The organism is Pseudarthrobacter linnaei (assembly GCF_055412825.1).
Genome location: NZ_JBVAYX010000019.1, coordinates 1 through 55635 on the forward strand (window position 1 = coordinate 1; position 55635 = coordinate 55635).

Below are 55635 nucleotides of genomic sequence, written 5' to 3' on the forward strand. Positions count from 1 at the left end.
CGGCGGGGACCCCGCGGGCCCCCGCGGAACAGCGGCTGCCGCCGGCGCCCCACGGCCGGCCCGGCCGCGCCTGACCCGCCGGACTGTCGCCGGCGCCGCCGGAGGGCTCGCCGGAATCGTGCTCCTGTTCCTGCTGCCGCTGCTCAATCTGTCCCTGCCCGGGGTGCTGCCCGGACCCACCTACACGCCGGGATCCCTGCAGCTGCTGGCAATGTGCATGCTGATGGCCGCCGCGGCCCTTACTTACCACCTGCTGCTCGGCGTCGCCGGCCTGCTCTCCTTCGGCCATGCCCTGTATTTCGGCGCCGGCGTCTACGGTCTGGCGATCATCCTGCAGAACCTGGACATCCCGCTGCTGCCCGCAATGGGCCTGACGCTGCTGGCCGTGATCGTGCTGGCCCACGTGGTGGGCAGCATCAGCCTGCGGGTCAGCGGCATCCCCTTCGCCATGGTCACGCTCGCGTTCGCCCAGGCCGGCTCGGTGATCGTGGGGCGCAACCCCGACGGCACCACCGGCGGAGACGAAGGCCTGACGCTGCGCACGGACAACCTGCCTGACTTCCTCGTCGGTGTGGTCAACACCCGCAACCTCTACTGGCTGGCCCTGGCGGTGCTCGTGGTCGTCTTCATCGTGGTCACCTGGGTGGAGTCCTCCCGCGCCGGCCACCTCGCCGCCGCGGTCCGCGAGAACGAACTCCGCGTCCGCGTCCTGGGCCTGCAGCCGTACCTCGTGAAGCTGCTGATATTCGTGGTCTCGGCCGTCCTGGTCAGCATCATCGGTATGGTGTTCCTGCTCCTGCAGAGCGGCGCCGTTCCGCGGGCCATCTCCGCCGACCTGACCATCACCCTGCTCGTGATGGTGGTCCTGGGCGGCGTCGGATCCCGCTGGGGCGCCGTGATCGGCGGCGTCTTCTACACAATCCTGGACCAGCGCCTCACGACCCTCGCGAACTCCGACGCCATCGATGCGCTGCCGGACATCCTGCGGATACCGTTGTCGGAGCCCCTGTTCATCCTGGGCACCCTGTTCATCCTGGTGGTGCTCTTCCTGCCGGGGGGCCTGACGGGCGCCGCCCAGCGGCTCGCCCAGCGCCGCAACCGGCGGGTCCGGAGGGCCGGCAATGACAGCACTGGCAATGACAGCACCGCGATGTCCCGCGAGATTCTGGAGGAATCGGCATGACCCCCGCTGACGGACTGCACACCCTGGGCCGCTGGACCACCGACCGGAGCATCGCCACCCCGCATCGGATCGCCGTCGATGACCGCGGCTGCACGCTGAGCTACGGCGAGCTGGAACGCCGGGCCGCCCGCCTCGCCGCCGGCCTGGCGGCTGCCGGCTACGTGACGGGGGACCGGATCGCGACCCTGACCGGCAACAGCTCAGACCACGTCGTGGCGTTCTTCGCCTGCGCTAAGGCGGGGCTGGTTCTCGTCCCGCTGTCCTGGCGGCTCTCACCCCGGGAACTCGCCGCGCAGCTTGAGCTCGCCGACCCCCAGCTGCTGCTCGTGGAGGACGAGCTGGAGTCCCTCGCCGCGGGCGCGTGCACGCTGCTGGCGCACCGGCCCCGGACCGCCGCGCTGGGCCCGGGCGGCATCGAAAAGTCTGTGCCCCCGCCCTCCCGGGTGCTGGCCGCTGCGGGCACCGCGGGGGTGGACGCCCGTGGCCCTGAAGTTCGTCGGCTCGAAGCACCGCGGGAAGTGCGCGACGACGACCCCCTGCTGATGATCTTCACGTCCGGCACCGAGGGGGCCAGCAAGGCCGCCGTGCTGACCCACGCCAACTGCTTCTGGACCAACCTCTCACTGTCCCGGACGATGGATCTGGGCAGCACCGACGTTGTGCTGGCCGTGCTGCCGCAGTTCCACGTCGGCGGCTGGAACATCCAGCCCCTGCTGGCCTGGTGGACCGGCGCCACCGTAGTGCTGGAGCGCGGCTTCGAACCCGGCCGGGTCCTGCAGCTGATCGCGGAGCGCCGGGTCACCATGCTGATGGGCGTCCCCACCCAGTACCTGATGCTCGCCGAACACCCCGACTTCGCCACCGCCGAGCTCAGCAGCCTCCGCCACGCTGTGGTGGGCGGGGCGCCGATGCCGGCGCCGCTGCTGCGGATCTGGCACCGCAGGGGAGTGGCGCTGAGCCAGGGCTACGGGCTGACCGAGGCATCGCCCAATGTGCTCTGCCTGGCCAACGAGGATGCCGCCCGGATGGTGGGGTACTCGGGCAAACCGTACCCGCATGTGGCTGTGGCGGTCGTCGACCCGGTGACCGGGGACATCCTGGACGGTGCCGCCTCCGGTGAGCTGCTGGTGGGCGGTCCGGGGGTCTTCGCAGGCTACTTCCGCGACCCGGCTGCGACGGCCGCCGTCCTGGCCGGGGGCTGGCTGCGCACCGGCGACCTGGTGGAGCGCGACGCCGAGGGCTATATCAAAGTCGTGGACCGGCTCAAGGACGTCTTCATCTCCGGCGGTGAAAACGTCGCCCCCGCGGAGGTCGAGGCGGTGCTGCTGGCCCATCCGGCGGTGGCGCAGGCCGCCGTCGTCGGCGTGGCGGACGAGCGCTGGGGCGAAACCGGTGTGGCTTTTGTGGTGATCCGCCCCGGCATGGCCACGGATGAAGAGGAACTCCTCGAGCACTGCTCGGCGCAGCTGGCGCGGTTCAAGGTTCCCGGACGGATCGAGACCGTCGGAGCGCTGCCGCGCACGGCGCTGAACAAGGTGCTGCGCGGCCGGCTGCGGGAGCAGCTGGACGGGCGCGGGCCGGCGGGACGCGCCGACGGCAAGTCCGCGTCCCTGCCCGTGGACGGGGGCCGGCGGTGAGCGCCGTGCCGCGCACCGCGAGGGGCACCCGTACCCGGGCCAAGCTGCTGCAGGCTGCCGAGACGGTATTCGCCTCGGTGGGCTACCACGAGGCCTCAATCGTGAAAATAACCGAGGAGGCCGGCGTCGGCCTCGGCACCTTCTATCTGTACTTCGAGGGCAAACAGGCCATTTTCGATGAGGTGGTCGAGGATCTGAACCGGCGGGTCCGTCACGCCATGGCGGAAGCCGCCCGTTCTGCCGGCACCCGGCTCGCGGCCGAACGTGCCGGCTTCCGGGCCTTCTTCAGGTTCACGGCGGAACACCCCGCGCTGTACCGGATCATCCGGCAGGCCGAGTTCGTCTCGCCCGGGGCCCTGCGGCTGCACTACACCCGGATCGTCAACGGCTACATCGAGGGGCTCAAAGCCGCACAGCTCAGCGGGGAGGTCCGGGACATGGACCCCACGGTCGCGGCCTGGGCCCTGATGGGCATCGGCGAGCTGATCGGCATGCGCTGGGTGCTCTGGGACGAGGAAGGCGCCGTCCCTGCGCAGGGTGCCCGGCCGGATGTCCCGGAGGACGTCTTTGAGGAAATGATGCAGTTCATCGAACGGGCCCTCGCCCCCGCGCCGGGTACCACCCCCGGCCCCGGCCCCGCCTTCGGAACCATTCAGCCCCCGGAAGGGACAGCCCCATGAACAATCCAGCCAGCACCTCCAGTTACCGGACCACCGAGGTCCGGGTCCGTGGCGGAACGCTGCACACCGCCGTGTGGGGGCCCGGGGACCCTTCGGCGCCGACCATCCTCGCCGTGCACGGGGTGACCGCGTCGCACAAGGCCTGGCCGGCGCTGGCCGAGGCCCTGCCGGAGGTCCGGATTATCGCCCCGGACCTGCGGGGCCGGGGCCGCAGCAACGCGCTGCCCGCGCCGTACGGCATGCCCTCCCACGCCGAGGACCTCGCGGCCGTGCTGGCCGCGCTCAGCAGCGGGCCCGTGGTCGTGGTGGGCCATTCGATGGGCGCCTTCGCCTCGGTCGTGCTCGCGAACCTGTTCCCGGAGCGTGTGCGGTCCCTTGTGCTGGTCGACGGCGGACTGCCGCTGCAGGTGCCCGCGGAACTCAGTAACGAGCAGGTTGTCGCCACCGTGCTGGGGCCGGCGGCCGAGCGTCTGAACGCCACCTTCCCCAGCCGGGAGGCCTACCGCAGCTACTGGAAGCGGCATCCGGCCTTCAGCGCAGACTGGGGTCCGCTGGTGGAGGAGTACGTCGACTACGACCTCACTGGCGAGGAACCCGTGCTCCGTCCGGCCACCCGGTACCAGGCGATGGCGGACGACACTGCCGAACTGCACCGCGGCCCCTCACTCCTGAAAGCCCTGGATGAGCTGGCGGTGGAGACCCAGGTGCTGCGGGCGCCCCGTGGCCTGCTGGACGAACCCGGCGGCCTGTACGGGCCCGGCTATTTGGACGCCTGGGCGGCGAAGCTGCCGGCCCTGACCGTCCGGGAGGTCCCGGACGTCAACCACTACACGATCATCATGGGCGCTGCGGGCGCTGCCGCCGTCGCGGCCACCGTGCGGGAAGCGCTGGCCGTCGCGTAGCTGCCGAAATTCGGTGGCGGGTGGCCGCCCGCCGGTGTGTCAGGGGCTGACGCCAGGATCCTGGTCTTCGGCTCACCCCGGAGCGCGGGGGCAGCGGCGGAGGAATTCCAGACGTTCGCTTGAAGGTTCGCCAGGAGCTCTTCCGCCTCGGCGCGGCGCTCGAAATCGAGTTCGACCACCACGTAGTGCGGATCGTCCACCGGGCGGCTGATCCGGTGCGCGGTCACCCCCGACGCCGCGCGGTTCACCGGATCGCGGTCGAACGCTGACTTCCACCGGCCGAAATCCGTGATTCCGTGTTCTATCTGCAGGGTGTACATCGCACTCAGTCCTTCCGTTTCCTGTGACCTGCCGGCCCACTGCCCGCCCACTGCCGGCGGGGATACTTTCACGCTAGGCGCGGCCGGGCAGCGGCCGGTATCCCAGAAATCTGGTGGGCGCATACTGAATGCATGACCACCAGCTGGGCGCTGGGCCGGAGCCTGGAACGCATCGGCCAACTCTGCCGGGACGTGCTCGACGACAGGGAACTGCGCCGGGGAGTGCTGGCCGAGCTGGGCCGGCTGGTGCCGTTCAGCTCCTTCGCCTGGCCCCTGGCGGACCCCGGATCGGCCACCGGCACCTCACCGATGGCCAGGATTCCCTGCCCGGAAGAGCTGCCGGAACTCATCCGGCTCAAGTACCTGACGCCCCAGGGCCGGTGGACGGCCCTGATGGGAAAGGTCCGGCCGGCCACCACCCTGGTGATGGCCACCGGCGGCCGTCCGGAGCGCAGTCTGCTGTGGAACGGGCTGCTGGTCCGCTACGGGGTGACGGACGTGCTCTCCACGGTGTTCGCTGACAAACATGGCTGCTGGGGCTGGCTGGACCTGTGGCGGGCAGGGGTGGCCGGCACCTTCTCTGAGCCGGAGGCTGACTATCTCGCCACCGCGGCGCCGCTGCTGGCGGCGGGCCTCCGCCGGAGCCGGGCGGCACAGTGCCGGCGGGAGGCGGAAGGGAGCGGTCCCGCATGGCAGGCCGTGCGGAAGCCCCTGCCGCCCCAGGCGGTGCTGACCCTGGCCGAGGGGCTGGAAGTTGTGGGACAGACGGCCTCGGCGAGCGACTGGCTGGGGCTGCTGCAGCGCGGGCCGCGGCCGTATGAGGGCATTCCGGCGGAGGTGCTCAATGTCGCGGCCCAGCTGCTGGCAAGGGAAGCCGGGATGGACTCCCACCCGGCCATGTCGCGTGTCCCTGTTGGCCTCGGCGACTGGGCGCTGCTGCGCTGCACCCGGATGGACGCCGGGCGGCCGGGGGCGTCCCCTCCGCTCGCGGTGACCATCCAGGAATGCCCGGCGGTGGACCGGCTGGAGGTATTCGCCCGCTGCTTTGCCCTGACCCCGCAGCAGCACCGGCTCCTGGGCCTCGCCGCCGCCGGACTCAATACCGCGGAACTGGCAGCGGCCCTGCGGATCCGGCCCTACACCGTGCAGGACCAGTTCAAGCTCATCTTTGCCGCCTGCGGGGTCCGGAGCCGGGGTGCGCTGGTGGGTCTGGCTCTCGGGACCGCGGCTGTGCCGGCGGATGCCCGCGCGGCCCCCGGACTGTCGTGAAGGGTCCTGTCGTGAGGTGGCCTGTCGTGAACGGTCCTGTCGTGAGGTGGCCTGTCGTGAAGGGCCCGGGTGGCCGCGTCGGCTAGCCGCCGGCGAATGGCGGCAGCACGTCGACGACGTCGTCCGGCCTCAGCGCCGCCGCCCGGTTCCGCACCGCGACCTCGTTGAGCAGGAAGCTGCTCCGGGACAGCAGGCGCGCCAGCGGGGGTGTTCCGGCCGGGGGTTCCGGGCGCTCGACGGCGAGGATCGCCTCCAGCAGCGAGGCCACGGTGGCTCCCGCGGGGAGTTCAAAGCGTTCCTCATCGACGCCGGCGGCAGCGCGCGCGGCAGCGAAGTAACGTACGTTCACAGGTGGTTCAGCCTCCGATGGCGCTCATGCTGCGGTCCGGCTGGACGAAGTCCGGGGCGTCCAGTCCGACGTGGTCCATGCCGTGGGCCTTGGGCTTGATCCACATGGCGTCCTGCCAGCGCTCGGCGAGTTGTTCGTCGCTCGCGCCTTCGCGGAGCAGCCCCAGCAGGTCGACTTCCTCCCGGGAGAACAGGCAGCTCATGATCTTGCCCTCGGCCGTGATGCGGGTGCGGCGGCAATCGGAGCAGAACGGCTCGGTCACGGAGGCAATGATCCCCACGGTTCCCAGCACGGGTCCGGTGGCCTCGGCCGTGCCGGGCACGCGGGCCCGGACCTCGAAGCGTTCGGCCGGGGCGCCGTCGCGGTCCCGCGGATCGGCGCTCAGTACGTAGTCGACCGAGAGCAGCCCGCGGATCTCCGCGGCGGTGATCATGTTCCGGCGGGTCCAGCCGTGGTCGGCGTCGAGCGGCATCTGCTCGATGAACCGCAGTTCGTAACCGCGGTCCAGCGCCCAGGCCAGCAGGGCCGGGGACTCGACGTCGTTGATGCCGCGCATCAGCACGGCGTTAAGTTTCACGGGGCCCAGCCCGGCGGCCCAGGCGGCGTCGACCCCGGCCAGGACCTTGTTCAGGAAGGGACGGCGGGTCAGCTGGGTAAACGTTTCCTCGTGGAGGGAGTCCAAGGAGACGTTGATCCGGGACAGCCCGGCAGCCTTGAGCCCGGCGGCCTTCTTGTCCAGTCCGACGGCGTTGGTGGTCATGGAGATCGGAAGGTCAGGGTGGGCACGGCGGAGCGCGGAAATGATGTCCAGCAGATCGGCCCGGACCAGCGGTTCACCGCCGGTAAGCCGCAGTTCGCGCACGCCCAGCATGTCAACACCGATCCGGACGATCCGGACGATCTCCGCCGCGGACATCACCGCCTGCTTGGACAGCCACTCCAGGCCCTCGGCGGGCATGCAGTAGGTGCAGCGCAGGTTGCATTTGTCCGTCAGGGACAGCCGCATGTCCGTGGCACGGCGGCCGTAGCGGTCGATCAGGCCGGCGGGCATCCCGGCCGGGCGACCGGACGGCTGCGGGCCGGAGGCGCCCGCGCCGGAACTGTCCTTCGCGCGGGGCTGGGGCATACCAAGCTGAACACTCATAAGGTCAGGCTACGCCACCTCGGCGCGTCCATCACTCCTGTTGGGCCCGGGATTAAGTTGTGGGGGTTCTGGCGCGTTCCCGGTACGTTCCCGATGCCGCTGGCCAGGAATTGGTCATCCGGGCGGGACGGCGCGAACCTATGCTGGAGGAGTGAATACCTCCCAGCGCGGGCAGGCGGGCACCCACCCCAGCCCCGGCCAGCAAACCCCTGTGCCGCGGATGACGGACCGGCCAGCGGCCGGCTGGGCGGCCGCCGCCGGTGTGGTGGCCGTCGGGACGGGGCTTGCCCTGGGGGAACTCGCGGCAGGACTGCTGAGCCCCTCGCTCTCCCCGGTGACCGCCGTCGGCGGCGCCGTGATCGATGTGGTTCCGCCGGGCGTCAAGGACTGGGCCATTTCGCTGTTCGGCACGGCGGACAAAGCCGCACTGTTGGGCGGCATGGGGTTCCTCATCGCCGCCCTGGCTGCCCTGTCCGGCATCGTGGAACTGCGGCGCCGCTTCGCCGGGGTTGCCAGAATTGCCGTCTTCGGCGCAGTGGGACTGGCGGCCGTCCTGAGCCGGTCCGAACTGACCGGGAACGCGATCCCGGCCCCGTTGCTCTCCGCCTCCGTGGGCATGATCCTGCTGCGCTGGCTGATCGGCCGGCTGGGGGAATGGCAGACCTACGCCGGACCTGAAGCGGGGCCGGGCGCCGGACCCGGCGCCGGACCTGAAGCGGGGCCGGGCGCCGGACCGCCGCCCGGCGGAACCGCCCCAGCGGCACAGCCTCCGTCCCGACGCCGGTTCCTGCAGGCGCTCGGCGGGACGGCCGCCGTCGCCGCGGCCGCCGGCGTGCTCGCCGCAACGTTCCGGGGGGCCGCCGCCGTCGTGAATGAAGTGCGCAGCAAACTCGCGCTCCCCGTGCCCGAGTCACCGGCCCCGCCGATCCCGGCCGGAGCGGAGGTCCGGCTGGACGGGGTGGGCCCGCTGGTAACCCCCAACAAGGACTTCTACCGGATCGACACCGCCCTGCGCGTCCCGGTGGTGGACCCGGGCCAGTGGACCCTGAAGGTCACCGGCCTCGTGGAGCGCGAAATCACCCTGGACTTCGCCACGCTGCTGGCCAAACCCTTGATGGAACGGCACCTCACCATCGCCTGCGTCTCCAACGAGGTGGGCGGGGACCTGATTGGCAACGCCCGCTGGCTCGGCTGGCCGGTCCGGGACCTGCTGGCCCTGGCGGGCCCGACAGGCAGCGCGGACATGGTCCTCTCCCGCAGCGCGGACGGCTGGACCGCTGGCACCCCGCTGGAGGTGCTGACGGACAACCGAGACGCGCTCCTGGCTGTCGGGATGAACGGCGAACCACTGCCACTTGAGCACGGCTTCCCGGCCCGGCTGATCGTCCCCGGCCTCTACGGGTACGTCTCGGCGACCAAGTGGGTCACCGAGCTCAAGGTGACACGTTTCGCCGACGACGCCGGCTACTGGACGCCCCGGGGCTGGAGCGAGCGGGGACCCATCAAGACCTCCTCCCGGATCGATGTGCCCCGGGACGGCCGTCCGGTGAATGCGGGGACGGTGGCTTTCGGCGGGGTCGCCTGGGCCCAGCACACCGGGATCGGCCGGGTCGAGCTCCGGGTCAACCGCGGCGCGTGGCAGGACGCCCAACTGGCTCCCGGGATCTCCCGGGACACCTGGTACCAGTGGAAACTGGTGCTGCCGCTGACGCCCGGCCAGTATGAGGTCCAGGTCCGCGCCACGGACCTCACCGGCGCCGCGCAGGTGGAGGAACGCGCCCCGGTGGCGCCCAACGGGGCCACCGGCTTTCACACGGTTAGAGTTGACGTGAAGTCCTAACCGCCCGGCCACCACGCCGGGCCGGGGAGCCGGGCCGGCGAGCCAAACCAATGGCTCACGACGAGGGGTCACCAACGCATGCACCGCAGCCAGACAGGGCACGTCACCGTGGAAGCGCACCGCGAGTCCGTCCGCCAACTGCTGGCCCCGCTGCGCAGCCCGGACCGGATCGAACGGCTCCCGCTCCTCGCGGCACTGGGCCGGGGACTCGCGGCGGACGTCGTGGCCCCGCTGGACCTGCCCCCGTTCGCGAATTCGCAGATGGACGGCTTCGCCATCCGCAGCGCCGACGTGCCCGGCGGCGGCACCGAACTGCGCGTTGTCGCCGCCGTGCCGGCCGGTGCCGCACCCCCTGAACTGGCCCCCGGGACAGCCGCCCCGATCATGACCGGCGCCATGCTGCCCCCCGGGGCGGACGCCGTCGTACCGATTGAACAGGCCCTGCCGGCGGTCTTCCCCGCGCCCGGCGTCCCGGCCACGGTCCGGCTGCCCGCGGTCCCGGCCAGGAACTTCATCCGCGACGCGGGCAGCGACATCCGCACCGGGGAGCTGGCCCTGGCCGCCGGAACCTATCTGGGACCCGGACAACTGGGACTGCTGGCCGCCCTGGGCTTCACCGAGGTCCCCGTCTACCGGGTGCTGCGGATCCTGCTGGCCACCACCGGCGACGAGGTTGTGGAACCGGGCAACCCCCTGGGGCCCGGCAAGATCTACGACTCCAACGCCACGTTGCTGGAATCCTCCATGCGCCAGGCCGGCCTCCACGTCACCCGGACCGGGATTTCCACGGACCGCCCGGAGGAACTCGCAGCCCTGCTGCGCCGGCACGCGGCGGACGTGGACCTCATCGTCACCACCGGCGGTGTCAGCAAGGGCGCGTATGAGGTGGTCCGGCAGGCGATGCAGGGCCACGACGTCGACTTTTTCGGCGTCGCGATGCAGCCCGGCGGCCCGCAGGGGATCGGAACGTTCGACGGCGTCCCGGTCCTGGGCTTCCCGGGAAACCCCGTCAGCTGCCTGGTCTCCTTCGAGATGTTCCTCCGGCCAGCGCTCGGCGGCCTCTTCGGCTCGCCGGCACCCCGCCCGGCCGTCAGGGCACGGCTGGCCGAGGCGCTCGCGTCCCCGGCCGGCAAGCACCAGGTAAGGCGCGGCACGGTCCTGCCCGACGGCACGGTCCGGCTTGAGGGCGGCGCGGGCTCGCACCTCGTCAGCGCCCTGGCGCACTCCAACGCCCTGATCCAGGTCCCGGAAGGAATTGCCGCGCTCGCCGAAGGCGCCGAGGTGGAAGTATGGATGCTGTGAACGAAGAAAACCCCCCAACAGAAACCCCAAACCTGACCCACCTCCGGCAGGACGGCACGGCCCAGATGGTCGACGTGTCGAACAAGGCGGAGAGCACCCGCGAGGCCACCGCCACCGCCACGGTCCGCAGCACCGCCGAGGTCCTGGCCCTGCTCGGCGCGGGAGACCTGCCCAAGGGCGACGCCCTCGCCGTGGCCCGGGTTGCCGGCATCATGGCCGCCAAAAAGACCGCGGAGCTGATCCCGCTGTGCCACCCGCTGCCGATCGCCAAGGTCACGGTCGACTTCGAACTCGACACCGACACGGTTACCGTCTTCGCCACGGTCAAGACCCGCGGGCTCACCGGCGTCGAGATGGAGGCGCTGACCGCGGCCTCGGTGGCCGCGCTCAGCGTGTACGACATGATCAAGGCCGTGGACAAACACGCGGTGCTGACGGATATCAAGGTGCTGGCCAAAAGCGGCGGCAAGAGCGGGGACTGGACACGATGAGCATGCCCGAACCACACCGGCACGGCGAAGCCACCGGGCGCAAGGCAGGCGTCGTGATTGCCTCCACCCGGGCCGCGGCCGGCATCTATGAGGACCTGACCGGACCCGTCATTACCGACTGGCTCACCGAACACGGTTTCGAGACCTACCCGGCCCTGGTGGTGCCCGACGGCGAGGCCGTGGGCGCCGCCCTGCGCGCGCTCCTGACCCAGGCGCCGGCCGTCATCATCACCAGCGGCGGCACCGGCCTTAGCCCCACCGACGCCACCCCGGAACAGACCCTGCCCCTGCTGGACCGGGAGATCCCTGGCATCATGGAAGGCATCCGCGGGGCCGGGACTGCCAAGACGCCGCTGGCGATGCTCAGCCGCGGCCACGCCGGCGCCGCCGGCCAGACCTTCATCGTCAATCTCCCCGGGTCCCCGAAGGGTGTGATGGACGGCCTCAGCGTGCTGGATCCCATCCTTGGACACCTTTGCGACCAGCTGGAGGGCAGCCATGGCCACTGACTCAGCCTTTGACGTCGTGAACGCGGTGCTCAGCGCCGAGCCCATCTCCGTGGACCAGGCCATCGCCGCGGTCGAATCGGACACCGCGGGCGCCGTGGTCAGCTTCAGCGGTGTGGTCAGGAACCACGACGGCGGCAAGCCGGTCCAGCGGCTCAGTTACAGCGCGCACCCGACGGCGCACCAGGTCATGGCCGACGTCGTCGCGCAGCTCGTCGCCGAACAGGCCGTCGCCGAACGGGCCGTCGCCGAACGGGCCGTCGCCGAACGGGCCGTCGGAGGATCCGGCGGGACGGCCGGCGAAACTGGCAGTTCGCCGGCCCAGCCCGTGCGGATCTGGGTGGCGCACCGGATCGGGATGCTGGAGATCGGCGACCCCGCCCTGGTCTGCGCCGTTTCCGCCGCGCACCGGGGCCAGGCCTTCGCGGTCTGCTCGGAACTCGTGGACCGGGTCAAGGCCCAGGTTCCGATCTGGAAGGAACAGTTCTTCACCGACGGCACGGTCGAGTGGGTCGGGGCGGGCGCCTAGTCCGCCACACAACACGGGGATCATCGCCGCCCGGCGGGCCTGTCACGCAGGGCCGCCGGTTCCGGCCGGCGCCCGCCCCGGCGGTAGGGTTGATGGCATGACCGAACAACTCGCAGTCGCCGTGCTGGGCGCGAACGGGCGCATGGGCGCCGAAGCGGTGAGAGCCGTCGAGGCCGCCGCGGACCTGAAACTTGTCGCCGAGCTGGGCAGGAACGACTCCCTGGACACCCTCGTCGACGCCGGAGCCCGGATCGTGGTGGACCTGACGGTCCCCGGGAGCACCGAGGGCAACGTCCGCTTCGCCGTCGAACACGGCATGCACGCCGTCGTGGGGACCACCGGCTGGGACTCGGAGAAGCTGGGCCGGCTCGAGGAGCTCCTCGCCGGCCACGCCGGCGTCGGAGTCCTGATCGCACCGAACTTCGCGCTCGGCTCGGTCCTGGCCTCCGCGTTCGCGGCCAAGGCCTCGCGCTATTTCGAATCGGTGGAAATCATCGAACTGCACCACCCGGAGAAGGTGGACGCCCCGTCCGGAACCGCTGTGCGCACCGCACAGCTGATCTCCGCCGAACGTGCAGCCGCCGGCCTCCCGGCCAGCCCCGACGCCACCACGAGTGGGCTCGCCGGAGCGCGCGGCTGCGAGGTCGACGGCGTCCGCGTCCACAGCGTCCGCCTTCGCGGCCTCGTGGCGCACCAGGAGGTCCTGCTGGGCGGGCCGGGGGAGCAACTGACCTTCCGGCACGACTCCTTTGACCGTGCCTCGTTTATGCCCGGCGTGCTGCTGGGTGTGCGCAACGTCGCCTCCCGGCCGGGCCTCACCATGGGCCTGGACGGCTACCTGGACCTGGGGCTCTGAGCGCCGTGGCCAACGTCCTGACCGCGTTCAAAGCCAACCGCACCAAGATCTGGGTCGGTGCCGTCACCCTCCTGCTGGTCTTCTACCTCGTGGTGTCCTTCCAGCGCGCGGTGCTGCTGATCACGGACGCCAACCCGGTGGCCCAGGCCATTGGCGTGGCGTACCTGCTTTTGCCGGTGATCGGAGCGTGGGCCCTCGTCCGTGAGCTGCTCTTCGGCGCCCGCACCGAACGGCTGGCGAAAATCCTTGAAGCCGAGAACGGCCTGCCGGTGGACAATCTGCCGCGCACCCCCGCCGGGCGGATCATCCGCGAGGCCGCGGACCTGGAATTCGAGAAGTACCGGGCCGAGACGGAAGCCGCGCCGGAGGACTGGCGCTCCTGGTTCCGGCTCAGTTGCGCCTATGATGCCGCCGGCGACCGCAAGCGGGCGCGCGCCTCGATGCGCGATGCCGTCCGGCTGTACCGCACGGGATCCCGCCAGGCCTGAGCCGCGGATAGCGTGCCACCGGACGCTTGCCGGTGCCGGGGAAACCGGACGCGGGCCGGGGGAGCCGGTACGTCGCAGGCCAGCTACCGGACGCGGGCCCGCTGGTAGCGGCCGAGCTGGCTGGCGGCATGCGCCACCCACTCCAGCGGCCCCCGCCACGCCAGGGCCGCGAACATTCCGCCCAGAACCAGGATCGCCAGGGCCTGGGTCCAGTAGACGCCCTCGACCGTCCACCCGGACGGCAGCGGCTGGCCGTACAGTGAGGCCATCACGCAGAGGTGGGCCGTGTAGAAGCTCAGGGTCATGGCACCGGCACCGCGCAGCGGGAGCAGGACGTCCAGCCCGATCCGCTGGACCAGCCGGCCCAGCAGCAGGCAGACGCCGACGACGGCGGCCGCCACCCCCGAGGTATGCAACAGATCCAGTGTGGTGCCTGAATGCGGGGCACTGGAGGCGAGCCACCAGGCGGAGCCGGTCTGGTCCACGCCGGCCAGGTTGACCTGCAGGAGGCTCTCCAACGGATATGAGGGGTTGAGCAGGGACGCCTGCAGGGCCGCCCGGCCGCCCCAGTCCTCCATCATCACCACGCTGAACCACTTCGCCAGGACCGCCACCGCGGTTCCCCCCGCCAGTAGCAGTACCGGGACCGAGACGGTCGAGAGGGCCAGCCGGCCGATCGCGAGGCCGATCAGCAGATAGGCAATCCACTGGAGGACCGGGTAGTAGCCGGTCAGGAACAGGTCCCCGAGAAGCGCCGCGGGCGTGGACAGATCCTCCCACTTGGGGTTGTGGCCGAGCTGCAGCGGCGGTTGGGCCACGAGGAGCCAGGGCCGCAGCAGGAAGGCGAGCGCCGGACTCACGAGCACCCAGCCGGCGGCCAGTACCAGCAGGTGTTTGACGTCCATGCCGAGGAACGGCAGCACGCACAGGAACAACACGGCGTAGTGGACCAAAATGATGGCGATGTTAACTTCGAGCCCGCCAAGGGAGAGCCCGGCGGCGCCGACCACCAGCGCCCGGAGCGCGATGCCCCGGCGGGCCGCCCACAACTGCGGACCCTGGAGCGGCTGCTGCTTGCCGGTGGACAAAGCCAGTCCGATTCCGGCGAGGACGGCAAACAAAGCCGAGGCGCGTCCGGAAGAAACGAGCCCCACCCAGGTGGGGGAGAGCTGGGCGTTGGACTCGAAAGTGGGAAACAGGTGGGTGGCCATCATGCCCAGAAGGGCCAGCCCGCGGGCGGCATCGATGCCGGACAGCCGCGCTCCGGGCCTGCCGGTTTTCGCGGCTCCTGCTTTGCTTCCCGCCGTGCCCCGGGCGGTCCTTGCTGAGGAGGCTGTTCCGCGCGTGGTCATATCTCGATCGTCCCATATCCGCCTGTGCCGCAGCCTGCCCAAAGCTGTGGGGCCGCGGCGCTCTTGTATTCGAATATATGTTCGAATAGCATAGGCCCATGAACAACACACCAGAGCCCGTCTTCCCCGCATCCGGGACGCGCCGCGCCAGCAGGCCGGCGCAGCGCGTCCCGGACTCGGGGTCCGGTGTCCTCAAAGCGATGAGCCCGGGCGTCGTGGATTTCCTCTTCCGGCAGTTGGTGGCCGGCGAAGCCGCCGAGGACGTCCAGTGGCAGCGCGAAGGCACCGTCCTGTCCGCGCAGGCCCCGGGGGCGGAACTTGCCCGCCGGCTCGCCGAGACCGACCTCGAATCCCTGACCCCCACCGAGCTGTTCCACTACGTGCGGGCCGCCCAGCGCCTTGCGGCCTGGGCCGAGTCCCTGCGCGAAACCGCGGTGGGCCGCTACTGCACCGCGCCGCCGGGCGGGGATGCCCCCGCGGGCTGACGCTGCGGCTGCAGCCTGTTCTCCTTCCGGCCGGCCTGCCCTTGGCGGGGGCGCGGTGCCTAGGATGGCATGGTGACCCCCGCGCTGACGCTCTCCGCTATCCAGTACACGGCCTTCGACGGCGGCATTCCCGCCAACGCTGCGGAACATATCCGGCTCATCGAAGACGCAGATGACCACGGCGCCCGGCTCGTGGTGTTCCCCGAGTTGTCCCTGACCGGCTATGACCTCCCAGGGCTGGCGGACCCGGCGCGGTGGGTAACCGCCGCGGACCCGCGGCTGGACGGCGTGCGGGAAATCTGCCGGCGCACCGGGATCACCGCTGTCGTCGGTGCCCCGTTCCGGGAAGCGGACGGCACGCCCCGGCTGGCCTCGCTCGCCCTGCGCCCCAACGGCGGTCTGGACACCGGCTTCAAACTGGAACTCCACGGCCCGGAGCAACATGTCTTCCGCGCCGGAGACCAGACGGTCATCCTGGACCTGGACGGCTGGAAGATCGCCCTGGCCATCTGTCTGGACACCGCCCGTCCTGTTCACGCCGGCGACGCCGCGGGAGCCGGTGCCGACGTCTATGCAGTCTCGGCCCCTTTATACCGCCGGCGAGGACCACCGCCTGGCCGTGCATCTGGGAGCGCGGGCCGTGGAGAACCGGATGTTCAGCGTGCTGGCCAACCTCGGGGGCTCCACCGGATCCGGTCCTTCGGCGGGCGGCAGCGGTTTCTGGGGACCGGACGGAGTTCTGATCCGGCAGGCGGCCGGCACGGGGACCGAAGTGCTGACCGCGACCCTGCACTACGGCGCCCTGGACCGGTATGCCCAGGAACGCCCGGCCCGGAATCGCAGTGCCCCGGCCTCGCGCGGTGAGGCCGTCGGATGAGCCGTTGGGGCCGGGTTTGATCTTCATCACGTAGCCGTCATTGTCGTATCACGCCGGGGACAGGGTAACGTTTTTCATATGGCTGACTCTGATACTCGCTCTTACACGTTCGGAACCCTCGTGACCGCCATGGTCACGCCTTTCACTTCCGACGGTGAGGTCGACTACCAGCAGAACGCCGAGCTGGCCAACAAGCTCGTCGACGACGGCAACGACGCCCTAGTCATTTCCGGCACCACGGGGGAGACCTCCACGCTGGAAGACGACGAAAAGGAAAAGCTGTTCCGGGTCATCGTGGAGGCCGTCGGGGACCGGGCCAAGGTCATCGCCGGAACCGGCACCAACCACACCTCCCACTCGATCGAAATGGCCAAGCGCGCAGCCAAAGCCGGAGCGCACGGCCAGCTGATCGTCACCCCGTACTACAACAAGCCGAGCCAGGCCGGCATCCAGGCGCACATCGAAGCCGTCGCCGACGCCGCCGATCTTCCCGTGATGGTCTACGACATCCCGGGCCGTTCCTGCGTGCCGATCCTGCCTGAAACGATGATCCGGCTCGCGGAGCACCGCAACATCGTGGCACTCAAGGACGCCAAGGCCGACTTCGCCGCCCTCACCCGCGTCCTCGCGAACACGGACCTGGACGTCTACTCGGGCGACGACGGACTGACCCTGCCGTGGATGGCAGCGGGCGCCGTCGGGCTCGTCAGCGTCTCCGCGCACGTCGCGTCGCGGCGGTTCCGCGCCATGATCGATGCCGCACTTGCGGGCGACTTCGCCACCGCCCGCACCATACATTTCGAACTGGACCCCATGGTCCGTGCAGTGATGACCCATATCCAGGGTGCTGTTGCTGCGAAGCAAGTTCTGAAGTGGCAGGGACTCCTGCCCAACTCGGTTGTCCGTTTGCCCCTCGTGGAGCCGGACGAAGCTGAGATCGAAACCATCCGCGAGGACTTGGCGGAAGCCGGAATGGTCTTTTCCTGATCAGGTGTTCCACCCGATCAGGAAAAGACCAGGCCGGTAACCGCCTGGAAAGTAGTGCATTATGACCCAAACCGCCCTTCCCGGCCTTGTCACGCCACCGAAACTGCTCAAGGACACCCTGCGGATCGTTCCGCTCGGTGGCCTGGGGGAGATCGGCCGCAACATGACCGTATTCGAAATCGACGGCAAGCTGCTCATTGTCGACTGCGGCGTCCTCTTCCCGGAGGAAACCCAGCCAGGCGTCGACCTGATCCTGCCCGATTTCTCCTACATCAAGGACCGTCTCGATGACATCGTCGCCGTCGTCCTGACCCACGGCCACGAGGACCACATCGGTGCCGTTCCGTACCTGCTGCGCCTGCGCGCGGACATTCCCGTGATCGGTTCCCGGTTGACGCTGGCCCTCATCGAGGCGAAGCTGCTGGAGCACCGGATCAAGCCGGTCACCCAGACCGTCACCGAGGGACAGGTGCAGAAGTTCGGCCCGTTCGAATGCGAATTCGTCGCCGTCAACCACTCCATCCCTGACGCCCTCGCCGTGTTCCTGCGCACCTCCGGCGGCACCGTGCTGCACACCGGCGACTTCAAGATGGACCAGCTGCCGCTGGACGGCCGGATCACCGACCTCCGCCACTTCGCCAAGCTGGGCGAAGAGGGCGTGGACCTGTTCATGTCGGATTCCACGAACGCCGACGTGCCGGGCTTCACCACCGCCGAGAAGGAAATCGGACCCACCCTGGACCGGCTCTTCGGCCAGGCCTCCAAGCGCCTGATCGTCGCGTCCTTCTCCTCCCACGTGCACCGCGTGCAGCAGGTCCTGGACGCCGCCGCCAACCACAACCGCAAGGTGGCCTTCGTCGGCCGGTCGATGGTCCGCAACATGGCCATCGCCGAGAAGCTCGGCTACCTCGAGGTGCCGCCGGGCATCCTGGTTGACATCAAGAACATCGACAACCTGCCGGACAACCGCGTGGTGCTGATGTCCACCGGTTCCCAGGGCGAGCCGATGGCAGCCCTGTCCCGCATGGCCAATGGTGACCACCGCGTCGTCGTCGGCAAGGGTGATACCGTCATCCTTGCGTCCAGCCTGATTCCGGGCAACGAGAACGCCGTGTTCCGCATCATCAACGGCCTGCTCAAGCTCGGCGCAGACGTCATCCACAAGGGCACCGCCAAGGTGCACGTCTCCGGCCACGCCGCCGCCGGCGAGCTGCTGTACTGCTACAACATCCTGGAGCCGCTGAACGCGATGCCGGTGCACGGTGAAACGCGCCACCTGATCGCCAACGGCAAGATTGCCCTGGACTCCGGCGTCCCCGAGGAAAGCATCCTCCTCGCAGACAACGGCACCGTCATCGACCTCCGGGACCACCAGGCGGACATCGTCGGCCAGGTCGAGGTCGGCTTCGTCTACGTCGACGGCTCCAGTGTCGGCGAAGTCACGGAAGCGGACCTGAAGGACCGCCAGACGCTCGGCGATGAAGGCTTCATCTCCATCATCACCGTGATCCACCGCGCCACCGGCAAGGTTGTCTCCGGCCCCGAGATCCACGCCCGCGGCGTGGCCGAGGACGACTCCGTCTTCGACGAGATCATCCCCAAGATCAACGCCGCCCTGGAAGAAGCCGTGCTCAACCGCACGGACCACACCACGCACCAGCTGCAGCAGGTTGTCCGCCGCGTGGTCGGCACCTGGGTCAACCGCAAGCTCCGCCGCAAGCCCCTGATCATCCCGGTGGTCCTGGAGGCCTAGGCCCTTGCGGCCTCAGCGCTGGCTGACCCCAGCGCTGGCCGCCTCAGCGCTTTGCTTCGCACCATGACGGCCTTCCCGGCCTGCCGCAGGCCTCGGCTTGCGGCGGACCGGGAGGGCCGTTTTGCGTGCCCGGCCGGCAACATGGCCCCCGCGGAGGCCCGGAAATCCGCGGTTTTCGGCCCGGAGTCAGGTACCGTAGCGGGTATGGCGACACGTACTTCCTCCGCGCCTAGAGGAAACCCCAGCGGTAAATCAGGCAGCTCTTCGGCTCGGGGCTCCGGCCCGGCTGCGTCCAAAACCAGCAAGCCCTCCGGAACAACGGGGACCGCGCGCACCCGTCAGCTGGCCGCCGTCGAACCCAAGCAGCCCTGGCTGCTCCGGGTTGTGGCCGGGGCATGGCTGGGCGTTGCCCATGTCGTCGGGGCGGGAATCCGCCGGATCGGCTACGACGTCAGCGACCTCGCCCCCGGGGACCGCCGCGACGGCGCAGCCCTGTTCAACCTCGCGCTCGGGGTCTTCGTCGCCACCTTCGCCTGGTGGGGCTTCCAGGGCTGGTTCCCGGACATGGTCTACGGAATCGTCAACGGCACCTTCGGCTGGATGTCCCTGCTGTTGCCGCTCATGCTGTTTGTCTGCGCCTTCCGGCTGTTCCGCCAGCCAGTCGATGGCCGCGGCAACAACCGGATCGGGATCGGCTTCCTGATCATGACCTTCGCCGGCACCGGCCTGGCCCACGTCATTGGCGGGGAACCGGGCGTCACCGAGGGGTTCGACGGGCTCCGCCGGGCCGGCGGCATGCTCGGCTACCTCGCCGCCGCCCCGCTGGCCGCCATCCACCCGGCCGTCCCGCTGGCTGTTTACGGCCTGCTCGCATTCACCTCCCTGCTGATCGTCACCGCCACGCCGTTCGGCGCCATCCCGGACCGCCTGCGCGGCGCCTATGAGCACCTCATGGGCATCGACCTGCAGGATCAGGAAACCGGCACGGACGGCCATGACCGCAGCTACCTCTACGAAAACGACACCCCGGCCCCGGCCAAGAAGAAGCGCCGCCGCCTCTTCGGCAAGGACCAGGACGAGGACGCCGGACTCGAAGGCTACGTCGGCGACGAGGCCTTCGAGCGGGCGCTCATTGCTGACGAGGAAGCCGAAGCCGCCCGAGCCGCCGGTGGCGCCAAAACCGGCAGCAGGTCCATCGCGCCGGGGGTGCGCCGTCCCACCCAGGCCGAGCTCGCCGTCGAGAAGATCAAGGCAGCCCAGGGGCTGGGCAGTGCGGCCGGAGCGGCCGGGGACAACGCCACCGAGGCGATCCCGCTCGTCACACCGGGCATGGTCGCCGCCGGCTCACTGAACCCTGCCGTTCCGGCACCCGGAGCCGCAGCCGTGGCAGCCGCAGCGCAGGTCCCCTCCAGACCCGTCGTCCCGGCACCGCTGCCCACCCCGATTCCGCAGCGCACCGAACAGCTGTCGCTCGCCGGTGACGTGACGTACACGCTGCCGCCGTCGGACGTGCTGACACCGGGCTCCATTCCCAAGGAACGCACCGAGGCCAACGACGCCATCGTCGCCTCGTTGACCGAAACCCTGAACCAGTTCAACGTCGAGGCACAAGTCACCGGCTTCAGCCGCGGGCCCACCGTGACGCGCTATGAGATCGAACTCTCCCCGGGCACCAAGGTGGAACGTGTCACCGCCCTGTCCAAGAACATTTCCTACGCCGTCGCCAGCTCGGACGTCCGCATCCTAAGCCCCATCCCCGGCCGGTCCGCGATCGGCATCGAGATCCCCAACACGGACCGCGAGACCGTCTCCCTGGGTGATGTGCTCCGCAGCCAGAACGCCCGGCGGACCGAGCACCCCATGGTGATTGGCGTCGGCAAGGACGTCGAGGGCGGCTACGTCGTCGCTAACCTCGCCAAGATGCCGCACCTTCTGGTGGCGGGCGCCACCGGTGCCGGCAAGTCGGCCTTCGTGAACGCCATGATCACCTCCATTCTGATGCGCGCCACGCCCGACGAGGTCCGCATGGTCATGGTGGACCCCAAGCGCGTGGAACTCACCGCCTATGAGGGCGTCCCGCACCTCATCACCCCGATCATCACCAACCCCAAGAAGGCCGCCGAGGCCCTGCAATGGGTGGTCCGCGAGATGGACGCCCGCTACGACGACCTCGCCAACTACGGCTTCAAGCACATCGACGACTTCAACAAGGCCGTCCGCGCCGGCAAGGTCCTCCCGCCCGAGGGGTCCAAGCGGGTCATCCGGCCGTATCCCTACCTGCTCGTGATCGTCGACGAGCTCGCGGACCTGATGATGGTCGCCCCGCGCGACGTCGAGGACTCGATCGTCCGCATCACGCAGCTGGCCCGCGCCGCCGGCATCCACCTCGTGCTCGCCACCCAGCGGCCCTCCGTCGACGTCGTCACCGGCCTGATCAAGGCCAACGTGCCTTCCCGGATGGCGTTCGCGACCTCCTCGGTCACCGACTCCCGCGTGGTCCTGGACCAGCCGGGCGCCGAAAAACTGATCGGCCAGGGCGACGCGCTCTTCCTGCCGATGGGTGCCTCGAAGGCCATGCGTGTCCAGGGCGCCTGGGTCACCGAATCCGAAATCCACAAAGTCGTCGAGCACGTCAAGGGCCAGCTCAAGGCCGACTACCGCGACGACGTCGCCCCCGAGGCGCCGAAGAAGCAGATCGACGACGACATCGGGGACGACCTCGAGGTCCTGCTGCAGGCCACCGAACTCGTGGTCACGACCCAGTTCGGGTCCACCTCAATGCTGCAGCGCAAACTGCGGGTCGGCTTTGCGAAGGCCGGTCGGCTCATGGACCTGCTCGAATCCCGCGGCGTGGTGGGCCCCTCCGAGGGCTCCAAGGCCCGCGACGTCCTGGTCAAACCCGATGACCTGGCGGCGGTTCTCGCTGCCATGAAGGGCATGGACGTGCCCGCCGTCGCCGATTCACAGACCGCGGCGCTGAGCGAGAACGCCAACGCCAACGTCGCCCAGGGCGGCTACGCGGAGGACCTCGTCGCCGCCGACCTGGACCGGCGCGGTCAGGACACCCAGTACTACGACGGCGCAGACGGCGCCAACGGGGGCTCCGGCGGCCCGGATGGGGACGACGGGGGTTCCGAGGACGCATGGTCGCTCACCGGACGGTAGCCTAGGAAGGTGACTAGCTCCGAAGCCAACAGCACCGGATCCGCGTCCCGGATCTGGAACCTGCCCAACATCCTGACGATGCTGCGGATTGTGATGGTGCCGTTCTTCGTCTGGTTCCTCCTGCTGGACGCACCGGGGCTGGTCGCCCAGAACGGCGTGTGGCGCTGGGTCGCCGCGGCGACCTTCGCTGTCGCCATCTACACGGACAAGCTCGACGGCGACATCGCCCGCAGCCGCGGCCTGATCACCGACTTCGGCAAGATCGCCGACCCCATCGCGGACAAACTGCTGATCGGCTCGGCCCTCGTGATGCTCTCGGTGCTGGGGGAGCTGCCCTGGTGGGTGACCATCCTGATCCTTGTCCGTGAGTGGGGTGTCACCGCCCTGCGGTTCTTCGTCATCCGCTACGGCGTGATCCCGGCGTCGCGCGGCGGGAAACTCAAGACCGTCATCCAGACCGTGGCCATCTTCCTGTACATCCTCCCGCTGGCCTCGATTGCGCCATGGCTCGGCGTCGTGGCCTTCGGGGTCATGATGGTGGCCCTGGCCATCACGGTCTGGACCGGCGGCGAATACGTCATCGAGGCCCTCAAGCTGCGCGCCAGCGGCATCCGTGCCCAGCAGCAGAAGATCCAGGAGGGCAAGCCATGACCACTCCCCACCGCACCATCAACCTGCATCATCTGGCCGAAGAGGCCGTCACCGGGGCGATCGGCTGCGGCCTGACGGTCGCTACGGCAGAATCCCTCACCGCGGGAATGGTCGCCGCCGTGCTCGCGGACACTCCCGGCGCGTCCGGGATGCTGCAGGGCGGGGTGGTGTCTTACCAGAACTCGGTCAAGGCCGATGTCCTCGGGGTGCCCCGGGACCTGCTGGACACCGTCGGTGCCGTTGACGGCCAGGTAGCCGAGGCCATGGCCGAGGGCGCCCGCAGGATCTGCGGCGCCGACATTGGCGTCTCGACCACCGGCGTCGCCGGCCCGGAGCCGCACGGGGGCAAGGACGTCGGCTCCGTCTACATCGGCGTCGCCACGGCGGACGGCTCGACGTCGTACGGATACAGCTTCGAGGGGAACCGGCCGGAAATCCGCGGCCAGGCCTGCGCCGCGGCCCTGGAACGCCTGCTGGAGGCTCTGGCTTCCGCAAGCTACCGGGCGTAAAGTTGTCGGGAACAAAACTTGATTCCTATTAGTTATTACATTGTGTCGCTTCCGAATAAGGGAGGCGCCTAGGATGAAAGCATCATCAGTGTCCGCTTTGACCGGCGGGCTCGACATAAAGAGGGAGCAAGGCGATACAGATGGTAAAGCAGCCCGTATCCATTAACGGCGTTGTCCGCTGGAAGGATGTGGGCCTCGCCGATCAGGCCAAGAGCGAACAGAAGGAGCGCAAGATGGTTGTACTTCGTCACGAAATCGGTGATGTACTCCGCGATGTCCGCCAACGCCAAGGCCGTACCCTCCGCGAAGTCTCGCACAGTGCCCGCGTTTCCCTGGGCTACCTGAGTGAAGTGGAACGCGGCCAGAAGGAAGCCTCCTCGGAGCTGCTCTCCTCGATCTGCTCGGCCCTCGATGTTCCGCTCTCCATTATGCTCCGCGAAGTCAGCGACCGTGTCGCTGTTGCCGAGGGAGTTGCGGTTCCGGACACCGTCCCGCAGGAGTTCGCACAGCGCTACGGCCGTGACCTGGACCGTGAGCTCAACTCCGACCTCAACGAGGAACTGGCCAAGGGCCTCCTTTCCGGGGCACGCTAGCCCGGACACCCACTACTCGACAAAAGACCCCGGCGGTGTGCCGGGGTCTTTTGCGTGCACGGCAGGCGCCTGCCCGGCAGTTGCCCGTCGGGGTCTCTTGGGTGCACGGGGTTTCTTGGGTGCACGGTATCCTCCTGACGGCGGTTGCCCGCCCGGCGGCTTTTGAGTGGCCTGCCGCGGCGGGACCCCAGGGCTACTGCGGTTCGTCCCGGGGGAAGCCGTCGCGCTCATAGGTGGCGTTGAGTTTGGCGATGTAGTGCGACAGGGTCTCCAGCTCCTCCAGCGGCCACTCACCAAGCCGCTCGCGGAAGACTTCCCGCCGCGCGTCCTGCACCTCGTGCATCCGATCTTCGCCCGTGGGCGTCAGCCGGATGATCTGCGCGCGCCCATCGAGCGGGTCGGCTTCCTTGGAGACCAGGCCCAGGCGTTCCAGGAAAGCGATCTGACGGCTGACCGAGGGCTTCCCGACGCCGATGCTGGAGGCCAGTTCGGTCAGCCGCATGGCACCCTGTTTGCGGATCACGGAGAGCAGCCCGTATGCCGCCGGTTCCATGTCCGGGTGAACCTGGCGGGAGAGATGGTGCGAGATCGAACGGGCCCGCCGCCAGAGCAGGCTCAGCTGGTGCTCCACGGCGGTCAGCGCCGTTTCGGTGGAATCGTCAGCGCCGCCGGGGATCCCAGGGCCAACGGCGGAGTTGCTCATGGCAACCATTCTAGAGTCCTCCCGTGCCGTGAGAGACTCGTGGTGTGCGAATCAGTGACTTTTGGCGGCTCATGGACGACGAATTCGGGGCAGGGTATTCCCGGGTCCTCAGCAGCTCCCTGGTCCTGGCGGGTGTCGGCGGCCGGACAGCCGAGCAGGCCCTGAGCGCGGGGGTACCGCCCCGGCAGGTGTGGCTCGCGCTGTGCGAGGTCCAGGACGTCCCGCCCGAGCGGCGGTTGGGCCGCGACGTCAAACCCCGCTGACCTCCGGCTCCGGCCGAGGCTTAGGTGGGCGCCCAGCCAGAGGTCCCGGCCCGCGGCGTTCGAGCACCGTGCGGGCAGTTGGCGCCTGACACGCCGCACTGATTGTTCGAATATCTGTTCGGGTAGGACTATGCTTTTTTTAGAGCTTTCCACATACGCGGGGCAATCAGGCAACTCTGTCGGTGGGTGCCGGTAGCTTCAGTAATGACCGACAAACCGATCACAAACACTGATCATGATCACCGATCACAAACACTGATCATGAACACCGATCACAACAACCGATCACGACACAGGGCCGGAACGGCCACTCCACAGCGAGAAAGTAATAGAGGTGTGAACCATGGCCGCAGCCCCGGATCGCCAGAAAGCGCTTGACGCAGCACTGGCCCAGATTGACAAGCAGTTCGGCAAAGGCTCGGTCATGCGCCTGGGTGACGAAGTCCGTGCACCCATCGAGGTCATTCCGACCGGTTCCATCGCACTGGACATCGCCCTGGGAATTGGCGGCCTGCCGCGTGGCCGGGTCGTGGAAATCTACGGACCGGAATCCTCCGGTAAGACCACGGTGGCACTGCACGCGGTCGCCAGCGCCCAGCGCCTTGGCGGCATCGCCGCCTTCATCGACGCCGAGCACGCCCTGGATCCCGAGTACGCAGCCAGGCTCGGCGTCGACACCGACGCCCTGCTCGTCTCCCAGCCGGACACCGGCGAGCAGGCCCTGGAAATCATGGACATGCTGATCGGCTCCGGCTCCCTGGACGTCATTGTCATCGACTCCGTTGCCGCCCTCGTTCCCCGCGCGGAAATCGAAGGCGACATGGGCGACAGCCACGTCGGCCTGCAGGCCCGCCTGATGAGCCAGGCCCTCCGTAAGATCACCGGCCGCCTGAGCCAGACCAAGACCACAGCCATCTTCATCAACCAGTTGCGCGAGAAGATCGGCGTCTTCTTCGGTTCCCCGGAAACCACCACAGGTGGCAAGGCGCTGAAGTTCTACGCCTCCATCCGCATCGACGTCCGCCGGATCCAGACCCTCAAGGAGGGCGCAGACTCCGTCGGAAACCGCACCAAGGCCAAAATCGTCAAGAACAAGATGGCCCCGCCCTTCAAGATCGCCGAATTCGACATCATCTACGGCCAGGGCATCTCGCGCGAAGGCGGCATCATCGACATGGGTGTCGAGCACGGCATCATCAAGAAGTCCGGCTCCTGGTTCACCTACGACGGTGACCAGCTGGGCCAGGGCATGGAGAACTCCCGCCGCTTCCTGCGCGACAACCCCGAACTCGCTGCCGAGCTGGAGCGACTCATCAAGGAAAAGCTCGGCGTCGGCGTCAAGGCCCCCGCCGAAACGGAAGCATCGCCGAAGCTGAAGGCCGTTGACGGCTTCTAACGGCCGACGGCGCAAAGGGGCAGGATTCCCATCACGGAATCCTGCCCCCGGCGTTGAGGACGCAGGCCGGACCGCGGACGGCGCCCGCCGCGCGGGTCCTGCCGCCGAACAGGACCGGGACGCGGACCCCGCCGCCGTCGCGCGGGCCATTGTCCTGCGGCAGCTGACGAATTCGCCCAAGAGCCGGCTGCAGCTCGCCCGCAAACTGGCCGAGCGCAAGGTCCCGGACGACGTCGCCGAAGCCGTGCTGGACCGCTTCGAGGAAGTAAAGCTCATCGACGATGCCGACTTCGCCGAGATGTGGGTGCGGTCCCGTGCGCAGAGCCGCAAACTCGCCAGGGGAGCGCTCCGGCGGGAACTCGCCGAGAAGGGCATCGGCACGGAAACCGCCGCCGTCGCCCTGGAACAACTCAGCGACGAGGACGAGGAATCCGCGGCCCGCGAACTGGTCCAGCGCAAGCTCCGGGGCGTGACCGGGTTCGAGGACCGCGCCGAGCGGGACAAAACCGCGCGCCGGCTCGCCTCCATGCTCGCCCGCAAGGGCTATCAGCCGTCCCAGGCCTTCCGGATCGTGGGCGAAGTCCTCGACGGCGCCTCGGCCGGTCCGGAGGCAGGCTCCCCGGCTGATTTCTAAGGACGCCCCGGCACCGTGCGGACCCGGTACCCTTAACAAGTGAGTTTGACCATTCCTTCCCCAGCAGCCGGCACCGCCCCTTCCACGGAGGCCACGTCCATCCCGGGTCCCGGGGCGAAGCCCTCCGTCCCGCAGCAGCCCCGCACCTACCAGGTGCGGACCTTCGGCTGCCAGATGAACGTGCACGACTCCGAGCGCATGTCCGGGATGCTCGAAGCCGCCGGCTACGTTCCCGCCGCCGGGGAACAAGCCGACGTCGTGGTCTTCAACACCTGTGCGGTGCGGGAAAACGCCGACAACAGGCTCTACGGCAACCTCGGCATGCTGGCGCCGGTCAAGGCCGCCAACCCCGGAATGCAGATCGCCGTCGGGGGCTGCCTGGCGCAGAAGGACCGCGACACCATCCTGAAGAAGGCCCCCTGGGTGGACGCCGTCTTTGGCACGCACAACGTCGGGGCCCTGCCGGCCCTGCTGGAACGGGCCCGCCACAACAAGGAAGCCCAGCTCGAAATCCTCGAGTCCCTCGATGTCTTCCCCTCCACCCTGCCGACCAAGCGGGACTCGGTCTACTCCGGCTGGGTGTCAATCTCCGTCGGCTGCAACAACACCTGCACCTTCTGCATCGTGCCGGCCCTGCGCGGCAAGGAAAAGGACCGGCGTCCCGGCGACATCCTGGCCGAGATCCAGGCCCTCGTCGCCGACGGCGCGATCGAAGTAACCCTGCTGGGCCAAAACGTGAACTCCTACGGCGTCGAATTTGGCGACCGGCAGGCCTTCTCCAAACTGCTCCGCGCCTGCGGCGACATCCCCGGCCTGGAACGCGTCCGGTTCACGAGCCCGCACCCCGCCGCCTTCACCGACGACGTCATCGATGCCATGGCCGAGACCCCCAACGTCATGCCGCAGCTGCACATGCCCCTGCAGTCCGGCTCGGACAAGGTCCTCAAGGACATGAAGCGGTCGTACCGCTCGACGAAGTTCCTCGGCATCCTGGACAAGGTCCGCGAGAAGATCCCGCACGCCGCCATCTCCACGGACATCATCGTCGGGTTCCCCGGTGAAACTGAGGAGGACTTCCAGGCCACGCTCGACGTCGTGGAGAAGTCCCGCTTCGCCACCGCCTTCACTTTCCAGTACTCCAAACGGCCGGGCACTCCCGCCGCCGAGCTCCCGGACCAGCTCCCCAAGGCCATCGTGCAGGAACGCTTCGAACGCCTCACCGCCCTCCAGGACCGGATCGCCGCCGAGGAGAACGCCCGCCAGCTCGGCCGGCGCGTGGAGGTCATGGTCACGGCCCAGGCCGGGCGCAAAGCCGGGGAAACCCACCGGCTCTCCGGCCGGTCCCAGGACCAGCGCCTGGTCCACTTCTCCGTGCCGGCGGGGGCCGGGACGCCCCGCCCCGGCGACCTGGTCACAGTGACCATCACCGAGGCCGCGGCGTTCCACCTCGTCGCCGACCCGGCGTCGGCGGAGGACTACAGCCTTCGCCGCTCCCGGGCCGGCGACGCGTGGGACAGGTCCCAGGCCGACTCGTGCGGCGCACCCGTTCCCGGATCCGCCGCCGGCACTACGGGAGTGTCCCTGGGCATGCCCACCCTTCCCGTCCGCGGACGCTAGCCCGTGGCGGATCCGCTCGACACCCCGGCGGTCAGCGCCCAGGACACGGAGGCCGGCGCAGTGGAGGCCGGCTCAGTCCAGGCCGGCGCAGCCCGGGCGGGCGCAGGAGCGGCTGCAGTCCAAGCCGGCGCACCCCGGGCAGGTGCAGGAACGGCACAACCGGTGATCGCCGTCGTCGGGCCGACCGGCTCCGGCAAGTCCGACCTCGCCGTAGCACTGGCACTGGAGCTCGACGGCGAGGTCATCAACGCCGACTCCATGCAGTTCTACCGGGGCATGGACATCGGTACCGCCAAGATCACCGAGGCCGAGCGCAGGGGAGTCCCGCACCACCTCCTGGACATCCTGGACGTGACGGAGGACGCGAGCGTCTCGGACTTCCAGCAGCAGGCCCGTGCGCTCATCGCCGATATCCACGCCCGCGGGAAACGCGCCATCCTGGCCGGAGGCTCCGGCCTCTACGTTCGCGCCGCCCTGGACGTGCTGGAATTTCCGGGTACGGACCCAGCCATCCGGCGCCGGCTCGAGACGGAGCTGGAAACCGGCGGGGCCGCGCCACTGCGCGTCCGTCTGGAAGGCGTGGACCCGGTCTCCGCCGGCCGGCTCGGCGACGCGCGCCGGATCATCCGCGCGCTTGAGGTGTTCGAGTTGACCGGAAGGCCCTTCAGCTCCTTCATGCCCACCCGCGAGTACGTCCAGCCCGCGGTGCAGATCGGGCTCGAGGTGGACCGCGGGCAGCTCCGGGAACGGCTCGCCCGCCGGGTCCACAGTATGGTGGAAAGCGGGCTGCTCGAGGAGGTCCGGGCCCTCGACGCCGCCGGGCTCCGGCTCGGCCGGACGGCACCGCGCGCCCTCGGCTACGCCCAGTTCCTCAGAGTCCTCGACGGCGAATCCGACGTGGCGCAGGCCGCGGAGGAGACCATCGTCGCGACCAGGCAGTTCGCCCGCCGTCAGCTGACCTGGTTCCGTGCCGACCCCCGGATCCACTGGCTCGACTGGCAGGACCCGCACCTCGTGGCCAGGGCCGCAGCCCGCGGCCTCGCGGGCTGAAACAACCGCCCCAGGCGGGGAATTGCCGGCCCGTTTGACGGGGCGGTCAGCCGGCGGCACGGGTCGGAACGGTAACCTTGGAGCATGGATGAAACCCTGGCCGTGGCCGCTGACCGCAACCCCACCGGTGACACTGCAGCCCTGAGCGGACTCAATTTTTCCAAAGGCCACGGCACGGGAAACGACTTTGTGCTCCTGGCGGACCCCAATGGCACCCTGGCAGTGACGCCGGAACAGGTCGAGGCACTCTGTGACCGGCACCGCGGCATCGGTGGCGACGGGCTGATCCGCGCCGTCCCCTCCCGGCTGCTTGCGGAGGGCCAGGAGCTGCTGACCCAGCACCCGGACGCCGAATGGTTCATGGACTACCGCAACGGCGACGGCTCGCTCTCCGAGATGTGCGGCAACGGCGTCCGCGTCTTTGTGCACTTCCTGATCGCCGAAGGCCTGGTCGAGCTGCCCGCCGGCGAATCGCTGACCATCGGCACCCGGGGCGGCGCCAAAACGATCGTCCGCACCGCCGCCGGCTATGCCGTCGACATGGGCCCCTGGGAGTTCATCTTCCCCGGGGAGGCCACCGCACGGGCCATGGATTCGCTGGTCAGTGCAACGGGGCTCGAGGTCGCACGGCCCGCCTTGTCCGTCAGCATGGGGAACCCGCATACCGTCGTGGCGCTGGCCGAACTGGCTGAGCTGGACGCCACGCAGCTGTTCACCGCACCCCATGTGGACCCCACGCCGCCCCGCGGCACCAACGTCGAGTTCGTGGTCCCGTCCGAGCCGCTGGTCCACGGCGGCGTCGGAACCATCACCATGCGTGTTCATGAACGGGGGGTGGGGGAAACGCAGTCCTGCGGCACCGGCGCGTGCGCGGCCGCCGTCGCGATCCGCCACTGGGCCGGCCAGGGTGCCCCGGACGTGTGGAACGTCCACGTCCCGGGCGGTGTCCTCGGCGTGAAGTTCTTCCTCGGGGCGGAGGGCCACGAGCACGTCGAGCTCAGCGGCCCCGCGGTGATCGTCGCTAGTGGGACACTTTCCTGACCCGAAGGATGCGGAACGACTTGGACGTGCTCTCGCGCGTCACCGTGAAGCTGCTGTCCAGCTCCGCGGCAAGCCAGCGCTGGAGGGAATCCGACCCCAGGTTCTTCTGCACCACCAGCCACGCGGAGCCGCCGGGCGCCAGCCGCGGCAGCCACAGCAGCAGCAGGGCATGAAGCTCGTCCTTGCCGATCCGGATGGGCGGGTTGGACCAGATCGTGTCGAAGCGGAGCCCGGGGTCAACGGCGTCGGGCGTGCTGGCCGTGACATTTCCCAGTCCCAGCCGTGCGGCGTTCTCGTTTGTTAGGGTCACGCACCGTTCGTTGACGTCCACGGCGTAGACCCGGGCGTGCGGTGCCCGCAGGGCCAGGGTCAGGGCAATCGGACCCCAGCCGCAGCCGATGTCAAGCAGCGTTCCCTGCGGGGCCGGGGCGGGCGCCTCGGCAAGCAGCACAGCCGTGCCCTTGTCGATTCCGTCCGGGCTGAAGATGCCCGAGGACGTCTGCAGGTGCCGGGTCTCACCGGCGAGTTCCACGGTCAGTGGCTTGCGGGTGAACGGCCCGGCCGGCTGGGCGCTGAAATAGTGTGCAGACTCCATAACTGCCCAGATTAGTTGGCCCCCGGCCCGTAGGCGAAACCGCGGCGCGGGGCCGGACCCGGCCAGGCCGTCTGCTAGTGTTAAATACATGTTCTTGAACTTCAAGTAGCCGGCGCGGGTTAAATCCCGTCCCCGCAGCGACGCAGGTAGTTACCTTCCGCTCAGTGCGCCACCCCGCGATGATCCTGAAAAGGACCTGCCGCCGGCGCCCGTTCCACTTGGAGTCTGGCAGTGCTCATGGAGCCCGGCCGGGCGGAATGTATCTCCCTCCTCAGGGCCAAACCACGCCTGTTCCCTCCCGTTTCTCACCGCTCCCTCGCGGAGCCCACCCTGCCCCGGCGCCGCTGCCGCGGGCATTCCAGGAGCCCCGTTTGACGAATAGTCGTCAGCCCAGCGCGAATACCGCCCCAGACAACACCGATCGGCACTATTCTGAAACTGCCGAACCTCTAAAGGAGACCATGACCAGTCAGCCCAACACCGGACCCGATTCAGCAGCCCAGGACATGAGTCCTGCGGAAATCCAGGCTGTCATCGACCGGATCCTCTCCAAGGACACCCCTGCCCGGAAGGCAGCCCCGGCTGCCGGCGAGTCCACCTCGGTCCTCGGCAAGGCGCAGGCGATCTCCCGGCAGGGCGGGGAACACAACAATTACGACGGCGACCAGCAGGACCTCGAGGAGCGGCACGCCCTGCGCCGTACCGCCGGGCTGTCCACGGAACTCGAAGACGTCACCGAAGTCGAATACCGGCAGCTTCGCCTTGAGCGTGTCGTGCTGGCCGGCCTCTGGACCGAGGGCACGCTCGCCGACGCCGAAAACTCGCTCCGCGAACTCGCCGCTCTCGCCGAGACCGCCGGCTCGGAGGTCCTTGACGGGATCGTGCAGCGCCGCGCCAAGCCCGACCCCGGAACCTTCCTCGGCTCCGGCAAGGCCCAGGAGCTCAAGGACATCGTGATGTCCACCGGCGCCGACACCGTCGTCGTCGACGCCGAACTGGCACCGTCCCAGCGCCGCAGCCTGGAAGACATCGTCAAGGTCAAAGTCATCGACCGCACGGCCCTGATCCTTGACATCTTCGCCCAGCACGCCAAGAGCCGCGAGGGCAAGGCCCAGGTGGAACTGGCCCAGCTCGAATACCTGCTCCCGCGCCTGCGCGGCTGGGGTGACTCGATGTCCCGCCAGGCCGGTGGCCAGGTGGGCGGTGCCGGTGCCGGCATGGGCTCGCGCGGTCCCGGTGAAACCAAGATCGAACTGGACCGCCGCCGGATCCGCACCCGGATGGCCAAGCTTCGGCGTGAGATCGCCGCGATGAAGCCGGCCCGGGAGACCAAACGCGCCAACCGCCGTCGCAATTCGGTGCCGTCCGTTGCGATCGCCGGGTACACCAACGCCGGCAAGTCCTCGTTGCTGAACCGGCTGACCGACGCCGGCGTGCTGGTGGAGAACGCCCTGTTCGCCACGCTGGACCCGACAGTCCGCAAGGCCGAGACCTCGGACGGGCTGGGCTACACTTTGGCCGATACCGTGGGCTTTGTCCGGTCACTCCCCACCCAGCTCGTGGAGGCTTTCCGCTCCACCCTGGAGGAAGTCGCCGACGCGGATCTGATCCTGCACGTGGTGGACGTCTCCCACCCGGATCCGGAAGGCCAGATCGCCGCTGTCCGCAAGGTGTTCAGCGAGGTCGACGCCCGCAAGGTGCCGGAAATCATCGTCCTGAACAAGGCGGACGCCGCAGATCCCTTCGTGATCGAACGGCTCAAGCAGCGCGAACCGCGCCACGTGGTGGTCTCGGCACGCACCGGCGAGGGCATCCCGGAACTGCTCAAGGCCATCAGCGAAGGCATCCCGCGGCCCAGCGTCAAGCTCGAACTGATGATCCCGTACAACCGCGGGGACCTGCTCAGCAAGCTGCACGAGACCGACGCGGAGATCCTCAGCCTCGACCACGAGGAAGCGGGCACCCGCGCCGTTGTGATGGTGCGCGAGGGATTCGCCGCTGAACTGGATTCGTTCATCAGCAATGACTGAAGCCGCGGGGACCGAACCCGACGGAGAACGTTCGGCAGGAACACGCGGCCCGGCCGGCGGGGCGTTCGTTATCGAACTCCTCGACCGCGCCGTGTCCGGCATGGGCGGCCAGAGCCGCGACGGCCAGCACGAGATGGCCCGGCAGGTGGCGCACGCGATTGACAGCGGCGACCACCTGCTGGTCCAGGCCGGCACCGGAACCGGCAAATCACTCGCGTACCTGATCCCGCTGATCGCCCATTCGCTGGTCAGCGACAAGCCCACCCTGGTCTCCACCGCCACGCTGGCCCTGCAGACCCAGATCGTCGGCCGGGACCTGCCCAGGCTGCTGAAAACCATCACCCCGGCGCTGGAACGGCCCGTCAAGGTCGCCCTGGTCAAGGGCCGCTCCAACTATGTGTGCCGCCACAAGCTCGAAGGCGGCTTCCCCTCCGAGGAGCCCTCCGAAGGCCAGCTCTTCTCGCTTGGCGAGGACACCTCCGTCCCGCACTTCGCCGCGGCGATGGGCGGTCCGTCGTCCCAGCTCGGCAAGGAAGTCGTCCGGCTGCGTGAGTGGGCTGGGGGCACCGTGACGGGGGACCGGGACGAACTCCTGCCCGGGGTCACGGACCGTGCCTGGCGGCAGGTCTCCGTCACCTCAATGGAGTGTCTGGGCGCGCAGAAGTGCCCCCTCGCGGCCGAATGCTTCAGCGAACTGGCCCGGCAGAACGCCGCGGACGCCGACGTTGTCGTCACCAACCACGCCATGCTGGCCGTCAGCGCCTTCGAGGGCCTCGCGGTCCTGCCGGAGTACGACGTTGTGGTGGTCGATGAGGCCCACGAGCTGCAGGACCGGGTGACGGGCGCCGTGTCCGGCCAGCTCTCTGTCGCGATGGTGCACGTCGCCGCGTCCGGGGCCCGGAAAAACACGGGCATCACCGTGGACGCCCTGAACAACGCCGCGTCCAACCTCGAACTTGCCATCGACGGGGTCCCCAGCGGACTCATGCCCAACGGCCTGAACAGCGAACAGCTGGACTGCGTGGACCAGTTGCGGGACGCCTGCCGCGCGGCGCTCTCGGACTCCAAGGGGGACAGCGCCAACACGGCCGACGGCGGCCGCCAGCTGGCGCGCTCCCGCCTCATGGTGATCCTGGAGCTCTGCGAACGCCTGCTTGCCGCCCGCGAAAACCGCGAGGTGGTCTGGTTCTCCCGCAACAGCACCTTTGACCCGCAGCAGGGCTACTCCCAGCCCGACGAATCCGCGCCGGCCCTGATCAACATCGCCCCGCTCAGCGTCGCCGGACGGCTCCGCGAGGGTCTGTTCGCGGACCACACTGTCATCCTGACCTCGGCGACCCTGGCGATCGGGTCCGCGTTCGAACCGGCCGCTGCCGGCCTGGGCCTGGTCGGACCGGGTGCCCCAAGCTGGACCGGGGTCGACGTCGGCTCGCCCTTCGAGTACCCGAAACAGGGGATCCTCTATGTGGCCAAACACCTGCCCAAACCCGGCCGCGGCACGTCCCCGGAGGCCCTTGACGAGCTCGAAAAGCTGATCCGGGCCTCCGACGGCGGGGCACTGTGCCTGTTCTCATCCCGGCGCGCCGCCGAGGACGCCGCTGAGGCCCTGCGGCCGCGGCTGGACATGAGCATCCTCTGCCAGGGGGATTCGACCATGACCGCGCTCGTAAAACAGTTCGCGGACGAACCCGACACCTGCCTCTTCGGCACCATGTCGCTGTGGCAGGGTGTCGACGTGCCGGGGACGTCGTGCCGTCTCGTCGTGATCGACCGGATCCCGTTCCCGCGGCCCGACGATCCGCTGATGACGGCACGGTCCCGGGCGGTGGCCCAGGCCGGCGGCAACGGCTTCATGAGCGTGTCCGCGACCCACGCCGCCATCCGGTTGGCCCAGGGCGCCGGTCGCCTGATCCGCACGACGACGGACAGGGGAGTAGTGGCAGTGCTGGACTCACGGCTCTCCACCGAGCGGTACGGCGGATTCCTCCGCGCCGCCCTGCCGCCGTTCTGGCCCACCACGGACCCCGCGGTCGCCCTCGCGGCCCTGGCGCGGCTCGCGAAGGAATCCGGGCAGCCCGCCACGTAGTCCGGAGGGCACGCGAAGGACCCCGGTGGTTAGTCAGTGCCCCGCCAAACGACGCGGCTGTGTACGCGCGGAGCCTCAGCCGACGATTGTGACTGAGCGCTCCTCCTCGACGTTTCGCCGCGGGACGCCATCACAGTCACGGACCTACGACTGGCGCGGGAGCCGGGCCCGTGGACGACTGGCCCGAAGGCGCCCTCGATCTGCGTGGACTCCCGTGGTGGCTGCCCTTTCCGGCGAACCCTGAGCGGCCAGAGGGCTGTTTGCGGAAATGCCTGGCCGACTGGGCTGCTGACGCGTATGGACAAGCGACTGCCCATCAGGTGGCCTCATCAGGGGTGTGGAGGGTGACTCCCCACTCCTGGTTGTGCAGCACGATGCCACTTTCCCGCCGCGCGATCTGAAGTGGAGCCCGAAGGTACCGTTCCATCCGTGCCTGTTCATGGTCCCAGGGGAAGTTGCACGTGCCCAGAACGCTCTCCAGTGTCCCCGGATCCGGCGTGATCGTTTGACCGGCAATGCTGACCCGGACGGCGTAGGACGCACACGGGATCTGAACCGTCATCAACGGGCGGCCGCCGACGAGGCCGAACCCTATGGCATTGTCCGCGGCGCTCATTCCCGGACCACGGGGCACCGAAGCCTGCATCATGGAACCTGATGTGAAGTACGGGCACTCCAGCATCCCGTTGGCCACGGTTCCTTTGCCCGCTGCGCCAAGCACTCATCTGAACCTTGCCCGACAGGGGGCGGCAGAGGGCGGCAGGGGGCGGCGGAACCGGCGGAACCGGCGCGAGGGCCATGCCCGGCGACAGCCCGGCACCCGTCGATGGAGCGGCCTCCAAGAAAGCTACCGCAGCCAAGCCGGCGGGGCCCCGCCGGTCCTAGAGGGAGCGCAGCACCGAGACGACTTTGCCCATGATGACGGCGTGATCGCCGAGGATGGGCTCATACTGGGTGTTTTGCGGCAGCAGCCAGGTGTGGCCGTCGCGCTGACGGAACGTCTTGACCGTCGCCTCGTCGTCCAGCAGCGCGGCGACGATGTCACCGTTGACGGCGTCGCCCTGCTGGCGTACCACGACCCAGTCACCGTCGCAGATGGCGGCGTCGATCATCGAGTCCCCCGCGACCTTGAGCATAAAGAGCTCGCCGTGGCCCACGAGCTGGCGGGGCAGCGGCATCACGTCCTCGACGACCTGGTCGGCCAGGATCGGCCCGCCGGCGGCGATGCGGCCCACCAGCGGCACCATGGCGGTGTCGGTGGCGCTGGCCAGCTCGGACACGGACAAACCGCCGACCGTGCGCAGGCCGCCGGACTTCTCAGCCCCCGACATCTTCGTGGTTCCCTCGTCGAGGGTCAGCGGCATCAGCACCTCCATGGCGCGGGGACGCTTGGGGTCGCGCCGCAGATAGCCAAGTTTTTCCAGCTGCGAGAGCTGGTGGGTGACGCTGGAAAGGCTTGCCAGGCCGACGGTGTCGCCGATCTCGCGCATGGAGGGCGGATAGCCGTTGTCCGTGACGGAGCGCTGGATGGTTTCCAGGATCTTCCTTTGCCGGACGGTAAGGCTTTTGGGCGGCCGAGCCGCCTGCGGGCCCCGCTGGGTGGCCCTGCCGCCAGTGGCTTGTGCTGCCATGTTCGCCAACGCCTTTCCGTTCCGCCCGGCCGCCGTGGCTGCGGCTGCCGGGAACCTCCGGCCTGAAATGTCAGACCCTGCTGATCAACTGCAGAAGTGGTTGTTCTTTGACTCAAACGTAGGCCAGCCACAGGGCTTTATCAAACATTTGTTCTAGCGAGTCTCGACATTGTTCGTTAATAAGTGCTAAAACAGAACAGGCAAGGTTCGAATATGTGTTCTAGTCATTCGCAGTTTCCGGGTAGAGCACGGTTGGGGCACAGCATGACGTTCGGTTCTTTGTTCGAAGGTTAGGCCGGTTGGCGGCAAGTACGAGGAACACGCCGGCGGCACAGTATGGTCCAGGAGGGCTCAGTTCATGTCAGCATCAAGCGCATTTCACGACACTTTCGGCCGCGACACATTCGGCGACTACGGCCGGGCCGACGGCGGTACGTCCGCCGGACAGCAGGGCGCCGTGGGCAGGGAGGGCGCTGCCGGCAAGCAGCGGGTCAAGCAGGCGCCGTTGCGGCTCACCCGGCGGGGGCGCTTTGTCTTCATCGGGGTGCCGCTGATCCTGTTGGCCGCGCTCATCCTCACCCTCAGCGGCTTCCTCAACGCCCCGGCCAAGGCGGCGGAGTCTGCAGCCGGGCTGTCGCTGACCCCCACTGTGACCGTTACGGTGCAGCCCGGTGAGTCGCTTTGGGCCATCGCCGAATCCATGGCACCGGAGCGGGACCCCCGCGACGTCGTCACCGATATCATCCAGCTGAACAACCTCGAAGCCGCCCGCGTCGTTCCCGGCCAGGCGCTCTTTATCCCGTCCAAGTAGCCCGCTCGACCCGTCACGGTTTCAGTGCCTGCCGCAATCTCACTTAAACTGGTGAAGTGACTGACCAGCTAGAGCGCCTGAACCGACTTCCCCTCCGGACTAACCTGCGAGGCCTGACGCCGTACGGCGCGCCGCAGCTGGACGTCCCCATCCTGCTGAACGTCAATGAGAACACCCATGGTGTCCCGGCTGACGTGCGCGCCGCCATCTCCGAGGCCGTCACGATTGCCGCGGCTGGCCTGAACCGCTATCCGGACCGCGAATTCACCGAACTGCGCGAAGCACTCGCGGAATACCTGGGGCACGGACTGGGTGCGGACAACATCTGGGCCGCAAACGGCTCCAACGAGGTCCTCCAGCAGATCCTTCAGGCCTTTGGCGGCCCGGGGCGAGCGGCCCTCGGCTTCCCTCCCACCTACTCCATGTACCCGCTGCTGGCCTCCGGCACGGACACCGGGTACATCGTCGGGGTCCGCGCCGACGACTATGGACTCAGTGCCGAATCGGCCGCCCGCCAGGTCCGCGAACTTGCGCCGAACATCGTCTTCCTGTGCTCCCCGAACAACCCCACCGGCACCGGGCTGGGCCTGGACGTCGTGGAGGCCGTCTACGAGGCCGGGGAAGCCAGCCAGACCATCGTGATCGTCGACGAGGCGTACCACGAGTTCGCCCACGACGGCACGCCCAGCGCCCTCGCGCTGCTGCCCGGCCGCGAACGGCTGATCGTCTCGCGCACCATGAGCAAGGCCTTCGCCCTCGCCGGCGCCCGGATTGGCTACATGGCCGCAGCACCCGAGGTGACGGACGCCCTGCGCCTGGTCCGGCTCCCGTACCACCTCTCGGCCATCACCCAGGCGACAGCCCTGGCCGCCCTGCAGCACCGGGTCGCGCTAATGGCCGACGTTGAGGACATTATGCGCCAGCGGGACAGGATCGTGTCCGAGCTGCAGCGCATGGGCCTCAAGCCGGCGCCCTCCGACTCGAACTACGTCTTCTTCGGCGGCCTGGACAATTCCCACGAGGTTTGGCAGGGCCTGCTCGATGCCGGTGTGCTGATCCGCGACGTTGGCATTCCCGGGCACCTGCGCGTTACCGCCGGAACTGAGACGGAAACCACAGCGTTCCTCGAAGCCCTCGAACGGATCCTGGCAGGCCGCGCCGTGCAGCCCGCCTAGACTTAACACAGGACATCCACCCTGCCTAGTTCGCCGGGCACCGTCGTCATCCAAAGGACACCCACCATGAGCAACACCGGATCAACAGCTGCCGAGGGCCGGACCGCACGCATGGAACGGACCACCAGCGAGTCATCCGTGCTGGTCGAGATCAACCTGGACGGCACCGGCGTCTCGGACATCAGCACCTCGGTTCCGTTCTACGACCACATGCTGACGGCGCTAAGCAAGCACTCCCTGATCGACATGACGATCAAGGCCACCGGAGATACGCACATTGATGTCCACCACACGGTCGAGGATGTGGCCATTACCTTCGGCGAGGTCCTGCGCACTGCGCTCGGTAACAAAGCCGGGATCCGCCGCTTCGGGGAAGCCACGGTTCCCCTCGACGAGGCCCTCGCACAGGCCGTCGTCGACGTCTCCGGCCGCCCGTACCTCGTGCACGGCGGCGAGCCAGCCGGCCAGGAGTACCACCTGATCGGCGGACACTTCACCGGCTCCCTGACCCGCCACGTCTTCGAGGCGATCACCCTGCACGCCGGAATCTGCCTGCACATGAACGTCACCGCAGGCCGGGACCCGCACCACATTGTCGAGGCCCAGTTCAAGGCCTTCGCCCGCGCCCTGCGCGCCGCCGTCGAACCGGACCCCCGCGTCGAAGGCATCCCGTCGACCAAGGGTGCGCTGTGACCGGGAAGGTCCTGAAGGACGGCGCCATCATCGACCCCGGCGCCGGCCGGAAGCCGGCCTCACCCGAGGGCAAGCCCACCGTAACGGTCCTGGACTACGGCTCCGGCAACGTCCGTTCGGCCGTGCGTGCCCTCGAACGCGCCGGTGCCGAGGTCATCCTCAGTTCCCGGCCGGAGGATGTCCTCAACGCCGATGGCCTCGTGGTCCCCGGGGTCGGGGCGTTCGAGACCGTGATGCGCGAGCTCAAAGCCGTTGATGCCATCCGCATGATCGGCCGCCGCGTCGCCGGCGGCCGCCCCGTGCTGGCGATCTGCGTCGGCCTCCAGGTCCTCTTCGAGGCAGGCGTCGAGCACGGCACCGTAGCCGAAGGCATGGGGGAGTGGCCCGGAAAGGTCGAACTCCTTCCCGCCGACGTCGTCCCGCACATGGGCTGGAACACTGTGTCCGTCCCGGCGGGATCCAGGCTGTTCGCCGGTGTTGAGGACGAGCGCTTCTACTTCGTGCACTCCTACGGGGTCCAGCAGTGGGACTTCGACGTCATCCAGCCACGCATGACGGCGCCGCTGGTCACCTGGTCGGAACATGGTGCCCCGTTCATCGCCGCCGTGGAAAACGGCCCGCTGTGCGCCACGCAGTTCCACCCCGAGAAGTCCGGCGACGCCGGCGCGCGCCTGCTGCGCAACTGGGTGGAAGGGCTGCGGGACCGTGCCGGGACCGCGGCAGCGCCTGGCGCCGCCGCCACGGCAGCCGCAGGAAGCACGGCGGCCACGGCGGCCACAGCAGCCGCGGAAGCCACGGCAGCGCCTGCCGGCACCCCCGGGGCCCCGGAAGCCGGGACCGCCTAGATGTGGTCCATCGTTCTGATGGGGCTCGCCGGCCTGCTGGTCGGCGGAGCGCTGTCCTTCCGCCAGCAGAAGAGCCCGCGCTGGGTCCAGATCGTGTTCTACGTCCTGGCCGGGATGGCGCTGCTCGCTGCCTACCTCCTGACGCTGCCCGCCGCCTGACGCCCCGCAGCGCCCCCGACCACCTGCCGACCTGAAAACTGAGGATCCACGATGACCACTGAAACCCCGCTGCCCGTGCTGGAACTGCTGCCCGCCGTCGACGTCGTCAACGGCCAGGCCGTCCGCCTCGTCCAGGGCGAGGCCGGCAGCGAAACGAGCTACGGCACCCCCCTGGAAGCCGCGCTCAACTGGCAGCAGCAGGGGGCGGAGTGGGTCCACCTCGTTGACCTCGACGCCGCGTTCGGCCGGGGCTCCAACGCCGAACTGCTCCGCGAAGTGGTCGGCCGGCTCGATATCAAGGTGGAGCTCTCCGGCGGCCTGCGCGACGACGAGTCGCTCGAGAAGGCCCTCGACCTCGGGGTCGCCCGTGTGAACCTGGGCACCGCGGCCCTGGAAAACCCGGAATGGACGGCCCGGGTGATCGAGCGCTTCGGCGACAGGATCGCCGTCGGGCTGGATGTCCGCGGCACCACACTGGCCGGCCGCGGCTGGACCAGGGAGGGCGGTGACCTCTGGGACGTCCTCGGACGCCTCGAAGAGGCCGGCTGCGCCCGCTACGTCGTTACCGACGTCACCAAGGACGGGACCCTGCAGGGACCCAACGTCGAACTGCTGCGCCAGATGGTGGAGAAGACCGGCAAGCCGGTGGTCGCCTCCGGTGGGATCTCCAGCCTGGAGGACCTCCTGGTCCTGCGCTCCCTCGTGCCGCTTGGCGTCGAGGGCGCCATCGTCGGGAAAGCCCTCTACAACGGCAACTTCACCCTGCCCGAGGCCCTCGACGTCGCCGGCCGACGCTAGCGTTCCGCAACGTGGAGCACCGTCCCGCGCACGAGCGCGCAGCTGACCTTCCCGCCACGTCACGGCCGTTGCCCGGGCACATCGCGGCGGCCCTGGCCGGCGCGGGCGGAGCGGCGGACTCGGCGGGCCAGCCCTGGGCCGGACGCAGCCTGTCCGGCGACAACGCCAAAATTCACAATTTCGAGGACGACGACGGCGCGGCCGACCCCGGCTACCTCAGGGCGCTGGCGGCCCTCGCGGCCGGCGACGGCGACGAAGCCGCGGTGGTGGCCGCGCTGGCGACGGCGCGGGTCTTCGTCCCGATCCTGGCCACCCTCGCCGAAGAAGGCGACGGTGCCGGCGGCCTGCAGGCGGACAAACAGGCGGATATGGCCCTCGTGACGCTCAAGGCCCCGGACGGGCGGACGGCGATGCCTGTGTTCACCTCGGCCGCGTCGCTGCAGGCCTGGCACTCGGAGGCACGCCCCGTGGCCGTCTACGCTGCCCGCGCGGCGCTCTCCGCGGTCGCCGAGAACGCCGAACTGCTCGTGCTGGACCCGGGGTCGGCGGTGACCTTCGTGGTGCGCCGGCCCGCCGTGTGGGCCCTTGCCCAGCAGCGGGACTGGACGCCGTCGTACGCTGATCCCGAGCTCGCCCGGAGCCTTGGCGAGGCCGCGGCTGGCTTTCCCGCGGTCCGCCGTGTTGAAATTCATCCAGGCGGTGGAGTTGCCTCGCGTGCGGCCGATGGGACGCCGCTGCCGGGCGGGGGCTCCGGCCCGGAACTGCGCGTCACGCTCTACCTTGAAGACGGGCTGGACGCCGCCGGCGTCCAGTCCATCGTGTCCGGCCTCAACAGTGCCTGGACGCGGAATGAAGTATTTGCTGAGCGGGTTGACTCGATCGAGGTCAAATTGCAGCGCGCAGCACCATAGCTGACGGCCAGCGGGGGAGATCCTGGTGCTGCCGGGGGCAGTACCGGAAGGATGTAAGCCTGTGAACTTCGTGGTGTACCGGGAGCTGCTGGCCGTTCGGCCGATCAGGCGGCTCCTGCTGGTGGGGATGGTTGCCCGCATCCCGCACTCCGCGGCCGGGGTCCTGCTGACCCTGCACATCGTTCTCACCCTCGGGCAGGGTTACGCCGCGGCCGGGGCCGCGGCTGCCGTGATGACCATCGGCATTGCCGTCGGCGCCCCCTGGCGGGGCCGGCGCGTCGATACCGTCGGCCTGCGGCGTGCCCTCATTCCATCGGTCATTTCCGAGGCTGCCATCTGGTCGGTGGTACCGCACGTGTCCTACGAGCTGCTGCTGCCGCTGGTGTTCGTCGGCGGCCTGCTGACCCTGCCGATCTTCAGCGTTGTCCGACAGTCTCTCGGCGTCCTGGCCACGGGGGAGCAGCGGCGCACTGCCTTCGCCCTGGACGCGATCTCCACCGAACTGGTCTTTATGATCGGGCCCGCGGCGGGAGCACTCGTCGCGACCGCCGGACTCTCGGTCCTGGGACTGACCATTGTCGGCGTCGCCACGTCGGTGTCCGGGCTCTTCCTGATGTGGTTCAACCCGCCGACCCGCAGCGCCGGACCCGGCCCCGGGTCCAAGGCCTCGTCCGAGGCCGAGTCCGCTGCAATGTTCGAGGCAAGCCAGCAGGAAGCAGCCGAGGTTGCGGTGGTCGCCGCTGCCCCGGCCCACCTGCAGGAGGCTGCCGCAGAGTTCGCCCCGCTGGCCGCCGCCGGGGACAGGCGGCTGGAACGGGCCGGACTGCGGCACAAGGTCATCCATAATTTTCTCTGGTTCACCCCCGCGGTTGCCGCCGTCTTTGCCGTCGCCGCCGGGGCCGGCATGGTCCTCAGCGGCACCGATGTCGGCATCGTCGCCGCCCTCGAAACCGGCGGCCACCAGGCCGAGATCGGGCTGGTCTTCCTCTTCTGGTGCGGGGCCTCGGTGGTCGGCGGGGTGATCTACGGCGCCATGCACCGGCCCATCTCGCCGATCCTGCTGCTGCTGGGGATGTCCGCACTGAGCATTCCCATGGCTTTTGCGCAGGACACCTGGACCCTTAGCCTGCTCGCGCTCCTGCCGGGACTGCTGTGCGCGCCGGTGCTGTCGGCAGCCTCGGAGAAGGTCGCCGAACTCGTCGACGAGCGCCGCCGCGGCGAGGCGATGGGCTGGTACGGCTCGGCCCTCACCGGCGGCGTCGCGCTCGGCGCGCCGCTCGCCGGCGTGTTTATCGACGGCGTCGGTCCCTCGGCCGGATTCGTGGCCGTGGGGGTGGGCGGCGTCGCGCTGTGCCTGCTGGGGCTGGTGCTGCAGCACCGGCGCCGGCGGCGCCTCGCTGCAGCCTGAGGGGGCAGGTACGGGCACGGCCCTCAACCACGGGCCCTAAACGACGGCGGCGGGCGGACCGATGTGGTCCGCCCGCCGCCGTCGTGCCGCCGGAAATACTCTGTGCTTAGTTGACCGGGCCGGTGTACTTCTCGCCCGGGCCCTTCCCCGGCGCGTCCGGAATGATGGATTCCTCGCGGAAGGCCAGCTGCAGGGACCGCAGCCCGTCGCGCAACGGCCCGGCGTGCTGGGAGCCGATTTCCGGAGCTGCCGCGGTGACCAGGCCGGCCAGGGCCGTGATCAGCTTGCGGGCCTCGTCGAGGTCCTTGAGCTCCTCGGCGTTCTCCTCGGCGGCGAGGCCAAGCTTCACGGCGGCGGCGCTCATCAAGTGCACGGCGGCTGTGGTGATCACTTCGATCGCGGGCACCTCGGAGATGTCGCGGATCTGCTGTGAGACGTCGCCCTGGGCGCCGGAGGGCTCGTAAACGTGTGAATTGCTATCTGAAGTGCTCATGCTGGTAAGCTTGTCACAGACCGACTGATTGTCGTTATTTCGCTCCAGTTCTATTGTTTTTCAGTTTATGCTGACCTTCAGTAGTAGTGCAGCGGTCTACGGAACCCGTCCGCAACCGACATGCCCGTCATGCAGGTGCGCCGGACGGGATTCCTTCTGTAGAATCAACTTTCAGTTTGCAAGCGGAGTTCTCTCCCACCCGCGCCACCGCTCTCCTTCGGGAAGCTTCGCAAGAAGCAAGGTTGCCGGGTACCTGGTCGGGCATTCTTCCCGGGCGTCAGCCCTGGCAGGATGCATGCCGCCTCACACGAGGAAGGCAGTTCCGATCCTCGAGGCCTTCGATTGCTCCGGCAATTGGGGGCCTTCTCTTTTTGCCGGTGGAATACCCCTCACGAACACAGGAGCTTTGACATTAGCGAGCCAAGAATCAATGAGCGTATCCGCGTCCCCGAGGTGCGGCTGGTCGGCCCTGCAGGCGAGCAAGTAGGCGTTGTCCGTATTGAGGATGCCCTGCGTTTGGCTGCCGAGTCCGATCTTGATCTCGTTGAAGTTGCACCGCAGGCCAAGCCTCCGGTGTGCAAGCTGATGGACTTCGGCAAGTACAAGTACGAAGCCGCAGTCAAGGCACGTGAAGCCCGGAAGAACCAGACCAACACGGTCCTGAAGGAAATCCGCTTCCGCCTGAAGATCGACACCCACGACTACGAGACGAAGCGCGGCCACGCGCTCCGCTTCCTCGGCGCCGGTGACAAGGTCAAGGCCATGATCCAGTTCCGCGGGCGTGAGCAGCAGCGCCCCGAGATGGGCATCCGCCTGCTTCAGCGCTTCGCGGACGACGTCGCCGAAGTTGGCGTCGTGGAGTCCAGCCCGCGCATCGATGGCCGCAACATGGTCATGGTGGTCGGTCCCCTGAAGAACAAGGCAGAAGCCAAGGCAGAGGCCCGCCGCGCATCGCAGCGCGCGGAAGCCAAGGCCGAAAACGAAGCCAAGGCCTCGGGTGACGTCCGCGTTGACACGTCCGGCCCCGAAGCCCCCCTGACGCAGTCGCTCGCCGATCTGCTGCCGGAGGGCTACCAGGTCCGGACTGAGGCACCCGAAGCCGTGGTGACCGCAACGGAAGCTCCGGCAACGGAAGCCCCCGCTGAGGAAGCCGCTCCCGCCGTCGAGGTTCCGGCTGAAAAGGCTGAGGCCACCAAGGTCGAAGCCGCGAAGACCCCGGCCGTCGAGGCCAAGGTTGAGGACGCCCCGGCAGCGAAGGCTCCCGTCCAGGAAGCGCCGAAGCAGGAGGCCCCCAAGGCTCCCAGGGCCGCTCCGAAGCGCGAGGCCCCGAAGACTGAGGCTCCGAAGGCCGCCGCCAAGCCGGCAGTAGCCAAGGCGCCCGCAGCGCCCAGGGCCGCCGCGAAGGCTCCGGAAGCCGCGAAGGCTCCCGAAGCTGAAAAGGCCGCTCCGGCGGCAGCACCGAAGCCGGTTGCTGCACCGAAGCCGGTGCCGCGTCCCGCGGCGCCGAAGCCTGCTGCACGGCCGGCTGCCCCGAAGGCCGCCGCCAAGCCGGGCACCAAGAAGACCAACTAGTTCAGGGCTGCCGGACAGCAATGTCCGGCAGCAAGCAACCAGCACGCCGCCCGCAGGGGCGGCTGCACGAAAGACTGCAGACCCTGTCTGCGGATACGTAAGGAGATCGGTTCCCATGCCGAAGATGAAGACCCACAGTGGTGCTAAGAAGCGCTTCAAGCTGACCGGCAGCGGCAAGCTGCGCCGCCAGCAGGCCAACCGCCGCCACTACCTCGAGCACAAGTCCTCCAGGCTGACGCGCCGCCTCGCCGGCGACAAGATCGTCTTCAAGGGCGACGCCAAGGTCATCCGGAAGATGCTCGGCATCTAAGTTCCAAGTTCTCTGACTGTTAGCCACCTGGCAACAGTCAACTACCAAAAAGGCTTCTCAGGCCAGCCGGTTGTTCCGGCAGTAGACGCTTGGGATCAGAATTCTGAAGGAGTACGCACGTGGCACGTGTGAAGAGGGCGGTCAACGCCCACAAGAAGCGCCGGGTTATCCTTGAACGCGCAAAGGGCTACCGTGGACAGCGTTCACGCCTGTACCGCAAGGCCAAAGAGCAGCTGCTGCACTCGTTTGTGTACAGCTACGGCGACCGCAAGAAGAAGAAGGGCGACTTCCGTCGCCTGTGGATCCAGCGCATCAATGCTGCATCTCGCGCCAATGGCCTGACCTACAACCGTCTGATCCAGGGCCTGAAGGCCGCTGAGGTCGAGGTTGACCGCCGGATGCTGGCCGAGCTGGCCGTCTCAGACGCCAACGCCTTCGCCGCGCTGGTCAAGATCGCCAAGGACTCGCTGCCCGCCGACACTTCGGCTCCGGCCGTTCAGGCTGAGGCTGCACCGGCTGCCGAGAAGCCGGCCGCCAAGAAGGCCGCCGCCAAGAAGCCGGCTGCCAAGAAGGCCGCCGACAAGGCTGCCGAGTAGCACCTGTAGTCGTTCGATAACGACGTCGTTCAGGAACCGGCTGGAAAGCTACTAAGGTTCTTGTATGAACGAAACCGGGCGCCCGCAAGATGTTTTACTTTCCAACCCCCGAGCTGATCGGGTGAGGAAGGTGGCACAGCTTGCCGGGCGCCCGGCCCGTTTAAAGCGCAGCGAGTTCCTGGCGGAGGGCCCGCAGGCTGTCCGGGAGGCCCTGGTCCTGAACCAGAAAAGGATTGCGGCGGGGGAGCCCGGCATCGTCTATGAGGTCTACGCGAGCGAGGCCTGCCTCGACCGGCATCCGGACCTGGAGACGCTCGCGGAGGGCACCACCGCGTTCCTCGCCACCGACGAAGTGCTGGCTGCGATGGCGGACACGGTCACCCCGCAGGGCATTCTGGCGGTCTGCGGGTTCTTGGACGTGAGTCTTGAACAGGTACTCGACGCCGGTCCGCGGCTGGTGGCCGTGCTGTGCCAGGTCCGCGATCCCGGCAACGCCGGCACCGTGCTCCGGGCAGCCGACGCGGCCGGCGCGGACGCCGTCATTTTGACCGCATCCAGCGTGGACATCTACAACCCCAAGGCCGTGCGCTCGACGGCGGGTTCCCTCTTCCACCTGCCCGTGGTGCTCGGCGCCGAAGTCGAAGAGATCGTAGCCCGCTGCAAGGAACGCGGCATCGGGGTCCTCGCCGCCGACGGCGACGGGGAACTGAACCTGGACCGGCTCCAGGACCAGAACGCGGCCCGGCGGCTGGGCGCACCGCCCCGCGAGTCCGCGTACGCGCTGGAAAACCCAACCGCCTGGCTGTTCGGCAACGAGGCGCAGGGCCTCGCCGAGGAGGAACTCGCCCTGGCGGACCACCGGGTGGCTGTGCCCGTCTACGGAGCGGCTGAAAGCCTCAACCTGGGCACTGCGGCAACGGTCTGCCTCTACGCCAGCGCCCGCTCACAGCAGGACGGCGCAACCAACCCGGCCGGCTGATCTGCTCAGGGGTTTCCCGCAGTCGCCCGGCACTTGGCACAAGGGTACGGCTGTTAGAAAAGTGCGGCGGGGGTCCACCTAGAGGTGGGCCCCCGCCGTCGTCCATGCGCAGTTAATTGGTCTTTTTGCGTCCTGTGATGGCGCCGTAGACAAGGGCGACCACCAGGCCGCCGACAATGGCCAGAAGCCAGGAACCGAGGTTCCAGAATTCCATCTTGCCGCCGCCAAAGAGCAGGTCGCCGATCCAGCCGCCGACAACTGCACCGACAACGCCGAGCACGAGGCTGGTGACCCAGCCGCCGCCGACCCTGCCAGGCATAACTGCCTTGACGATTGCACCTACTATGAGTCCGAGAATGATCCAGCCAAGAAAGCCCATTACTCCTCCTACATATCGTCGGCATCCAAATGGTGGATCCCGATTATGGCTTCAAGCTAACATAGGCCTGTTTGCTTGTCAGCAGGATCACACCCAATCGTTATCTGCCCGGTGACCTGCGCTGTTGCGGGCCAATCCGGGCGCCTCACCTTGTCGGGGCGGCTCCGGGTACGGCGCTCCGGGGGGCCGATAACGGGTACGGTATTCCTTGTGGGCGCAGGCAACGGCCGGAGTCCACCGCCCGGTCGTACCCCTAAGGAGAAGCTCTCTTGGCTGCAAATGGCGGTACCAAGGCGATTGTTGCGGCTCTCGCCGCCAACCTGACCATCGCCGTCCTGAAATTCGTCGCGTATTTCCTGACCTTTTCCTCATCGATGCTGGCCGAAGCGATCCACTCGCTCGCCGACTCCGGCAACCAGATCCTGCTGCTCGTGGGCGGCAAGCGGGCCAAGCGGGCGGCGAGTCCGGAGCATCCGTTCGGCTACGGACGTGAGCGTTACATCTACGCCTTCATCGTCTCGATTGTGCTGTTCAGCGTGGGCGGCCTCTTTGCCCTGTACGAGGCATGGGGCAAGCTCCAGCACCCGCACGCCATCGAAGGTGCGTTCTGGTGGGTCCCGCTCGCCGTGCTCATCGGAGCCATCATCGCTGAGTCCTTCTCGTTCCGGACCGCGATCATCGAATCCAACCACGTCCGCGGCAATCAGAGCTGGGTCAAATTCATCCGCAGCGCCAAACAGCCGGAGCTGCCGGTCATCCTCCTCGAAGACCTCGGCGCCCTGGTCGGCCTGGTGTTCGCGCTCTTCGGCGTGAGCATGACGCTGATCACCGGGAACGGCATCTGGGATGCCCTGGGTACGGCGATGATCGGCTTCTTGCTGGTGGCCATCGCCGCCGTGCTGGCCGTGGAAACAAAGTCCCTGCTGCTCGGCGAATCGGCCACCAAGGACGACGTCGCCAAGATCCGGGCGGCCATCGAGTCCGACGGCACCTCGATCATCCACCTCAAGACCCTGCACCTGGGCCCGGAGGAACTGCTGGTCGCGGCCAAGATCAGCATCGGCCGTTCAGAGACGGGCCAGGACATCGCCACAGCGATCGACGGCGCCGAGACCCGGATCCGCGAGGCGGTGCCGATCGCCCGGGTCATCTACCTCGAACCGGACGTTCAGCGCGTCAGCACCCCGTAGCGGGAGCTTGTGCACCACCACGGGTTGTGAGGGCCGCCGGCCGGTAGCCGCAGTTGCCGGCTACCGGACCAGCGGCCTCTTGCGTTCCACCAGTCCGCTGATGAGGGCGACGCCGAGGCCCAGGACGGCCAGCCCGGCCCCGACCAGGGCCGGTGCGACGTAGCCCCACCCCCAGGCGATGACGAGGCCGCCGAGGAAGGCGCCCAAAGCGTTGGCGACGTTGAGGGCCGCATGGTTGAGTGAGGAGGCCAGCGAGGGGGCATCCGGGGAAGCATCCAGCAACCGGGTCTGCAGCGCAGGGACCAGCAGCGCACCGGCGGCGCCGACAACGAAGACCATCACGTAGGCGGACCACGGCCAGTGCACGGCCACGGCGTAGACCACGAGGGCCACGGCAATGCCCGGCAGTACCCAGTAGATCGTTCCCATCACGGACTTGTCCGCGATCCGGCCGCCGACGATGTTGCCGACCACCATGCCCAGCCCGTAGAGGGCGACGACCAGCGGGAGCCAGGCCGCGGGAATGCCCGCAACGGAGGTCATGGTGTGGGCGATGTAGGTGTAGGTGGCGAAGAAGCCGCCGAAACCGACAATGCCGATCAGGATCGCCAGCCAGACCTGGAGCCGTTTGAGGGCACCCAGTTCGCGGCGGAAACTCGCATCAGCGTGCGGCTTCTGGAACGGAAGGAACTTCCAGAGCATCACCAGGGTGAGGATGCCGATGACGCCCACCAGCAGGAACAGCAGCCGCCAGCCATACGCCTGGCCCAGCCAGGTGCCAAAGGGAACGCCGATGACGTTGGAGACGGTCAGGCCGGCCATGACCATTGAAATGGCCCAACCACGTTTGGTCGGTGCGACCAGTGACGCCGCGATCACGGCCGCGACGCCAAAGAAGGCTCCGTGGGGCAGCCCGGCGGCGAAGCGCGACACCAGCATGGTTCCGTAGTCGGGGGCGATAAATGACGTCAGGTTCGCGATGCTGAAAAACAGCATAAGCCCCAGCGCCAGGTACTTCCGCGGCATCTTCGCACCGACTGCGGCCAGCACCGGGGCCCCGATCACCACGCCGAGGGCGTAGGCGGAAATCAGGTGGCCTGCCTCCGGCGTGCTGATGTTGAGCCCTAGCTCCACCTCCTTGAGCAGACCCATCATGGTGAACTCCGTCGTGCCGATGCCGAATCCGCCCATGGCAAGGGAAACGATGGCAAGGGCAACATGGCGGGTGCCGGTTTTTGGCGTCGCCGGGGCTTGCGTGTTGATAGTCATTCGTCTGCTTTTCGGTGACGTTCCCGGCCGGAGCCAGGAGAATGCGGCAAATTAAATCTGATGTGTGGTCTGAGGTGTGTAACGGGGCAGGCCCGCTCGGTATTCCGGGTACTCAGGACGGCGGCTCCCATCCATTCTCCCCTAAGCAGGCAGCGCCCCTGAATATGTGCCAGTGATTCGATCTTGGTCCGGCCACTTGCCCCGCCGTGGCGGGAGCGCCGCCCGCCACCGCATCAGCGGGTGCTCACCACCGGATGGCCCGGACGCTCCTGAGGGGGAGGGCAGGGGTGCTGCCAGAGATCAGCGTGTGCTGCTGCCAGTGCCTATGCCGCGGCCCTGACAAATTTCAAGCAGACACTTCAGCCTGGTGTCACGGTGGGGCAGATCGATTCGGCAAGGGATCAGGTCGTGGAGACATACGACGATGTGATCAATGCCAGCAAGGACGTAGCGAGGGACGAGGTAGACGCCGTTAAGGCGGCTGAAGACAAGTTCGACAGAGCCGTCAAAGCTGTTCCTGACGATGCCACCCTGACCCAGGCGGTCAACACCCCTGCGGGACGAAACAGCTAACGTCCAGGCCGCGGTCCGCGACCTCCGGACAGCGGCCAACTGCTAAGGCCCGCGGGTTTTCCGGGTCACGCGCCGTTGGCTGCATGCCCGCCACGCGCGGCGTTAGCGTGCCGCCCCCGCTGACAGCAGGAACGTGAGAATGAGATCGCGGGAAAACCTCTGGGATACCGGCCCGGTAACACCCTGAAATACTCTGAGGCGCCGGGACCCTGATCAATGCCGGGAACTCCACGGTCTGGGCCGGTCATTCGCCGACTACGTCAGCCGTCAAGAAACGCGTCGAACGCCTCGGCAGACACGAAGCCGAGATCCCGCTCCGCCGGGCCGGCCATGGCACAAGTCGCGCGAGCGCTCAGGCCGGATGAGTGCCCGCGAAACGTCAACCCGGTGGCGACCGCTCCTTCCACGACCGGCGCAACGGGGGCAAGAAAGAGGCGCCAGCGACGCCCATTCGCGCTGTGCAGATGCTCTTCTCCCCAAGCCGCCCCATGCTTCCGGGCGGCCCAAGTCACGCGACCTGTCTCGATGTACTGACCGGAGAGGTTGATTGAGTGACTCACTCGCCCCTACCGTGCGCCGGTCTGGCGTTCGCTGGGGGTTCGCCAACCTCGTGGATGGTATGGCCGCCGCAAGCCGTCTTGGTTACGCTGGCTCGCTCGATGCGCGAGACGGTAAACCATCGCATTGCGTTGCGCAGTCGGCACCACCCAACTAGGTACCACTGGCCGTTCGTGGAGGCGAACAGCACTGGCTCAACGTCGCGGGTGGTCGTGGTCTCGTCTCTCGATGTGTAGCGAATGCGGATCACTCGCTGCTCGGCCATCGCCTCCTCCAGTGCCGACTTGATTGCGCGCGAAGAGGAGGGAAGCGCGTTGACCCAGACGCGGTGGGCCAGCTTGTCGGCTCGTGCTCTGGTTTTGGGATCGAGGACGTCCAGGATCTTCTGGATACCTGCTGCTGCCAGATCGGCGTAGGGGGCATCAGGTGCAGCGGACACGGCTGCCATGAGCGCCACGGCCTGCGCTGGGGACAGGCTGACAGGCGGCAGGGACGCGCCTATAGCCAACCCGTAGCCACCGCCCGGACCTGGGCGAGACCATATAGGCGCACCGCTGTTCTCTAACGCATCGAGGTCCCTCTTAATTGTGCGCACGGATACCTCGAACTCTCTCGCCAACCGTTCGGCGGAAACCCCCCGCGCGCCGCTGCGGCGCAACATCTCGGATAGAGCATGGAGCCGTTCGACTCGCTTCACAGTTCAAACCCCGGCAAATTCATGACATAAATAGTGACACACCCTTGTCCGTAGTGCCTGCGAGGGTAGTGACATGACAACTACGACAAGCAGTCCGACCATCATTCTCATCGCCGGCCACTGGCTGGGCGCTTGGGCGTGGGATGAAGTCCTTGCACACCTGACAACCGACCACTCTCGTGCAATCGCGATGACACTGCCCGGCCTCGACGGGGACGATCCCGAGCGTGCGGCCAAGACTCTCGACGATCAAGCCGCAGCGGTCCTGGACGTCCTCACTCAACTCGGGGTCTCCGAGAATCAGCCCGCAACTCTCGTCGCCCACAGTGGGGCGAACGCCCCCGTCAGCCTCGTCCTTGACCGACACCCTGAGCTTGTCCATCGAGTGGTGTGGGTCGATTCCGGCCCTGTGGCGACGGGAAGCGCCTTCGCCCCAGACATCCCGGAGGAGTTGGAGGAGCTTCCGCTGCCGTCCCTCGACGTCCTCGCACAGCAGGCGAGCCTCGAAGGCCTGAGCGCAGAAGTCCTCGAGCGTTTTCGGGCCCGGGCCGTCCCTGAGCCCGGCCCCGTGCTTCGTCAGCCCGTCGAGCTCACGAACGATGCCCGCCGCAAGGTCCGGACCACCCTGGTGTGCTGCTCGATCCCGAGCGCGCAGGTGCTGGAGCTGGCCCGCGCAGGCCATGCCATGTTTGCCGAAGTCGCGAACATCGAGCAACTCGACGTCATTGACCTCCCGACGGGGCATTGGCCGATGTGGAGCCGTCCCCGCGACCTCGCCAAGGCCATTCAGTCAGCGGCTTCTCGAGCCAACTGAACCGCACGTACCTGAAGGGGTCAGCCGAATCCGGCTGGCCCCTTTCCGTCTCCGAGGGAATTCATAACACACCCAAACGCCGCTCTCACACCACGCCACCGGCTGAAGGTCGCCTGCCTCGTCCTCGATGACGGTTGGCCCGATCAGCGAAGTTGCCGCCCGATTCCAGGTCTCGTGGCCCACGGTCAAGAGATGGGTCGAGCGATACCGGGTAGGCCAGTCGATGCAAGACCGATCCTCGCGGCCACACCACTCGCCGAACAAAACCAGCGCGAAGACCAGTCGCCGTTGCATCACCCTTCGTTTGCGTCTCCGCGAGGGACCCGTTCAGTTGGCTTTCCGTTTGGGAATTGCCCCGTCGACGGTTCATCGCATCCTCACCCCAGTTCACTTGAACCGCCGGTGGCGTGTCGACCGTGCTACCGGTGAACCCATCCGTCGATACGACCACGACCATCCCGGCTCCATGATCCATGTAGATGTGAAAAAGGCTCGGCAACATCCCCGACGGCGGAGGCTGGCGCTACGTCGGCCGCCGAAAAAGCGGGAAGAACCGCGCCAAGACACCCGGCAAGCCGCGCAATAGACGCAACGACCCACTTCTGGGCGACGCCTACGTCCACACCGTCATCGACGATCACTCCCGCGTCGCCTGCGCCGAAATCCACGATGACGAAACCGCCTAAACTGCCACAGCGGTGCTCGTCCGGGCTGTCGAGTGGTTCAACCAGCGGGGCCTCACCGTCGAGCGGGTTCTGTCTGACAACGGGGGCGCCTGCCGCTCACACTTGTGGCGGGACCCATGCGCCGAACTTGAAATCAAGCGCAAGCGCACCCGCCCGTATCGCCCACAGACGAACGGCGGGATCGAGCGCTTCCACCGCACCCTGGCCGACGGCTGGGCCTAGGCCCGCTGCTATACCTCCGGGGCTGAGCGTCGTGGGGAGCTACATGGCTGACTGCACCACTACAACCATCACCGACCCCACACCGCGTGCGGCAGCCAGCCGCCCTTCTCACGATTGATCAGCGTGTCCGGTCAGTACATCTAGACTTGGGGGCGTGACTGGACTTATCAGCGTCGTCGGCGGCGCCGTACTGGATTCCCTGGCCCAACCCGGCCGGCTGCTCGTGGCGCGGCGGACGGCGCCCCCGCACTTCGCGGGCATGTGGGAGTTTCCCGGCGGTAAGGTCGAGTCCGGCGAGACGGGCGAGCAGGCCCTGCACCGTGAGCTTCTCGAGGAACTTGGCGTGACCATCCGGCTCGGCGCCGAACTGGACTGCGGATCCGTCGACGGTTGGCCGCTCAATGAGCGGGCGGCGATGCGGGTGTGGTTCGCGGAGTTGCTCGACGGCGTTCCCCACCCCCTCCAGGATCACGATGAGCTGCGCTGGATCAACCTCCGGGACCGCGACGAGGTGCTGGGCCTGGCATGGATCCCGGCTGACCTGCCGATCGTCGAGGCGCTGCTGGAAAGGCTGCCGGTCCCGGAATCCCCGGCCGTTTCCGCGAACTGAGCCAAGCTTTCAGGCCGCCGGGCCACCCCACCTCTCGCCAAAGCGTGAAGCATGTGACTACGCTGGGGCGAATCGAGAGGAGCAACCGTGCAGGTCGGTGTCAGACGGGAGCAGCGTGCAGGGGAGCGCCGGGTTGCCGCCACACCGGAGACCGTGCAGCAACTCAGGGCCCTGGGCCTGGACGTGGCAGTGGAAAGCGGGGCGGGCGCCGAAGCCGGCTACGGGGACGCCGCCTTCGCTGCGGCCGGGGCGTCGATCGTTCCGGAGCTGACCGCCGAATCCCTGGATGTCCTGCTGCACGTCCGGCCGCTCGAGCCGGAGACCGCCGGGCGGCTCCGGCCCGGCACCATCACGATCGGGTTCGCCTCCCCGGGCTCCGAACTGCCCGGCGTGGGCTCCCTCGCCGCCGCCGGTGTCACCTCCTTCGCACTGGAGCTGGTGCCGCGGATCTCCCGGGCACAGTCGATGGACGCGCTCAGTTCCCAATCGCTGGTCTCCGGCTATCGCGCCGTCCTGGAGGCCGCCCTGCGCTATCCGCGGTTCTTCCCGCTCTACATGACGGCCGCCGGAACCATCCCGCCCGCACGGGTGCTCATCCTGGGTGCCGGCGTCGCCGGGCTGCAGGCTATCGGCACTGCGAAACGCCTGGGCGCTCGGGTCTCCGCCAACGACATCCGCGCGGCATCCGCCGACGAGGTCGCCTCGATGGGCGGCACGTTCATCCACTTGGATCTCGACACTCGAACTGCGGGCACGTCCGCTGAGGGCGGCGGCGGCTACGCCCGTGAGCTTGGCGAGGACCGGGCCACACGCCAGCGCGCCCTGCTGGCCCCCCATGTCGCGGCGGCGGATGTCCTCATCACCACGGCGGCCATCCCCGGCCGGGCCGCACCTCTGCTCGTGACGACGGATATGGTGGCCGGCATGCGGGCCGGTTCGGTCGTCGTCGACCTGGCCGCCGAATCCGGCGGAA

The 55635-nt window shown here is 68.4% G+C and carries 57 protein-coding genes and 1 pseudogene (1 of these 58 only partly in view); 46 read left to right on the plus strand and 12 right to left on the minus strand.

The genetic code is table 11. The annotated features are described in order from the left end of the window. Positions 1-70: 70 nt before the first annotated feature. The 4 genes from ACZYZ3_RS14770 to ACZYZ3_RS14785 are packed head-to-tail and all read left to right on the plus strand — an operon-like array spanning position 71 to position 4402. Positions 71-1183 (plus strand): branched-chain amino acid ABC transporter permease, encoded by a 1113-nt coding sequence (locus ACZYZ3_RS14770; protein ID WP_463964629.1) that lies wholly within the window; start codon positions 71-73, stop codon positions 1181-1183. After that, entirely contained in the window at positions 1180-2820 is a 1641-nt protein-coding gene (locus ACZYZ3_RS14775) for a class I adenylate-forming enzyme family protein (protein ID WP_463964567.1), read from the plus strand. The genes ACZYZ3_RS14770 and ACZYZ3_RS14775 overlap by 4 nt, the downstream gene beginning before the upstream one ends. Next, on the plus strand, positions 2817-3500 hold the full coding sequence (locus ACZYZ3_RS14780; protein WP_463964568.1) for a TetR/AcrR family transcriptional regulator: 684 nt from the start codon (positions 2817-2819) through the stop codon (positions 3498-3500). The genes ACZYZ3_RS14775 and ACZYZ3_RS14780 overlap by 4 nt, the downstream gene beginning before the upstream one ends. Beyond that, positions 3497-4402: an alpha/beta hydrolase gene (locus ACZYZ3_RS14785; protein WP_463964569.1), complete on the plus strand. Its 906-nt coding sequence runs from the start codon at positions 3497-3499 to the stop codon at positions 4400-4402. Before ACZYZ3_RS14780 ends, ACZYZ3_RS14785 begins: the two co-directional genes overlap by 4 nt. Here the strand turns inward: ACZYZ3_RS14785 and ACZYZ3_RS14790 are convergent. Then, positions 4327-4722 (minus strand): hypothetical protein, encoded by a 396-nt coding sequence (locus ACZYZ3_RS14790; protein WP_463964570.1) that lies wholly within the window; start codon positions 4720-4722, stop codon positions 4327-4329. The two genes, ACZYZ3_RS14785 and ACZYZ3_RS14790, sit on opposite strands and share 76 nt — an antisense overlap. Before the next feature lie 132 nt (positions 4723-4854). Here ACZYZ3_RS14790 and ACZYZ3_RS14795 point away from each other — a divergent pair, with 132 nt between their 5' ends. Beyond that, positions 4855-5991, plus strand: coding sequence for a helix-turn-helix transcriptional regulator (locus ACZYZ3_RS14795; RefSeq protein ID WP_463964571.1), 1137 nt, complete (start codon positions 4855-4857; stop codon positions 5989-5991). Between the two features lie 82 nt (positions 5992-6073). Here ACZYZ3_RS14795 and ACZYZ3_RS14800 read toward each other — a convergent pair whose 3' ends face one another. Continuing rightward, entirely contained in the window at positions 6074-6340 is a 267-nt protein-coding gene (locus ACZYZ3_RS14800) for a MoaD/ThiS family protein (protein ID WP_463964572.1), read from the minus strand. 7 nt (positions 6341-6347) lie between these two features. Further along, positions 6348-7484 carry a GTP 3',8-cyclase MoaA gene (gene moaA / locus ACZYZ3_RS14805; RefSeq protein ID WP_463964573.1) on the minus strand — a complete coding sequence of 379 codons (1137 nt, stop codon included), beginning with the start codon at positions 7482-7484 and terminating at the stop codon, positions 6348-6350. A gap of 220 nt (positions 7485-7704) precedes the next feature. Here moaA and ACZYZ3_RS14810 point away from each other — a divergent pair, with 220 nt between their 5' ends. The 7 genes from ACZYZ3_RS14810 to ACZYZ3_RS14840 all read left to right on the plus strand — a co-directional run bounded on the left by ACZYZ3_RS14810 (position 7705) and on the right by ACZYZ3_RS14840 (position 13496). Beyond that, positions 7705-9324, plus strand: a complete 1620-nt coding sequence (locus ACZYZ3_RS14810; protein WP_463964630.1) for a molybdopterin-dependent oxidoreductase — start codon at positions 7705-7707, stop codon at positions 9322-9324. A gap of 78 nt (positions 9325-9402) precedes the next feature. Beyond that, on the plus strand, positions 9403-10626 hold the full coding sequence (locus tag ACZYZ3_RS14815; protein ID WP_463964574.1) for a molybdopterin molybdotransferase MoeA: 1224 nt from the start codon (positions 9403-9405) through the stop codon (positions 10624-10626). After that, a complete protein-coding gene (gene moaC / locus ACZYZ3_RS14820; protein ID WP_463964575.1) occupies positions 10614-11117 on the plus strand; it encodes a cyclic pyranopterin monophosphate synthase MoaC in 504 nt (167 codons plus the stop codon). The genes ACZYZ3_RS14815 and moaC overlap by 13 nt, the downstream gene beginning before the upstream one ends. Further along, a complete protein-coding gene (locus ACZYZ3_RS14825) occupies positions 11114-11626 on the plus strand; it encodes a MogA/MoaB family molybdenum cofactor biosynthesis protein (protein WP_463901362.1) in 513 nt (170 codons plus the stop codon). Before moaC ends, ACZYZ3_RS14825 begins: the two co-directional genes overlap by 4 nt. Continuing rightward, positions 11616-12152: a molybdenum cofactor biosynthesis protein MoaE gene (locus ACZYZ3_RS14830; protein WP_463964576.1), complete on the plus strand. Its 537-nt coding sequence runs from the start codon at positions 11616-11618 to the stop codon at positions 12150-12152. Before ACZYZ3_RS14825 ends, ACZYZ3_RS14830 begins: the two co-directional genes overlap by 11 nt. A 97-nt stretch (positions 12153-12249) precedes the next feature. Then, positions 12250-13008, plus strand: a complete 759-nt coding sequence (gene dapB / locus ACZYZ3_RS14835) for a 4-hydroxy-tetrahydrodipicolinate reductase (protein WP_463964577.1) — start codon at positions 12250-12252, stop codon at positions 13006-13008. A 5-nt stretch (positions 13009-13013) separates the two neighbouring features. Continuing rightward, the gene (locus ACZYZ3_RS14840) at positions 13014-13496 is read left to right on the plus strand and encodes a hypothetical protein (RefSeq protein WP_463964578.1); all 483 of its coding nucleotides are present in this window, start codon (positions 13014-13016) and stop codon (positions 13494-13496) included. 83 nt (positions 13497-13579) lie between these two features. Here ACZYZ3_RS14840 and ACZYZ3_RS14845 read toward each other — a convergent pair whose 3' ends face one another. Further along, a complete protein-coding gene (locus ACZYZ3_RS14845) occupies positions 13580-14848 on the minus strand; it encodes a heparan-alpha-glucosaminide N-acetyltransferase domain-containing protein (RefSeq protein WP_463964579.1) in 1269 nt (422 codons plus the stop codon). Between the two features lie 98 nt (positions 14849-14946). Here ACZYZ3_RS14845 and ACZYZ3_RS14850 point away from each other — a divergent pair, with 98 nt between their 5' ends. The 8 genes from ACZYZ3_RS14850 (at position 14947) to ACZYZ3_RS14885 (ending at position 23868) form a co-directional block, all read left to right on the plus strand. Further along, complete coding sequence (locus ACZYZ3_RS14850) at positions 14947-15333, plus strand: hypothetical protein (RefSeq protein WP_463964580.1); 387 nt, start codon at positions 14947-14949, stop codon at positions 15331-15333. A gap of 69 nt (positions 15334-15402) precedes the next feature. Next, positions 15403-16197, plus strand: a complete 795-nt coding sequence (locus ACZYZ3_RS14855; protein WP_463964581.1) for a carbon-nitrogen hydrolase family protein — start codon at positions 15403-15405, stop codon at positions 16195-16197. 91 nt (positions 16198-16288) lie between these two features. Then, entirely contained in the window at positions 16289-17197 is a 909-nt protein-coding gene (gene dapA / locus ACZYZ3_RS14860; RefSeq protein WP_463964582.1) for a 4-hydroxy-tetrahydrodipicolinate synthase, read from the plus strand. Positions 17198-17258: 61 nt separating this feature from the next. Next, positions 17259-18950: a ribonuclease J gene (locus ACZYZ3_RS14865; protein ID WP_463964583.1), complete on the plus strand. Its 1692-nt coding sequence runs from the start codon at positions 17259-17261 to the stop codon at positions 18948-18950. Positions 18951-19154: 204 nt separating this feature from the next. After that, a complete protein-coding gene (locus ACZYZ3_RS14870) occupies positions 19155-22115 on the plus strand; it encodes an FtsK/SpoIIIE family DNA translocase (RefSeq protein ID WP_463964584.1) in 2961 nt (986 codons plus the stop codon). A 9-nt stretch (positions 22116-22124) separates the two neighbouring features. Continuing rightward, positions 22125-22766, plus strand: a complete 642-nt coding sequence (gene pgsA, locus ACZYZ3_RS14875; RefSeq protein ID WP_463964585.1) for a CDP-diacylglycerol--glycerol-3-phosphate 3-phosphatidyltransferase — start codon at positions 22125-22127, stop codon at positions 22764-22766. After that, positions 22763-23275, plus strand: a complete 513-nt coding sequence (locus ACZYZ3_RS14880) for a CinA family protein (RefSeq protein WP_463964586.1) — start codon at positions 22763-22765, stop codon at positions 23273-23275. Before pgsA ends, ACZYZ3_RS14880 begins: the two co-directional genes overlap by 4 nt. Before the next feature lie 140 nt (positions 23276-23415). After that, complete coding sequence (locus ACZYZ3_RS14885) at positions 23416-23868, plus strand: helix-turn-helix domain-containing protein (RefSeq protein WP_463964587.1); 453 nt, start codon at positions 23416-23418, stop codon at positions 23866-23868. Positions 23869-24061: 193 nt separating this feature from the next. Here ACZYZ3_RS14885 and ACZYZ3_RS14890 read toward each other — a convergent pair whose 3' ends face one another. Further along, the gene (locus tag ACZYZ3_RS14890; RefSeq protein ID WP_463964588.1) at positions 24062-24571 is read right to left on the minus strand and encodes a MarR family winged helix-turn-helix transcriptional regulator; all 510 of its coding nucleotides are present in this window, start codon (positions 24569-24571) and stop codon (positions 24062-24064) included. A 44-nt stretch (positions 24572-24615) separates the two neighbouring features. Between ACZYZ3_RS14890 and ACZYZ3_RS14895 the strand changes: the two genes are divergently transcribed. From ACZYZ3_RS14895 to dapF, 6 genes are all read left to right on the plus strand, one after another. Continuing rightward, positions 24616-24834 carry a DUF3046 domain-containing protein gene (locus ACZYZ3_RS14895; protein WP_463964589.1) on the plus strand — a complete coding sequence of 73 codons (219 nt, stop codon included), beginning with the start codon at positions 24616-24618 and terminating at the stop codon, positions 24832-24834. A 343-nt stretch (positions 24835-25177) separates the two neighbouring features. Beyond that, positions 25178-26230, plus strand: coding sequence for a recombinase RecA (recA, locus tag ACZYZ3_RS14900; RefSeq protein ID WP_463964590.1), 1053 nt, complete (start codon positions 25178-25180; stop codon positions 26228-26230). Positions 26231-26378: 148 nt separating this feature from the next. Continuing rightward, positions 26379-26864, plus strand: coding sequence for a regulatory protein RecX (locus tag ACZYZ3_RS14905; RefSeq protein ID WP_463964631.1), 486 nt, complete (start codon positions 26379-26381; stop codon positions 26862-26864). A gap of 39 nt (positions 26865-26903) precedes the next feature. Further along, positions 26904-28481, plus strand: coding sequence for a tRNA (N6-isopentenyl adenosine(37)-C2)-methylthiotransferase MiaB (gene miaB / locus ACZYZ3_RS14910; RefSeq protein WP_463964591.1), 1578 nt, complete (start codon positions 26904-26906; stop codon positions 28479-28481). Between the two features lie 162 nt (positions 28482-28643). Continuing rightward, on the plus strand, positions 28644-29531 hold the full coding sequence (gene miaA, locus ACZYZ3_RS14915) for a tRNA (adenosine(37)-N6)-dimethylallyltransferase MiaA (protein ID WP_463964632.1): 888 nt from the start codon (positions 28644-28646) through the stop codon (positions 29529-29531). Between the two features lie 84 nt (positions 29532-29615). After that, complete coding sequence (dapF, locus tag ACZYZ3_RS14920; protein WP_463964592.1) at positions 29616-30572, plus strand: diaminopimelate epimerase; 957 nt, start codon at positions 29616-29618, stop codon at positions 30570-30572. On the opposite strand, the gene ACZYZ3_RS14925 is transcribed toward dapF, so the two are convergent. Beyond that, complete coding sequence (locus ACZYZ3_RS14925; protein ID WP_463964593.1) at positions 30553-31167, minus strand: class I SAM-dependent methyltransferase; 615 nt, start codon at positions 31165-31167, stop codon at positions 30553-30555. The genes dapF and ACZYZ3_RS14925 overlap by 20 nt on opposite strands. A 461-nt stretch (positions 31168-31628) precedes the next feature. On the opposite strand from ACZYZ3_RS14925, the gene hflX reads away from it, so the two are divergent. Together hflX and ACZYZ3_RS14935 are read left to right on the plus strand one after the other, a co-directional pair. Next, complete coding sequence (hflX, locus tag ACZYZ3_RS14930) at positions 31629-33197, plus strand: GTPase HflX (RefSeq protein WP_463964594.1); 1569 nt, start codon at positions 31629-31631, stop codon at positions 33195-33197. Continuing rightward, positions 33190-35283, plus strand: a complete 2094-nt coding sequence (locus tag ACZYZ3_RS14935; protein WP_463964595.1) for an ATP-dependent DNA helicase — start codon at positions 33190-33192, stop codon at positions 35281-35283. Before hflX ends, ACZYZ3_RS14935 begins: the two co-directional genes overlap by 8 nt. Before the next feature lie 316 nt (positions 35284-35599). On the opposite strand, the gene ACZYZ3_RS14940 is transcribed toward ACZYZ3_RS14935, so the two are convergent. Both ACZYZ3_RS14940 and lexA read right to left on the minus strand, forming a co-directional pair. Then, positions 35600-36004 carry a hypothetical protein gene (locus ACZYZ3_RS14940; protein ID WP_463964596.1) on the minus strand — a complete coding sequence of 135 codons (405 nt, stop codon included), beginning with the start codon at positions 36002-36004 and terminating at the stop codon, positions 35600-35602. 160 nt (positions 36005-36164) lie between these two features. Continuing rightward, a complete protein-coding gene (gene lexA / locus ACZYZ3_RS14945; RefSeq protein ID WP_463964597.1) occupies positions 36165-36914 on the minus strand; it encodes a transcriptional repressor LexA in 750 nt (249 codons plus the stop codon). A 358-nt stretch (positions 36915-37272) separates the two neighbouring features. Between lexA and ACZYZ3_RS14950 the strand changes: the two genes are divergently transcribed. The 8 genes from ACZYZ3_RS14950 to ACZYZ3_RS14985 all read left to right on the plus strand — a co-directional run bounded on the left by ACZYZ3_RS14950 (position 37273) and on the right by ACZYZ3_RS14985 (position 43714). Beyond that, positions 37273-37725, plus strand: a complete 453-nt coding sequence (locus ACZYZ3_RS14950; protein ID WP_463964598.1) for a LysM peptidoglycan-binding domain-containing protein — start codon at positions 37273-37275, stop codon at positions 37723-37725. A 56-nt stretch (positions 37726-37781) separates the two neighbouring features. Further along, positions 37782-38900 (plus strand): histidinol-phosphate transaminase, encoded by a 1119-nt coding sequence (locus ACZYZ3_RS14955; protein WP_463964599.1) that lies wholly within the window; start codon positions 37782-37784, stop codon positions 38898-38900. A 66-nt stretch (positions 38901-38966) separates the two neighbouring features. After that, the gene (gene hisB / locus ACZYZ3_RS14960; RefSeq protein ID WP_463964600.1) at positions 38967-39593 is read left to right on the plus strand and encodes an imidazoleglycerol-phosphate dehydratase HisB; all 627 of its coding nucleotides are present in this window, start codon (positions 38967-38969) and stop codon (positions 39591-39593) included. Then, positions 39590-40438 carry an imidazole glycerol phosphate synthase subunit HisH gene (gene hisH / locus ACZYZ3_RS14965; RefSeq protein ID WP_463964601.1) on the plus strand — a complete coding sequence of 283 codons (849 nt, stop codon included), beginning with the start codon at positions 39590-39592 and terminating at the stop codon, positions 40436-40438. Before hisB ends, hisH begins: the two co-directional genes overlap by 4 nt. After that, the gene (locus tag ACZYZ3_RS14970; RefSeq protein WP_186329225.1) at positions 40439-40597 is read left to right on the plus strand and encodes a CG2302 family histidine operon protein; all 159 of its coding nucleotides are present in this window, start codon (positions 40439-40441) and stop codon (positions 40595-40597) included. A 51-nt stretch (positions 40598-40648) separates the two neighbouring features. After that, the gene (gene priA / locus ACZYZ3_RS14975; RefSeq protein WP_463964602.1) at positions 40649-41395 is read left to right on the plus strand and encodes a bifunctional 1-(5-phosphoribosyl)-5-((5-phosphoribosylamino)methylideneamino)imidazole-4-carboxamide isomerase/phosphoribosylanthranilate isomerase PriA; all 747 of its coding nucleotides are present in this window, start codon (positions 40649-40651) and stop codon (positions 41393-41395) included. An 11-nt stretch (positions 41396-41406) separates the two neighbouring features. Beyond that, a complete protein-coding gene (locus tag ACZYZ3_RS14980; protein ID WP_463964603.1) occupies positions 41407-42306 on the plus strand; it encodes an SseB family protein in 900 nt (299 codons plus the stop codon). Positions 42307-42367: 61 nt separating this feature from the next. Then, a complete protein-coding gene (locus ACZYZ3_RS14985; RefSeq protein WP_463964604.1) occupies positions 42368-43714 on the plus strand; it encodes an MFS transporter in 1347 nt (448 codons plus the stop codon). Positions 43715-43820: 106 nt separating this feature from the next. On the opposite strand, the gene ACZYZ3_RS14990 is transcribed toward ACZYZ3_RS14985, so the two are convergent. Next, positions 43821-44207, minus strand: a complete 387-nt coding sequence (locus tag ACZYZ3_RS14990) for a DUF1844 domain-containing protein (protein WP_463964605.1) — start codon at positions 44205-44207, stop codon at positions 43821-43823. Positions 44208-44660: 453 nt separating this feature from the next. Here ACZYZ3_RS14990 and infC point away from each other — a divergent pair, with 453 nt between their 5' ends. The 4 genes from infC (at position 44661) to ACZYZ3_RS15010 (ending at position 47664) form a co-directional block, all read left to right on the plus strand. Beyond that, complete coding sequence (gene infC, locus ACZYZ3_RS14995) at positions 44661-45779, plus strand: translation initiation factor IF-3 (protein WP_463964606.1); 1119 nt, start codon at positions 44661-44663, stop codon at positions 45777-45779. A gap of 115 nt (positions 45780-45894) precedes the next feature. Then, positions 45895-46089 carry a 50S ribosomal protein L35 gene (gene rpmI, locus ACZYZ3_RS15000; protein WP_009358635.1) on the plus strand — a complete coding sequence of 65 codons (195 nt, stop codon included), beginning with the start codon at positions 45895-45897 and terminating at the stop codon, positions 46087-46089. Positions 46090-46208: 119 nt separating this feature from the next. Then, positions 46209-46685 carry a 50S ribosomal protein L20 gene (gene rplT, locus ACZYZ3_RS15005; protein ID WP_463964607.1) on the plus strand — a complete coding sequence of 159 codons (477 nt, stop codon included), beginning with the start codon at positions 46209-46211 and terminating at the stop codon, positions 46683-46685. Positions 46686-46749: 64 nt separating this feature from the next. Next, complete coding sequence (locus ACZYZ3_RS15010) at positions 46750-47664, plus strand: TrmH family RNA methyltransferase (RefSeq protein WP_463964608.1); 915 nt, start codon at positions 46750-46752, stop codon at positions 47662-47664. A gap of 112 nt (positions 47665-47776) precedes the next feature. On the opposite strand, the gene ACZYZ3_RS15015 is transcribed toward ACZYZ3_RS15010, so the two are convergent. After that, positions 47777-48043 carry a GlsB/YeaQ/YmgE family stress response membrane protein gene (locus tag ACZYZ3_RS15015; RefSeq protein ID WP_463964609.1) on the minus strand — a complete coding sequence of 89 codons (267 nt, stop codon included), beginning with the start codon at positions 48041-48043 and terminating at the stop codon, positions 47777-47779. Between the two features lie 269 nt (positions 48044-48312). Between ACZYZ3_RS15015 and ACZYZ3_RS15020 the strand changes: the two genes are divergently transcribed. Then, complete coding sequence (locus ACZYZ3_RS15020) at positions 48313-49233, plus strand: cation diffusion facilitator family transporter (RefSeq protein WP_463964610.1); 921 nt, start codon at positions 48313-48315, stop codon at positions 49231-49233. Between the two features lie 60 nt (positions 49234-49293). On the opposite strand, the gene ACZYZ3_RS15025 is transcribed toward ACZYZ3_RS15020, so the two are convergent. Beyond that, positions 49294-50502 (minus strand): MFS transporter, encoded by a 1209-nt coding sequence (locus ACZYZ3_RS15025; RefSeq protein WP_463964611.1) that lies wholly within the window; start codon positions 50500-50502, stop codon positions 49294-49296. 408 nt (positions 50503-50910) lie between these two features. Here ACZYZ3_RS15025 and ACZYZ3_RS15030 point away from each other — a divergent pair, with 408 nt between their 5' ends. Beyond that, positions 50911-51075 (plus strand): hypothetical protein, encoded by a 165-nt coding sequence (locus tag ACZYZ3_RS15030; RefSeq protein WP_463964612.1) that lies wholly within the window; start codon positions 50911-50913, stop codon positions 51073-51075. 556 nt (positions 51076-51631) lie between these two features. On the opposite strand, the gene ACZYZ3_RS15035 is transcribed toward ACZYZ3_RS15030, so the two are convergent. Next, on the minus strand, positions 51632-52330 hold the full coding sequence (locus ACZYZ3_RS15035; RefSeq protein ID WP_463964613.1) for a helix-turn-helix transcriptional regulator: 699 nt from the start codon (positions 52328-52330) through the stop codon (positions 51632-51634). A 73-nt stretch (positions 52331-52403) separates the two neighbouring features. Here ACZYZ3_RS15035 and ACZYZ3_RS15040 point away from each other — a divergent pair, with 73 nt between their 5' ends. The 4 genes and pseudogenes from ACZYZ3_RS15040 to ACZYZ3_RS15055 all read left to right on the plus strand — a co-directional run. Continuing rightward, complete coding sequence (locus tag ACZYZ3_RS15040; RefSeq protein WP_463964614.1) at positions 52404-53144, plus strand: alpha/beta fold hydrolase; 741 nt, start codon at positions 52404-52406, stop codon at positions 53142-53144. Between the two features lie 63 nt (positions 53145-53207). Then, a pseudogene (locus ACZYZ3_RS15045) lies at positions 53208-54196 on the plus strand (IS481 family transposase). A gap of 10 nt (positions 54197-54206) precedes the next feature. Continuing rightward, positions 54207-54662 carry a (deoxy)nucleoside triphosphate pyrophosphohydrolase gene (locus ACZYZ3_RS15050; RefSeq protein WP_463964615.1) on the plus strand — a complete coding sequence of 152 codons (456 nt, stop codon included), beginning with the start codon at positions 54207-54209 and terminating at the stop codon, positions 54660-54662. An 87-nt stretch (positions 54663-54749) separates the two neighbouring features. Further along, positions 54750-55635 carry the 5' portion of a Re/Si-specific NAD(P)(+) transhydrogenase subunit alpha gene (locus ACZYZ3_RS15055; protein ID WP_463964616.1) on the plus strand. The gene runs 272 nt beyond the window's last position, so the window shows 886 of its 1158 coding nt (coding positions 1-886); it begins with the start codon at positions 54750-54752; its stop codon lies beyond the right edge, outside the window.

Excerpts from the sequence above, each read along its gene's own strand:
- ACZYZ3_RS14775 (WP_463964567.1), top strand. The coding sequence starts at position 1,180 with ATGACCCCCGCTGACGGACTGCACACCCTGGGCCGCTGGACCACCGAC.
- ACZYZ3_RS14785 (WP_463964569.1), top strand. The coding sequence starts at position 3,497 with ATGAACAATCCAGCCAGCACCTCCAGTTACCGGACCACCGAGGTCCGG.
- ACZYZ3_RS14790 (WP_463964570.1), bottom strand. The coding sequence starts at position 4,722 with ATGTACACCCTGCAGATAGAACACGGAATCACGGATTTCGGCCGGTGG.
- ACZYZ3_RS14795 (WP_463964571.1), top strand. The coding sequence starts at position 4,855 with ATGACCACCAGCTGGGCGCTGGGCCGGAGCCTGGAACGCATCGGCCAA.
- moaA (WP_463964573.1), bottom strand. The coding sequence starts at position 7,484 with ATGAGTGTTCAGCTTGGTATGCCCCAGCCCCGCGCGAAGGACAGTTCC.
- ACZYZ3_RS14810 (WP_463964630.1), top strand. The coding sequence starts at position 7,705 with ATGACGGACCGGCCAGCGGCCGGCTGGGCGGCCGCCGCCGGTGTGGTG.
- ACZYZ3_RS14815 (WP_463964574.1), top strand. The coding sequence starts at position 9,403 with ATGCACCGCAGCCAGACAGGGCACGTCACCGTGGAAGCGCACCGCGAG.
- moaC (WP_463964575.1), top strand. The coding sequence starts at position 10,614 with ATGGATGCTGTGAACGAAGAAAACCCCCCAACAGAAACCCCAAACCTG.
- ACZYZ3_RS14825 (WP_463901362.1), top strand. The coding sequence starts at position 11,114 with ATGAGCATGCCCGAACCACACCGGCACGGCGAAGCCACCGGGCGCAAG.
- ACZYZ3_RS14830 (WP_463964576.1), top strand. The coding sequence starts at position 11,616 with ATGGCCACTGACTCAGCCTTTGACGTCGTGAACGCGGTGCTCAGCGCC.
- dapB (WP_463964577.1), top strand. The coding sequence starts at position 12,250 with ATGACCGAACAACTCGCAGTCGCCGTGCTGGGCGCGAACGGGCGCATG.
- ACZYZ3_RS14845 (WP_463964579.1), bottom strand. The coding sequence starts at position 14,848 with ATGACCACGCGCGGAACAGCCTCCTCAGCAAGGACCGCCCGGGGCACG.
- ACZYZ3_RS14850 (WP_463964580.1), top strand. The coding sequence starts at position 14,947 with ATGAACAACACACCAGAGCCCGTCTTCCCCGCATCCGGGACGCGCCGC.
- ACZYZ3_RS14855 (WP_463964581.1), top strand. The coding sequence starts at position 15,403 with ATGGTGACCCCCGCGCTGACGCTCTCCGCTATCCAGTACACGGCCTTC.
- dapA (WP_463964582.1), top strand. The coding sequence starts at position 16,289 with ATGGCTGACTCTGATACTCGCTCTTACACGTTCGGAACCCTCGTGACC.
- ACZYZ3_RS14865 (WP_463964583.1), top strand. The coding sequence starts at position 17,259 with ATGACCCAAACCGCCCTTCCCGGCCTTGTCACGCCACCGAAACTGCTC.
- ACZYZ3_RS14870 (WP_463964584.1), top strand. The coding sequence starts at position 19,155 with ATGGCGACACGTACTTCCTCCGCGCCTAGAGGAAACCCCAGCGGTAAA.
- ACZYZ3_RS14880 (WP_463964586.1), top strand. The coding sequence starts at position 22,763 with ATGACCACTCCCCACCGCACCATCAACCTGCATCATCTGGCCGAAGAG.
- ACZYZ3_RS14885 (WP_463964587.1), top strand. The coding sequence starts at position 23,416 with ATGGTAAAGCAGCCCGTATCCATTAACGGCGTTGTCCGCTGGAAGGAT.
- ACZYZ3_RS14890 (WP_463964588.1), bottom strand. The coding sequence starts at position 24,571 with ATGAGCAACTCCGCCGTTGGCCCTGGGATCCCCGGCGGCGCTGACGAT.
- recA (WP_463964590.1), top strand. The coding sequence starts at position 25,178 with ATGGCCGCAGCCCCGGATCGCCAGAAAGCGCTTGACGCAGCACTGGCC.
- dapF (WP_463964592.1), top strand. The coding sequence starts at position 29,616 with ATGGATGAAACCCTGGCCGTGGCCGCTGACCGCAACCCCACCGGTGAC.
- ACZYZ3_RS14925 (WP_463964593.1), bottom strand. The coding sequence starts at position 31,167 with ATGGAGTCTGCACACTATTTCAGCGCCCAGCCGGCCGGGCCGTTCACC.
- hflX (WP_463964594.1), top strand. The coding sequence starts at position 31,629 with ATGACCAGTCAGCCCAACACCGGACCCGATTCAGCAGCCCAGGACATG.
- ACZYZ3_RS14935 (WP_463964595.1), top strand. The coding sequence starts at position 33,190 with ATGACTGAAGCCGCGGGGACCGAACCCGACGGAGAACGTTCGGCAGGA.
- lexA (WP_463964597.1), bottom strand. The coding sequence starts at position 36,914 with ATGGCAGCACAAGCCACTGGCGGCAGGGCCACCCAGCGGGGCCCGCAG.
- ACZYZ3_RS14950 (WP_463964598.1), top strand. The coding sequence starts at position 37,273 with ATGTCAGCATCAAGCGCATTTCACGACACTTTCGGCCGCGACACATTC.
- hisB (WP_463964600.1), top strand. The coding sequence starts at position 38,967 with ATGAGCAACACCGGATCAACAGCTGCCGAGGGCCGGACCGCACGCATG.
- ACZYZ3_RS14970 (WP_186329225.1), top strand. The coding sequence starts at position 40,439 with ATGTGGTCCATCGTTCTGATGGGGCTCGCCGGCCTGCTGGTCGGCGGA.
- priA (WP_463964602.1), top strand. The coding sequence starts at position 40,649 with ATGACCACTGAAACCCCGCTGCCCGTGCTGGAACTGCTGCCCGCCGTC.
- ACZYZ3_RS14990 (WP_463964605.1), bottom strand. The coding sequence starts at position 44,207 with ATGAGCACTTCAGATAGCAATTCACACGTTTACGAGCCCTCCGGCGCC.
- rpmI (WP_009358635.1), top strand. The coding sequence starts at position 45,895 with ATGCCGAAGATGAAGACCCACAGTGGTGCTAAGAAGCGCTTCAAGCTG.
- ACZYZ3_RS15010 (WP_463964608.1), top strand. The coding sequence starts at position 46,750 with ATGAACGAAACCGGGCGCCCGCAAGATGTTTTACTTTCCAACCCCCGA.
- ACZYZ3_RS15015 (WP_463964609.1), bottom strand. The coding sequence starts at position 48,043 with ATGGGCTTTCTTGGCTGGATCATTCTCGGACTCATAGTAGGTGCAATC.
- ACZYZ3_RS15025 (WP_463964611.1), bottom strand. The coding sequence starts at position 50,502 with ATGACTATCAACACGCAAGCCCCGGCGACGCCAAAAACCGGCACCCGC.
- ACZYZ3_RS15040 (WP_463964614.1), top strand. The coding sequence starts at position 52,404 with ATGACAACTACGACAAGCAGTCCGACCATCATTCTCATCGCCGGCCAC.